This window comes from Pseudomonas sp. B6001 (genome assembly GCF_013386015.1).
GTDB lineage: Bacteria > Pseudomonadota > Gammaproteobacteria > Pseudomonadales > Pseudomonadaceae > Aquipseudomonas.
Genome location: NZ_JACAOX010000016.1, coordinates 106,939 through 150,952 on the forward strand (window position 1 = coordinate 106,939; position 44,014 = coordinate 150,952).

Sequence of the window (44,014 nt, forward strand, 5' to 3'; positions counted from 1 at the left end):
CTTGCCAGGGTTGCCCTGATCAGGCCGGGAACAGCTCGCTCAATTTCATGGCCAGCATCATGTCGCCTTCAGTGCGCAGTTTGCCGCCCATGAATGCCTGCATGCCGTCGGTTTCGCCGCTGACGATGCCTTTCATGGTGTCGCCGTCCATCACCAGGGTGACTTGGGCGTCCGGGTTTTCACCTTCCAGCAGTTCGCAGGTGTTGTTTTTCACGACCAGCGAGAAGTTCTGGGTGTCGTCGATACGGAAACCGAACACCAGGTCCAGGCCGTCGGCAGCGGCTGGGTTGAATTTGGCTTTCATTGCTTCTACGGCTTTAGCTACGTCAGTCATGGTTTCGATCCTTTTATGGTGAGTCCAGTGACCTTGGGGTCACGGTTGGCCGCAATTCATCGGAAAGTGATGAGCTGCGGCGCCTTCAACAGTTGCAAGTGGGTATGGCTGTTGAAGGAAGCCAGTGCCACCTCGCGACCACGGAATTTCAGCTGGTTGAGCGAGGTGTTAACAATTTGCCAGTTCAGTTCGAAGGCCTGTGCGGCAGGCATTCGGGTAATCAGGTGGAGCAGGGCCGTGATGGTGCCGCCGGAGGTGAACACGGCGATCTTGTCACGGTTGTCGGCGGCTTCGAGGAGGCGTTGCAGGCCACCCTGGACACGTTCGACAAATCCCAGCCAGCTTTCCAGGCCCGGCGGGTCGTAGGTGCCGGCCAGCCAGCGTTCGATGATCAGGGAAAAGATGCGCTGGAATTCGCCACGGTTTTGCGCGGCGTTGCGCAGGATATGCAGGGCTTCGGGTTCGCTGTGCAGCAGGTCCGGGAGCAGGGCGCGGATGATCGCCTCGGCGTCGAACTCGTTGAACGCGCTGTCGATTTCCAGCGTGGGTACCGGCCGGCCGAGGGCGCTGTATTGTTCAAAGGCGGCGTTGGCGGTGTGCTGCTGGCGGCGCAGGTCGCCTGACAGGCAGCGGTCGAAGCCCAGGCCCAGTTCCGCCAGGTGGCGGCCCAGCACTTGCGCCTGTTGCACACCGATGGGCGACAGCACGTCGTAGTCGTCTGCACCGAAGGAGGCCTGGCCATGTCGAATCAGGTAAATGCTGCCCACGTCCGTTTTCCCGGTACGTTGAAAGTCTGGCGAGGTTATGAGGATGCCGGGAAGCTGTCAATGAAAAAACATACGCTTGTTTTAAAAGGTCGTTAGAGGCCCGCTGCTGGCGGTTTGATCACTGGCCCCATGGCGGTGGCGTCGGTATGCTTGGGCAATCCGCGCCTGGCGCACTGCACTTGTAAGGAGTCACATGGATTTTCTGGCCGAGTACGCTACTTTCCTGGCTAAAACCGTCACCCTGGTCGTCGCTATCCTGGTGGTGCTGATCAGTTTCGCCGCACTGCGCAGCAAAGGCCGCCGCAAAGCTGCCGGCCAGTTGCAGGTCAGCAAGCTCAATGACTTCTACAAGGGTTTGCGTGAGCGCCTGGAGCAGACCCTGCTCGACAAGGACCAGCTCAAGGCCCTGCGCAAGTCTGAAGGCAAGGCCGAAAAGAAGAAGGGCAAGAAGAAGCCAGAAGCCAAGCCACGGGTGTTCGTGCTGGATTTCGACGGCGACATCAAGGCCTCGGCCACTGAAAGCCTGCGCCATGAAATCACGGCACTGCTGAGCCTGGCCACACCCAAGGACGAAGTGGTGCTGCGCCTTGAAAGCGGCGGCGGCATGGTTCACAGCTACGGCCTGGCGTCGTCGCAACTGGCGCGTATCCGCGAGGCGGGCGTGCCGTTGACCGTGTGCATCGACAAGGTCGCGGCCAGCGGCGGCTACATGATGGCGTGCATCGGCGAGAAGATCATCAGCGCACCGTTTGCCATCCTTGGCTCGATTGGCGTGGTGGCGCAGTTGCCCAACGTCAACCGCCTGCTGAAGAAGCACGATATCGACTTCGAAGTGCTGACCGCCGGTGAATACAAACGCACCCTGACGGTGTTTGGCGAAAACACCGAGAAGGGCCGCGAGAAGTTCCAGGAAGACCTGGACATCACCCATCAACTGTTCAAGAACTTCGTGTCGCGCTACCGCCCGCAGCTGGCGATTGATGACGTGGCCACCGGCGAAGTCTGGCTGGGTGTCGCGGCGCTGGACAAGCAACTGGTGGACCAGCTGCAAACCAGCGACGAATACCTGGCGACCAAGGCCAAGACCGCCGAGGTGTTCCACCTGCACTATGCCGAGCGTAAAAGCCTGCAGGAGCGGGTGGGCCTGGCGGCCAGCGGTTCGGTAGACCGGGTGCTGCTGACCTGGTGGAGTCGCCTGACCCAGCAGCGTTTCTGGTAACCCTTCAACTGACTGTCGAAGATCAAAATGTGGGAGCGGCGGTGCGACGATTCGACTTGCTCGCGAATGCGGTGGATCAGTCACAGATGTATTGACTGACCCACCGCATTCGCGAGCAAGCCCGCTCCCACATTGGGTCGTGGTGGTCGCATTATCGAGTCAGTAAAGAGACCTGCGGCACCGCCGGTATGGGGTGCCGCATCAACGAGCCCACCACCAGCGCCCCCAGCAAACCCAACAACCCCGCCACCCACAACACCACGCTGAACCCACCGACAAACGCCTGCCGCGCCAGTGGCTGCACCGTGTCCCGCGCGGACTCGGGCAGCAACGCCATGGCCGCTGGCATATCGCCAGCCACTACCCGTGAAGCAATCCCTGCCGCCTGTTCCTGCCACTGGGAGCCGATGCTCGTGTGCAGCAACTGTTCGCTATGGCTGCTCAACAACGCCCCATACACCCCGATCGCCAACATGATCGCGCTGAAGCGCATGGTGGTGCTCATGCCCGACGCCATCCCCGCGCGGTCCCGTGGCACGCAAGCCATGATGTTTTTCTGCGTATCGCCATTGAGCAATCCCGCGCCGGCCCCCGTGACGGCAATCGCCAGGGCGAACGGCAGATAACCACCGATATTGACCGCCCAGGCACTCAGCAGGTTGCCGCACCCCACCAACGCCAGCCCCGTCGCCATCATCGTTGCCGGGGCAAAACGGCTAGCCAGTCGGGCGCCTATCCGCGGACAAATCAACATGGTCAAGGCAAACGGCAACATGCCCAGCCCGGAGGCAATCGCGGAGAACCCCAGGCCGTTTTGCAGGTAGAACGGCAGCAGCGTCATCATCACCTGGGCACAGCCGGCGTAGGCGAACATCCCCAGCAGTGCGCCGATAAAGCGCGGGTGCCTGAACAGTTGCAGGTCGACCATGGGCCGCTGTTGCAGGCGTTCGGCGAGTACAAAAACACCCAGCAACGCAGCGCCTCCCAGCAGCCGCGCGTAAGTCAGCGGGTTGTCCCAGCCGATACGGTTGGCTTCGATCAAGCCCCAGATCAGGCACAGCAGGCTGGCACTGAAACTCAGGCTGCCCCAAGGGTCGAGCCTTGCAGCCTGGGCATCGCGGGATTCCGGAATCGCGCGCAGCACCAGCCCCATCAGCACCAGGCCGACCGGCAAATTCAGATAGAAAATCCAGCGCCAGCCCAGGTACTGGGTAATCAACCCGCCGAGGGTCGGTGCGGCGGTCATCGCCACGCCCATGCACGCGCCCCAGAAGGCCCAGGCCTTGGCGCGTTCCACTTCGTCATGGAAGGTATGGCCGATGGAGGCCAGGGCCGAGGTCAGCAGCAGCGCTGCGCCGACACCTTTGACGGCGCGAGCGATATCCAGGAACAACGCATTCGGCGCCGCACCGCAGCCGAGGGAGGCGAGGATAAAAATACCCAGGCCCCAGACCAGGGTCTTCTTGCGGCCAAAGCGGTCGGCAATGCTTCCGGCCGGCAATAACAGGGCGGCGAAGGCCAGCATATAAGCGCTGACCACCCATTCGATATCGGCAAAATTCGCCCCCAGGTCCCGGGCGATGCTCGGCAGGGTCACGGCGACGATGTTGGTGTCGAGCACGATCAGCGAACAGACCCCGGAGGCGGTCAGCAGCGTCAGGCGCGGGCTGACCTTGCTCATGGCTGCACCGAAGCCACCGCCGCGAGGGCGATCTCGTCATCGTGGGCCGGAGTATCTGCGCTGATGCCGATGGCGCCCACTACCTGGCCTTCAAGGATGATTGGCTGGGCGCCCTTCATCATCAACAGGCCGGCGGTGATGGCTGCCGGGCGGCCGTTGTTGATGGCGTTTTCCAGGTCCCCGGACGGCCGCTTGAAGAGCGCGGAAGTGCGCGCCTTGCCCTGGGCCAGCTCAATACCGGCCACCACGGGAGCGCCATCCATGCGCAGCGTCAGGATCGGCCAGCCACCGTCATCGACGATGGCCACGGCGCAGGGCCAGCCCTTGTCGGCGGCGACCTTGCGCGCGTGTGCGGCGATCTGCTGGGCCGCTGCCAGGCTCAGGATTGCCTTGTGGGCAATGCTTGCGGGGGCTTCTGCGGCCAGCGCTGCGGGCACGGTGCAAAGACCGGCAAGCACCAGGACCAATGATTTGACGAACATGGGAAAGCCTCTCTACTGTGAACGTACCGCGAGCTTATCCCCGGCAGGTGGCGTCCTTGTTAGGCGCCATACAGAACTTCATTACCTTTGAGCTAATCCTGTGATGGAAATACGTCATTTCCGCTACTTCCTGGCGGTTGCCCGGCAACGCAATTTCACCCGTGCTGCCGAACAGCTGGGTATCGCGCCGCCGACCCTGAGCCGGCAGATCCAGGACATGGAAGCCACCCTCGGTACGCGCTTGTTTATCCGCCGCCAGCGCGAGGTCAGCCTGACCGAGGCGGGCGCGGCCTTGCTGATCGAGGCAGAGGCCACCGTGCGCCAGTTCGAGTTTGCCCAACGCAATGCCCAGCGCGCCGGGCGCGGCGAAATCGGTCATATCGAACTGGGTTATGTGGCGTCGGCGGTGTATTCGGGGTTGTTGCAGCGCCAGGTGCAGTCGTTCTGCGCGGACTGCCCGGACGTGAGCCTCAGCGTGCGTGAGAGCCCCATGGCGGCGTTGCCGGGGCTGGTGGCGGAGGGGCGTTTCGACATTGGCTACATTCGTTCGCCGATGACCTTGCCTGACGGAGTCGACGGGGTGCGGTTGAGCAGTGAGGGGTTTGTGCTGGCGTTGCCCCAGGATTCGTGGCTGCTGGGGTTGAAGGCAATCAGTTGCGAGCACCTACAGAACGAGACCTTCATCTTGCCCGAGCAGATCAGTGGCACGCTGCACGTGGCAGCGCAGGGTGGTTACGCGCCGCGCCTGGGGCCACAGCCGGGTGGGTTGGTGGCGGTGATTGCGTTGGTGTCACTGGGGCAGGGCGTAGCGGTAGTGCCGGAGTCGGTGGTGGGGCATGTGAGCTTGCCGAATGTCGTGTACCGCAGCATTGAAGGCAGCGAGGCGTCGTCCTGGTTGTCGCTGATTTACCGGCGCTTTGAAAAGGCGCCAGCGGTGGCGCGGTATATCGAGCAGGTCAAACTGAGTGCGGCTGGTTTTGGTGATAAAAGTTAAGCCGGGTCGCGGCCATCGCAGGCAAGCCAGCTCCCACAGTTGACCGAGTTGCCTGGGTGTACGCGGTCAACTGTGGGAGCTGGCTTGCCTGCGATGAGGCCTGACCAGGCGCTACACCAACCGCGGTTGAACCGAATCCGCCAATCGCGTCAGTATCAAGCAGCACGATACCGCTCCGGCATCCAGTACACCCAACGAGCGCTCGCCCAGGCGGCTGGCACGCCCAATCTTCGCCACCAGATCCCTGGTGGAATCCCGCCCCCGCGAAGCAGCACTTTTCATCGCCTCCAGCGCATCGCTGAATGACGCTCCTGACCCATGGGCCTGTTCAAACGCCTCCACCGCCGGAATCAAGGTGTCCATCAAACACTTGTCACCCACGCCGGCTTCGGTGATGTCCTGCAACGAGGTCAGCCCGCCCCGCAGCAAATGTGCAAAGGTCGCCGCGTCAATCTGTTCGCTGCCGCGCACCTCATCCGCCATGCCGATAAACAGGCTGCCATACAACGGCCCCATGGAGCCGCCGATGCCTTCCATCAGGCTCAGCGTCAACTCGTCCAGCGCTTCGGCCAGGGTCAGCTGGCGGCCTTCAATCGTGCGCCCGCAATGGGCGAACCCCTTGGCCATGTTGATGCCGTGGTCGCCATCGCCAATGGCGCCGTCGACTTCGCTCAGGTATTCGCGGTTGGCAACGATCACGCTCACCAGGTCGGCGACGATGGCGCTGCCGTCGTGGGTGGAGAAATGCTGGCTCATGGTTTAGTCCGCCTGGGTCATGCCGATGGAACGGCAGGGTTGGTCGATCAGGGATTTCAGCTCGGCGTCCAGGCCCAGCAAGGTCAGGGTCACGCCCATCATTTCCAGGGAGGTGAAGTAGTTGCCCACGTAGCAGCGGTGAATCTTCAAGCCCCTGGCTTGCAGCTGACGTTCAACCTCGGCGTAGAAAATGTAAAGTTCCATCACCGGCGTCGCACCCAGGCCCGAGACCAGCACCACCACGCTGTCGTCCTGGCTGAAGTCGCGGTCGGCGAGGATCGGTGCGAGCATGCGGGCCGCCATGGCCTCGGCGGATTCGATCGGGATGACTTCAATGCCCGGCTCGCCGTGATGGCCGATGCCCAATTCCATCTGCCCGTCGGGAATCTGGAAGTTCGGCTTGCCCACCGCTGCGATGGTGCAGGGCGTGAGGCCGATGCCGATGGAGCGGCAGTTATCGACTGCCTTCTGGGCAACACGAATCACCCCGTCCAGGTCGTAATGCTGGGCCGCGGCTGCACCGCCGACCTTCCACATGAAGATCTCGCCTGCCACGCCGCGACGCTTGGCGATGTCGGCCTTGGGCGCCGAGGCCACATCGTCGTTGGCGACCACGGTGCGGATGCGCATGTCCTTGCTGGCGGCCATCTTCATCGCCAGCTTCACGTTCATGTTGTCGCCGGCATAGTTGCCGTACAGGCACGCCACGCCGGCGCCGTGGTCGGCGGCACGGAAGGCGTCGAAGAAGCTTTTGGCGGTGGGCGAGGAGAAGATTTCGCCGACGGCCACGGCGTCCACCAGGCCCGGGCCGACATAGCCAAGGAACGCCGGTTCATGGCCGGAGCCGCCGCCGGTCACGATGCCCACCCGGCCCTGTGGTGACGGCTTGGCCTTGCCGATCACCCGGGGATTGGTTTCGTATTGGCGCAGCTCGGGGTGCGCGACCAGAATACCCCGCAGCATGTCCTCGACCACCTGGTCCGGATCGTTTATCACTCGATTCATAACGCGGTTTCCTGTGTTCTTGTTCTTGGTGTGGGAGCCGGGGGCTTTTGTGGGAGCTGGCTTGCCTGCGATTGCATCGGCTCGGTGTCACAGATAGACCGAGGCGTCTGCATCGCAGGCAAGCCAGCTCCCACAAAAAGCCTAAGCCCGGCGCCCGCAGGGTTTTGTGTTATTGGGCCAATCAGGGTTCCAGGACGACTTTAAGCGACTTGTCCCCGCGCTCCATCACCGCAAACGCTTCCTTGAAGTCCGCCAGGGCAAACTTGTGGGTCACCACGTCGCGCATGTCGATCTTGCGGTTGCCGATAAAGTCGATGGCGCGCGGGTACATGTACGGGCCGAGGTGCGAGCCCAGCACGTCCAGTTCCTTGCGGTCACCGATGATCGACCAGTCCACCGTGGCCTCGTCGTTGAACACGCTGAATTCCACGAAGCGCCCCAGCTTGCGCAACATCGCCAGGCCCTGGTTCACCGCCTTGTGGTGCCCGGTGGCTTCGATGTAGATGTCGCAGCCGTAGCCATCGGTGATCTCGCGAATCTTCGCCATCACGTCGACTTCGGCCGGGTTCCACACTTCGTCCGCGCCCATGCGCAGGGCGAGGGCAGCGCGTTCGGGTTTCATGTCGAGCACGATGAGCTTTTTCGGGTTGCGCATGCGCACCGCACCGATGATCCCCAGGCCCAGGGTGCCGGCGCCGGCCACCACCACGATGTCGTCGAAATCCACATTCGCCCGTTCCGCCGCGTGCAGCGAACAGGCCAGGGGTTCGATCAGGATGGCTTCGTCCGGGGCAATCGAGTCCGGTACTTTGTGGATGATGCCTTCCTTGGTGAAGATCATGTACTGGGCCATGGCGCCCTGGACGTTGTTCTGGAAACCGTACAAGTCGTGTTTCTGGCACATCCAGTACTGGCCGTGGTTGCAGAAGCGGCAGCCCCAGCACGGCACGATCTGTTCGGAAATCACCCGGTCGCCGACCTTCACCCCGCGCTTTTCCGCGCCAGGGCCGAGGGCGACCACGCGGCAGACAAACTCGTGGCCGGGAATCATCGGCGGCTTCACGTAGCGCGGCTGCTCGGCGTCGCCCCAGAACGAGGGCGCGCCGCGGTAGGTCTTGATGTCGCCCATGCAGATGCCGCACAGTTCGACCTTGGTGAGGATCTCGTCGGGGCCGGGCGTCGGCACATCGACGGTCTCCAGGCGATAGTCTTCGGGGCCGTGACAGACCACGGCCTGCATGGTTTTTGGAATGACGGGGGACAGTTGTTCGGCAGTGCGTTCGGTAACGGTAGACATGACGATAAACCTCACGACAAAAGATCAATTACTGGATGCTGTAGCCACCGTCGATCACCACGTTTTCCCCGGTGATCATCTGTGCGGCGTCGCTGAGCAGGTACAACGCCAGCCCGGCGATTTCTTCCGGCTGGGCAAAGCGGCCCGCCGGGATCTGCAATTTGGCCCGTTCCCCCAGCTCGCCCGCCCAGGCCTTTTTACCCAGGGCGGTTTCGACGATGGTCGGGGAGATGGCGTTGACGTTGATGTGGGGCGCCCATTCCATGGCGAGCACCTTGGTCATGCCGACCACGGCGGCCTTGCTGGCGCAGTAGGCGACGTGACGGTCCAGGCCGATCACCGCCGCTTGGGAGGCGAGGTTGACGATGCGCCCGCTGCCCTGGGCCAGCATGTGCCTGGCGCAGGCCTGGGCCACGAAGAAACTGGCCTTGAGGTTGATGTCGAGAGTGGTGTCCCAGGCGTTTTCGCTGACGTCCAGGGCCTTGTCCAGCAGGGCCACGCCGGCGCTGTTGACCAGGTAATCCAGGCGTTTGAAGTGATCGAATACGTAATCGATGGTGCTGTGCACCTGGTCGAGTTGGCGCAGGTCCACGGCGATGCCGATGTTCCCGGCGCCGAGGCTGGCGGCGACTTCGACCACGGCCGGGTCGCGGTCCAGCAGGGCCACCCGCGCGCCGCGTTCCACCAGCAGGCTGGCACAAGCCAGACCGATCCCGGCGGCCCCGCCGGTGATCACGGCGCAGCGGCCGGTGAGGTCGAAGGCTTGATTCCAGAATCCAGACATGAACATGACTCCATTTTTCAGATCGGTGGAGATCCAATGTGGGAGCGGGCTTGCTCGCGAAAGCGGTGTATCAGGTGGCACATCTGTTGAATGATCCACCGCTTTCGCGAGCAAGCCCGCTCCCACACTTGACCGGGTTTCAAGTCAAAACTTACTTCGTACCGCTCACCTGCTGGTACAGCGCATCCGCATTCGCATTGGTCACCGGCACCCACGGCAGGATGTAGTTCCTGGCGGTGCCGTCACCCCATTTCACGTCCTTGCCATAACGTTCCCAGATCACCGACTGCGGCTTGTAATCCTTGCCGGCCAGCGCCCGCAGCGCCACATCCAGCGCGCCTTGAGACTGGGCCTGGGCGTCCTGCAGGAAGGTGGTCACTTCATCTTTCTTCGCCGCCTGGATCGCATCCGGCATGCCGTCGATGGACGTCACCGGCACATCCTTGGACGTCAGCCCATGGGACTTCAACGCCTGCACCGCACCGAGGGCCATGTCATCGTTTTGCGCGATCACCCCGTTGATGCCCTTGGGGTGTGCGTTCAGCCAGTCTTCGGTCAGGGCCAGGGCCTGGGCGCGGTCCCAGTTGGCGGTTTTCTTCTCGATGATCTTGATGTCCGGGTGCTTGCCCAGTACTTCCATCTCGCCCTTTTCGCGGTCGATCTGCGCCGACTGGCCAATCGGGCCCTGGATGATCACCACGTTGCCGCGGCCCTTGAGTTTGTCGACCATGGCCTGGGCCTGCAGGCGACCGCCTTCCACGTCATCGTTGCCAACATAAGGCACGTTGGCGTCCGCCACCTTGGTGTTGGAGGCGATCACCACCACGTCATTGCTCATGGCGGCCTTCACGGTGCCGACGCCGGCCTTGGTGTCGATCGGCACAAACAGGATCGCGTCGTAGTGCTGGGTCACCATGTTTTCAATCTGGTTGTTCTGGGTCAGTGCGTCATAGTTGCCGTCGAACACGGTCAACTGCACGGTGCCGTCCTTGACTGCGGGGTGTTCCTTCAGCTCGCGCACCCAGTTCTGCATGAACTGGCCCTTGAGCCCGTACACGGCGGCGCCGATCTTATAGGTCTTGCCATCGGCGGCCAGGGTGACACTGCTGGCGAGCAGGGAGAGTGCCGCGACGGCGGCCAAAGTCGTACCAGGTTTCATGAGAGAACTCCGTTATTGTTGTAGTGGTAGTTTTCAGAACTAGCGTTTCTTCTTGCGCCACACGTCAATCAGCACTGCGAACACGATGATCAGGCCCTTGGCGACCTGCTGGTAATAGGAGGACACGCCGAGCAGGTTCAGGCCGTTGTTGATCACGCCGATCAGCAATGCGCCAAACAGCGTGCCGACAATCGTGCCGGTACCGCCCGACAGGCTGGTGCCGCCGATTACCACGGCGGCAATCGCATCCAGCTCATACGAGGTGCCGGCCTGGGGCAGGGCAGAGGTGGTGCGCGCCGACAGCACTACACCGGCCAGCCCGGCGAGCAGGCCCGAGACCACGTACACCGAAAACATCACCTTGCGCACGCCGATCCCGGAGGTGCGCGCGCTCTTCTCGTTGCCGCCCACCGCGTACACATAACGGCCGTAGGTGGTGTAGCGCAGCACCATCCAGAAGATCAGCGCGACCACGGCGAAGATCACGATGGGCACGCCAATCGGGCCGATCTTGCCGATACCCAGTGCCAGGTACGCGTCGGGCAGGTCGGTGATCGGGCTGCCGTCGTTGAGGATGAAGGTCATGCCCCGGGCAATGCTCAGCATGCCCAAGGTCGCGACAAAGGGCGGGATCGACAGGTTGGCGACCATAAAGCCGTTCACCACCCCGAGCATCGCCCCGGCGAACATCCCGGCGCTGACCGCCGCCAGCACGCCATAGCCCTGGGTCGCGACCATGGCGCTGCACAGCCCGGCAAAGGCCAGGATCGAGCCCACCGACAGGTCGATGCCCTTGGTCAGGATCACGTAGGTCATGCCCACGGCGAGGATCCCGTTGATCGAGGTCTGGCGCAGGATGTCCATCCAGTTGCGCCAGGTCATGAAGTATTCGCTGGCGAAGGCCATCACCAGGCACAGGAGGATGAACACCAGCGGCAGGCCGAAGCGGTCGAGGGACAGGCGCAGGCGGCTGCGGGGTGCGGTCGTGACGGGGGCGGCTGCAGGTGTAGAAAGTGATTTGGCATTCATGAGGCAAGACTCAACAAGGCTTCCTGGGAAAGGGCGGTATCGCTGCTGATGGTCACCAGCCTTCCGCCTTTGAACACGGCAATACGGTCACTCAGGTGCAGCAATTCCGGGGCTTCGGACGACACCACAATTGCCGCGCCGCCGGCGCGCACGAACTGGTCCAGCAGGTGATAGATCTCCTGCTTGGCGCCTTCATCGATGCCCCGGGTCGGCTCATCGCACAGCAGGCAGATCGGCTGGGTCGACAGGCATTTGGCGAGCACTACTTTCTGCTGGTTGCCGCCGCTCATGGATTCCACCGGCAGGTCCAGGGAAGTGGTCTTGATCTGCAGGCGCTTGACCATGTCCTGGGCCAGTTGGTTTTCCTTGCGGGCATTGATCAGCGACCAGCTCGACAGCTGCTTGTACGCCGACAATGCGATGTTCGAGAGGATGCTGCCGCTGAGCACCAGGCCGCTGTCCTTGCGGTCTTCGGTGACCAGTGACATGCCGGCCTGGATCGTTGCCTTGGGCAGGCCGATGGGCATCGGTTTGCCTTGCAGGGTCACGCTGCCGGAGTCCGGCGTGGTGAGGCCGTAGATGCAGTTGAGGAATTCGCTGCGGCCCGAGCCCATCAGCCCGTAGATGCCGAGAATCTCGCCCTGGCGCAGTTGCAGGCTGATGTCCTGGAACTCGCCGGCGCGGCTCAGGCTGTCGACGTCCAGGCAGCATTCGGCGGCGCATTCGCGGCCGACCTTGTGGTCGATGCGGGTCAGTTCCTGGCCGACGATGCCGCGCACCAGGTGGGCGCGGTCGATATCGGCCATGCGCCCGGTCTCAACGAAGGCGCCGTCGCGAAAGATGCTGTAGTCGTCGGCAATCTGCGCCAGTTCACTGAGGCGGTGCGACACATAGATGATGCCGGCACCACGGGCGGTGAGGCGGCGGATGGCCTTGAACAGGGTTTCGGCCTCGCGCTCGCCGATGGCCGAGGTGGGCTCGTCCATGATCATCACCTGGCAGTCGTGGCTGAATGCCTTGGCGATCTCCACCAACTGGATCTGCGCCACGCTCAGGCGATGCATGGGGCTGGTGGCGTCGACGTCGAACTCCAGGCCTTCCAGCAGTTCGCGAGTGCGCCGGTTGAGCTCCTTGCTGTCGACGATGCAGCCGGCGCGGCGCGGTTCGCGGCCCAGCCAGATGTTTTCGGCGACGGTCATGTAGGGAATGGGTTCCAGCTCCTGGGTGATCATCGCGATCCCCGCCGCGAGTGCTTCGCTGGGGCGGTTGAACTGAACGGGGGAGCCGTTGAGCAGGATGGTCCCGGCGTCACGCTGGGTGATGCCCATCAGGATGCTCAGGAAAGTCGATTTGCCTGCGCCATTGCCGCCGCACAGGGCGTGGACGCTGCCGGCCCGCAGAGAGAGGCGCCCCTCACGCAGGGCAGGAATCCCGGCGTAAGCCTTGGCGACGTGTTCAGCCTGGAGCAGTAATGGCGTGGCCATCGGCGTGTCCTCGTGCTGTGAATTCTTATTAGGTCGCACAGTCATGTTTCGCTGTGAGCATATGTGTATCAAATGAAATTCTGATCAGTCAATCTCTTTCACTGAAAAGTTGTAAATGGATGGATTTGCGCAAAGTAAGCCGGTTTAGAGGGCTTTGACTGGAAGGTCAGCTAAATCCTGCTTGACAGGGCGACTGGAATATCCGAGAAATGACTGAGCTAAATTTCACCGAGTGATCATATGATCACTCTCCAGCACCCAAAACGGCAGCGGAGCCAAACGCCATGAACACACCTTTCCCGGTGGCTATCGGATGCGATGAAGCGGGTTATGAGCTCAAAGAACTGTTGAAGCGCCATATCGAGGCGCTGGGTTACCCGGTGACGGACTTCGGCACCCATTCCACGGCGCCGGTGCTGTACCCGGACATTGCCCTGGCGGTGGCCACGGCGATCAATGCCGGCGAGCAACGCTTGGGCGTGCTGGTGTGCGGCACTGGTATCGGCATGGCCATCTCGGCCAACAAAGTCCTGGGGATTCGTGCGGCCCAGGCCCATGACACCTATTCGGCGGAGCGGGCACGCAAGAGCAACGATGCGCAGATCCTGTCCATCGGTGCACGGGTGATCGGCGCGGAACTGGCCAAGAGCATCGTCAAGTCGTTCCTGGAGTCGGAGTTCGAAGCCGCGCGTTCCGGGGCCAAGGTCGACCGCATCAACGCGATCGAGCGTGACGGGCATCAGTAGTGGACGGAACGGGGCAAGAGTCGGGAGAATGCGCCTTTGACACCGAAACGGAAGCCCGTGCCCATGAGTGACAGTACCCAGCGCATCGCCAGCGACATCGACCTGATGACCGAAGTGGCAATGCTCTATTACCTTGAGAACGTCACTCAGGAAGCCATCGCCAAGCGCTTCGACCTGTCCCGGGCAAAAGTCAGCCGCCTGCTCAAACGCGCACGGGATGAAGGGATTGTCGAGGTGCGGGTGTTGCAGCACCCGGCGATGAACAACGAGCTGGAACAGGCGCTGGTGGAGCGCTTCCAGCTGGACCGCGCCTTGATTGCGGTGGACCACAGCGACCCGGACACCCAGCGCTCGGCGGTGGCGAGCCTGGTGGCCAACTACCTGAACAAAACCCTCAGTGACGGCATGATCGTCGCGGTCGGCATGGGGCGTAATGTCGGTGCGGTGGCCGATAACGTATTTTTGCCGGTGACCCGCAACTGCACGTTTGTGTGCGCCATTGGCGGTTCGCTCAAGGCGGGTGAATACATGAACCCCGACCATATTTGCCGGCGCCTGGCCCTGCGGTTTGGTGGCGAGAGTGAAAGCCTGTACGCCCCGGCGCTGGTGGCCAATCCGGAACTGCGTGGGGTGTTGATCAGCAACGATACGGTGCGTTCCACGCTTGACCGTGCCCGCCGTGCGGACATGGCGTTGATCGGCATCGGTGACATGAGTGAAAACAGCAACATGGTGCGCATGGGGTGGTTTTCGCCCCAGGAAATTGCACAGGCGCGGTTGTCCGGCACCGTGGGGGACATGATGGGTTATGACTTCATCGACATTCATGGCCAGCCGGCGGTCAACGCGATTCAGGGGCGGGTGATCGGGTTGACGGTGCAGGAGCTGTTTCGGATTCCGGATGTGGTGGCGATTGCCAGTGAAAACACCAAGGCGGCGGCAACGCTGGGGGCGTTGCGCTCGGGAGTGATCAATACCCTGGCGACCACGGTGACCAATGCTCATACCATCCTTGCGCTGGATGACGCGACGCGTAAACGCTGACACCGCCGATAGTCCAGGCCCTGAACATCACCTGTGGGAGCTGTCGAGCCTTGGCGAGGCTGCGATGGCATCACCGCGGTATGACTGGAGTACCGAGTTGTCTGCATCGCGGACAAGCCCGGCTCCCACAGTTGACTGCCTCAGGGTTTCCACACCTGCACATCCTGCGCATCCACCGCCTTGGGCAACAACCCCGCCTTGAAGAACGCATCCGCAATTTTCTGCTGTTCCCCCAACTGATCCAGCGTCACCGGTTGCACCTCATAGCTGCGATGAGCATTGGCGGCCTCGACAGTCTCCACATCCAGGTTGCCCCACAATGGCCCCAGCACTTTCGCGGCATCACGCGGGTGGCTCTTCACCCACTCGCCAGCCTGGTGCAACTGCTCGTACACCAGCTTCAGCACTTCCGGATGCGCCTGGGCATAGGGCGTACCCGTCAGGTAATAGCGCTTGTAACTGGCCAGCCCGGTACCGTCCGCAAGGGTGCGGGTGGGCAGTTGGCGCTGCACGCTGGTGAGGAACGGTTCCCACGTGACCCAGGCATCAACCTTGTTGTTTTCAAACGCAGCGCGGCCATCGGCGGGCGTCAGGTACGCCGGCTCGATATCGGAGAAGGCCAGCCCCGCCTTGTCCAAGGCAGCGATCAATAAATAGTGAGTGCCGGCGGCCTTGGTCACGGCGATTTTCTTGCCTTTCAAATCCGCCAGTTGCTGGATCGGCGAGTCCTTGCGCACCACGATCGCCTGGGCTTGGGGCGAGGGCGCTTCCTGGGCGAAGTAGGTGAGCTTGGCCTGGGCGGCCTGGGCGAAGATCGGCACGGTGTCGGCCACGTCGGCGCTGATATCCACGTTACCGACGTTGAGTGCTTCCAGCAGCGGCAGGCCACTGGGGAACTCGTGCCAGGTGACGTCGATGCCGTCGGCCTTGAGGGCTTTTTCCAGGGTGCCCTGGGTTTTCAGCAAGGTGATCAGGGTCGAGGATTTCTGGTAGCCGATGCGTACGGTTTCCTGGGCTTGGGTGCTCAGGGTGGTGCAGAGGCCCAGTGTGGCAAGGCCTGCGATGAAAAGGCGATGGAGCGAAAACTGGGGCATGGCGTGCTCGACTCTTAATGGATTAAGGTGAGCTTATTGTTCTAAAAAACATTCGATAAATAATTTTTCGATCTTAGCTTAGGCCTTTATCGGGGGCGCCGTTCGCGGCCTTTCAGCGTCAGGATGAAGGAGGGCGGTATGCAGTTGTATGTTGTTCGTCACGGCGAAACTCAAGCCAATGCCGAGGGGCGTTACCAGGGCTCGCTGGACATTGATCTCAACGAACGGGGCGTGCTGCAGGCGCGGGAGTTGCGGGAAAAATTGCCGGCGCAGATCGACGCCGTCATCGTCTCGCCGCTGCGCAGGGCTCAGCAAACGGCGGCCATTGTGTTTGCGGATGATGGGCTGCAACTGCCTACGCTGGATGCGTTTCGTGAGCGCGGCGTGGGGGTGTTTGAGGGACTGACCCAGGCGGAGGCGGCGCAGCGTTATCCCGACCTTTGGGCGCAGAATATTACCCGGCAATGGGAGCGGGCACCCACGGACGGTGAGTCAATCTCGCAGTTCGTCGAGCGCATCCGGGGCGGATTGAATCAGTTGCTGGTGAACCATGGGCAACAGGTGGTGGTGCTGGTTGCCCATGGGGTTGTCGCCAAGGCGATTCGCGCATTGGTTCGCGATGATTTCTCAGACTTCTTCGCCTGGCAGTTGCGCAATGGCGAAGTGCTGAGCCTCAACATCGACGCAGAGCCCAATGTGGCGAGGGAGCTTGCTCCCGTTGGGGTGCGAAGCGCCCCCTGGTAGGCCGCTGCGGTCTTTCAGGATGGGCCGGTCAATGCTTTTGGGGTTGCTGCGCAACCCAGCGGGAGCAAGCTCCCTCGCCACAGTGTGGGTGTGAGTCATGTCTACAGGGGAACGCTCAACGCCTGCGCAAACGCCTGGGGCGCAGGGCTTTCCGGCCAGGTCGGAACACCCTCCGCCAGCGTTACCCACGGCTGCTTGTGCCGCAGCCAGATATGCGCCACCGGCTGCACGGACGGGCTCTCATCCAGTGTCCCGACCCGCAGCACAACCAACCCCGGCGCTGCCGTCGTGGTGTTGCAGATCCGCGTATGGCACACCCCGCACAACCGATGTTCCGAGCGCTGCCCATCAACGTCATAGGCATATTCCGTCAGCGAACCTTCAACCCGCAGCGCATCCGCCGGCAACAGCGCATGCAGGGCAAACGCGCTGCCGCTCCAGGTCTGGCAGTGGCGGCAATGGCAGGCATACACCGCCAGCGGCGCGTCGGTATCGAGGGTGTAGGTCACGCGGGTGCAGCGACATTGGCCCGTGAGTGTCATCAAAAACGATCCTGTGCAAAGTGAGGGCGAAAGCCCCATCGGTTATGCTCGCCAGCATGCCGCAGCCCCGGAACAAAGAACATCCGCCAAAACTGCCCAGCGGCTCACAGGAAATGTATGAACGCCCCGCAACTCCAATGGGAAACCCAGCGCGCCTTCCTCGCCGTGTTGCGCACCGGCAGCCTGTCGGGCGCGGCCCGTTTGCTGGGGATCGCCCAGGCCACCGCGCGGCGAAGGATCGAGGCCCTGGAGCAGAGCGTCGGGGTCAGCCTGTTTATCCGCTCACCCGCCGGGCTGTTGCCCACCGACACGGCCAAGGACCTGATCAGCCACGTTGAAGCGATGGCCGTTGCCGCCAACGCCTTCAGCCGCGCAGCCTCGGCCGACACGGCCCTCGCCGGCGGCACGGTGCGGCTCACCAGCGGCAAGCTGCTGGGCGTTGAAGTGCTGCCGCCCATGTTGCGCAGCCTGCGCCGTGATCATCCGCAATTGGCCATCGAACTGAGCGTATCCAATCGGCTCCAGGCACTTGCCCGGCAAGAGGCCGACGTCGCCGTACGCATCCGTCGCCCGGTCGAATCCACGGTGGTCGCGCGCAAGGTCGGCGACCTTCACGTAGGGTTGTACGCCGCACCCGAACTGTTGGCAGAGCAGGGCACGCCGGACACCGTTGCGCAATTGCACGGCTACCCGCTGATCGGGCCGGACCGCAACTTGCTGGAGATCGAATTCCTGGGTGAGCGCGGTTTCGACTGTTCGGCGCCCAGTACGGTGATTCGCACCGACGATCACCTCGCGCAGTTGGCCGCTCTGCGTGCGGGGCTTGGGATCGGCGTGTGTTCAGCCCAGGTGGCACAACGTCACGGGCTGGTGCGGGTGTTGCCCGCGCAGGTGGATTTCAAGGTTGACGTGTGGATCGCCATGCACCAGGACATGCGCAAGGTCCCGCGCATCGCCGTGGTGTTCGATGGCTTGGGCGCGGCCCTGACGGACTTCTTTCAGCCGCGATAACGCAACGCGCCAACCAACAATGCAAATGCGGGGGAGGCCGTGCGGGCCATTCGCCCCGGCGACACGGTATGGATTGCACCCGGTGTCAAGCATTGGCATGGCGCCACGGCGAACACCGCCATGACCCATATCGCGATCAACGAAATGCTCGACGGCAAGGTGGTGGACTGGATGGAGCAGGTCAGCGACGAACAGTACGCCGCGCAGTAATCGGTCTCACCGCCGCAACTGCGGCTCGCCTTCAATGCAGCTCACCAGAAACTCCATCACCACCTTCACCGAAGGCGAGCGGCGCATATCCGGATACACCGTCAGCCAGATATCGCGAACCGGGCCTTCGGTGTTCGTTGCCAACCGCACCAATGCCGCGTCGTGATCTCCCACCAGCGTGGGCAATACCACCGCACCTACTTGGGACCGGGCGGCCATTTGCTGGGTGATCAGGTCGCTGGCGGCGAAGGCAATCGTGCGGTTGCCGCGCACCTGATGCATCCACGCCTGTTGGGGCAGGTGGTCGCGGGTGGCGTCATAGGCAATGAACGTCCACTGTTCAGCGGGTAACTGCTTGAGCTCGGGCGTGGCATAGAGCCCGAAACGCACGGCGCCGACCTTTCTGCGTACCAGCGCTTCCTCATCGGGACGCACCGTGCGCAGGGCAATGTCGGCTTCGCCTTTGTCGAGGGCGGCCAGCGTCGTCGAGGACATCAACACGATATTCAGCTTGGGATACTGCGCCCTGAAGCGTGCGACATGGGGCGCGATGCAGTGGATGGCAATCGACGGCGGGCAACTGACCCGCACGGTGCCGGCCACTTCGATGGAGGCCACGCGGGACAGGCGCATCACTTCGGTGGCCATGTCGCCCATGCCTGACGCCAATTTCGCCAGTGCCCGGCCTTCCTCGGTGAGCGGGCGACTGCGGGGCAGGCGGTCTACCAGTTTGACGCCGAGGGCTTTTTCCAGGGCATCGACGCGCCGGCCGACGGTGGCGTGTTCCACCTGCAGCTCGCGGGCGGCAGCCGACAGTGATTGGGTGCGCGCCAGCACGGTGAAGAAATACAGATCCTGCCAGTCGAACATCGGGTTATTTTCGCACGGAGGGTGGGAGGTGTTGGGGAATTCTCGTACAGATTAGCGCCTTTTACCATGGCGCATTCCCACTGCAAACGGAGTTGTCCCGCGATGAAAGCCCTCACCCTTGAAACCTACGGCGGCCCTGAGGTCGTTCAACTGCGCCTTGATGTGCCCAAACCCCAAGTGACCGCCGGCCATGTACTGGTCAAGGTGGCCTGTGCCGGGATCAATTTCATGGATGTTCACACCCGCCAGGGCAAGTACGCCAAGTCGGTGACCTACCCGGTACGGCTGCCGTGCACTCTGGGTATGGAAGGCGCGGGTGTGGTGGTGGCGGTAGGCGAGGGCGTGAGCCATCTGGCGCCGGGTGATCGAGTGGCATGGTGCATTTCATGGGGCGCGTTCGCCGAATACGCCAGCGTGCCCGCCGCGCGAGTGGCGCAAATTCCCAATGCGATCGGCTTCGATCAGGCGGCTGCGGCGATGTTCCAGGGCTGCACGGCTCACTACCTGATTGAAGATGTTGCGCGGTTGCAGGCGGGCAACAGCTGTTTGATCCACGCGGCGTCCGGCAGCATCGGCCAGTTGCTGGTGCAAATGGCCCATCGGCTCGGTGCCACGGTGTTCACCACCGGCAGCAGCGTCGAAAAGTGCTCGATTGCCCTTGAGCGTGGCGCGGATCAGGCCTGGCAATACGACGGGTTTGCCGAGCGGGTGTTGGAGGCCACGCAAGGGCAGGGCGTGGATGTGGTGTTCGATTCGGTGGGCAAGGCCACCTTGCGTGAAAGCTTCAAGGCCTGTCGTACGCGGGGGCTGATCGTCAATTACGGCAACGTCTCCGGTTCGATCACTGACCTCGATCCGATGGAGTTGGGGGAGGCCGGTTCACTGTTCCTGACTCGCCCACGGCTCAACGACCACATGGCCGACGGGCCTACGGTGCAGAGACGTGCCAATGCGGTGTTCGCGGCGATACTTGAAGGTTCGCTGACGGTGGATATCGAAGGGCATTACGCCCTGGAAGAGGTGCAGCAGGTGCACGCGAGGATTGAGGCACGGCAGCAGATTGGCAAGGCGGTGGTGTGGCTGGACCGTGAACTTCACTAATGGCCAGAGAGCTTGTGTGGCGAGGGAGCTTGCTCCCGCTGGGCTGCGAAGCGGCCCCAACACCTGCCAATGGGGTCTTCCTGGAGAAACGCGGTGAGTTCATTGGGGCTGCTGCGCAGCCCAGCGGGAGCAAGCTCCCTCGCCACAGGGGTCGTGGCGCTTGTGAGGATCAGTTAACAGCAGGCGAAAAAAAGCCGGCTGATCAGGCCGGCTGGGGGTGAACCGCGAACGACAGGGGTTACGCGCGGTTTTCCATCAGGCGGTCAGCGCCACCTTCAGCTACACGGTTTTCTTGAAGACGGTCTGCACCACCTTCAGCTACACGGTTGCCTTGAAGACGCTCAGCGCCACCTTCAGCAACACGACGTTCCAGCAGGCGATCAGAACCACCTTCAGCAACACGACGTTCCAGCATACGGTCAGACCCACCCTCAGCCACGCGGCTGTCCATCAGGCGATCCGCGCCGCCTTCAGCGAGGGCAGGTTGGGTAAAGGCGCTTACAGCAAGTACCGAGAAAGCGAGGCTAAGCAAGAGTTGGCGTTTCATGAGGGTGTGCTCCGGGAAAGTCGTTGGTTGGTATGGATGCGATGTTACGCGGCAGATTTTTTAAGAGAACTTCATTGGGCTGATGGTGACTATCGACGCCAGCGATGGCCCGTTTTCCCGGGCCATCGCGTCGCTCATCACGGCATTTCTGGCAGTTCCCGAGGGCGCAGGTCGAACACCAGCACCTCGGCGTCCTCCCCATGGCTCAGGTGAATCTCCCGCTCATCGCGCACTCGGGCGCCGTCGCCTTCGTGCAAGCGTTGGCCATTGACTTCAACGCTGCCCCGCGCCACATGGATGTAGGCGTAGCGTTCCGGGGCCAGCGGCAGGCTGGCGGTTTCAAAGCCGTTGAACAGCCCGGCATACACCCGCGCGTCCTGGCGCACGCCGAGGGAGCCGTCGGTGCCTTCCGGCGAGATGATCAACTGCAACCGGCCGCGTTTCTGCGCCTCGGTGAAGTGCTCCTGCTGATAGCGCGGTTCGGCGCCCGCCACGTCCGGCACGATCCAGATTTGCAGGAAGTGCACGCCCTGGGTGTGGCTGTGGTTGAACTCGCTGTGGGCCACGCCGCTGCCGGCGCTCATCAGTTGCACGTCGCCGGGGCGAATCACCGAACCGGTGCCCAGGGTGTCCTTGTGTTCCAGGGCGCCTTCGAGCACATAGGAGAAAATCTCCATGTCGCGGTGCGGGTGTTGGCCGAAGCCCTTGCCGGCGGCAACCCGGTCATCGTTGATCACCAGCAGGTCGGAAAAACCCTGTTCTTTGGGATTCCAGTAGTTGGCGAACGAGAAGGTGTGGAACGACTTCAACCAACCGTGATTGGCGGCGCCGCGTTCCGAGGCTTTGCGAAGGGTCAGCATGGGGTGTTCTCCTCAAGGGAAGCCTGGCTGCGAGATGCAGGGCTTCGGTGTGAGGAGAAGATTACTGGTTAACGATAGGTTGATTAAGAAGCTGAAATAGGAATGACTGTCTCTTTTAGATTGACGATCGCCAGCTGTGCCGTCCGCAGATGATGGCGGTAGCGCAGCTGAAGTTTGCGCCAGGCCATCGGGTTCACGCCTTCGCTGCGGCTGAACAGGTGACAGAAGTGCGCCTGGTCGCAGAACCCGCATTCCTGGCTGATCTGCGTCAGGCTCAGGGCGGAGCCGGTGATCAGCACCTTGGCCTGCTTGATGCGTTGCTGGCGAATCCATTCCTGGGGCGATACACCGGTGGTGCGCTTGAAGGCCCTGGAGAAATGGCTGCGGGACAGCTCACAGGCGCGAGCCAGTTCCGTCACCTCCAGGGGGCCAGCAAGATTGGCGAGGATCAATTGCTTGACCCTCTGTTCCCGCTCTGAACACAGGGTTCCGGTTGCAGCTGCTGGTTGAGCCATGATCGCTATCCGTGGTCGATGGGCGCTTGTTTTCACACACCTTACCGGTGAATGAATCCCCAGTGTAGACCGCTGCAAGCATCTGTTGAACTGAGCACATGCATGCAATTTTTCTGGATCGGGCCGTCGCACACTAGCGCGAACGTTCAAGCATCCAGGGGAAGGGCACGATGGACTCAACAGCACAAGGCGGGCCGGACGAGGTCGTGACCCTGGTGGTCAAGCACCGCATAAAACCCGGGCTTGAAGCCGACTACGAAGCCTGGCTGCGACGCATCGTGCGTATTGCCGGTGAGCGTCCCGGCCACCTCGGCGTTGACGTGGTGCGCAGCAAGCAGGGCGGCCTTGCGTTGTTCACCTGCGTGCTGCGTTACCGCTCCACCGAAGACCTGGAGCGCTGGCTCGATTCGCCGCAGCGCCTGGAGCTGATCAACCAAGCCGCACCGATGCTGGCCGACGGCGACCAGACCGAAGTCGGCGCGGTCAACGAGTTCTGGTTCTCGCCCCTGGCCGATGCTGCCGCCAAGCCGCCGCGCTGGAAACAGGCAGTGGTCACGCTGCTGGTGATCCTGCCGCTGACGTTGCTGGTGCCGATCATCTGGGGCCCGGTACTGCGGCTGCACCCGTTCCTGTCCAACTACATCGTCGCCACCTTCCTGGTCACCCTGACCATCGTTGTACTGGTGGTTTACCTGCTGATGCCGGCGGCCACCCGCCTGTTCGCGCCCTGGCTTGAAGCCTCTGTAAAGGAAACCCTATGAACGCCGACCTGATTCTGTTCAATGGCCAGTTCCACACCGTGGACCGTGAAAATCCCCGCGCCACGGCAGTTGCGATCCACCAGGGACGCTTCGTCGCGGTGGGCACCGACGGTGAAGCCATGGCCCTGCGCGGCAGTGGTACCCAGGTCATCGACCTCAAGGGTCGCACCGTCATCCCTGGCCTCAACGACTCGCACCTGCACCTGATCCGTGGCGGCCTGAACTACAACCTCGAACTGCGCTGGGAAGGCGTGCCGTCACTGGCCGATGCCCTGCGCATGCTCAAGGATCAGGCTGACCGCACGCCCACGCCGCAGTGGGTGAGGGTGGTGGGCGGCTGGAACGAATTCCAGTTCGCTGAAAAGCGCATGCCCACCCTCGACGAACTCAACCAGGCCGCCCCCGACACGCCGGTGTTCGTGCTGCACCTGTATGACCGCGCCTTGCTCAACCGTGCCGCCCTGCGGGTGGCCGGCTACACCAAGGACACGCCGAACCCGCCCGGCGGCGAGATCGTGCGCGACCACAACGGCAACCCCACCGGCATGCTGGTGGCGCGGCCCAACGCGATGATTCTCTACGCGACCCTGGCCAAGGGCCCGAAACTGCCCCTGGAATACCAGGTGAATTCCACCCGCCAGTTCATGCGCGAACTCAACCGCCTGGGCCTGACCAGTGCCATCGACGCCGGCGGTGGTTTCCAGAACTATCCCGACGATTACGCCGTGATCGAACAGTTGGCCAAGGACCAGCAACTGACCGTGCGCATCGCGTACAACCTGTTCACCCAGAAGCCCAAGGAAGAACTCAGCGACTTCAAGAACTGGACCGGCAGCGTGACCCTGCATCAGGGCGACGACTATCTGCGCCACAACGGCGCCGGCGAAATGCTGGTGTTCTCGGCGGCCGACTTCGAAGACTTCCTTGAGCCACGCCCGGACCTGCCGCTGACCATGGAGCAGGAACTGGAACCGGTGGTGCGCCACCTGGTGGAACAGCGCTGGCCGTTCCGCCTGCACGCCACCTACAACGAGTCGATCTCGCGGATGCTCGACGTGTTCGAGAAGGTCAACCGCGACATCCCGTTCAACGGCTTGCCATGGTTCTTCGACCACGCCGAAACCATCACCCCGCAGAACATCGAGCGCGTGCGGGCGCTGGGCGGCGGCATCGCGATCCAGGACCGCATGGCGTTCCAGGGTGAGTACTTTGTGGAGCGCTACGGCGCCAAGGCCGCCGAGGCCACGCCGCCGATCAAACGCATGCTCGCCGAAGGCGTGCCGGTGGGCGCCGGCACCGACGCCACCCGGGTGTCGAGCTACAACCCCTGGACCTCGCTGTACTGGATGGTCAGCGGCCGCACCGTCGGCGGGCTGGAACTGCACGCCGAGGGGCTGCCCCGGCTGACGGCCCTGGAACTGTTCACCCACGGTAGCGCCTGGTTCTCCTCCGAGCAGGGCAAGAAGGGCCAGATCAAGGTCGGCCAACTGGCGGACGTGGCGGCACTGTCGGCGGACTTCTTCAGTGTCGATGAGGAGGCCATCAAGTGGATCGAATCGGTACTCACCGTGGTCGGCGGCAAGGTGGTGTACGGCACCGGCGACTTTGAAGATTTCGCACCACCCAGCGTGCCGGTGCTGCCGGACTGGTCGCCGGTGGTCAAGGTCCCGGGCCACTGGCGCCCGGCGTCAGCGCTGCAAGCCCAGGTGCACCAGTGCAGCGGCCCCTGTGGCGTGCATGCCCATAGCCATGAACGGGCGCGTCTCTCGAACGTGCCGGTCAGCGACTTCCAGGGTTTCTGGGGCGCGTTTGGCTGCTCGTGTTTTGCCTTCTGAATCTAACCCCAAAAGAGTATTCCCATGACTTACAAACGCCTGAACAAAGATGACGCCGTGGTCCTGCTGGTGGATCACCAGACCGGCCTGATTTCCCTGGTGCAGGACTTCTCGCCCAACGAATTCAAGAACAACGTCCTGGCCCTGGCGGACCTGGCCAAGTTCTTCAAGCTGCCGACTATCCTCACCACCAGTTTCGAAAGCGGCCCCAACGGCCCGATGGTGCCGGAGCTGAAAGAACTGTTCCCGGACGCGCCGTACATCCCGCGCCCTGGCCAGATCAACGCATGGGACAACGAAGATTTCGTCAAGGCAGTGAAAGCCACCGGCCGCAAGCAACTGATCATTGCCGGGGTGGTGACCGACGTGTGCGTGACCTTCCCGACGTTGTCGGCCCTGGCTGAAGGGTTTGAAGTGTTTGTGGTCACCGATGCTTCGGGCACCTTCAATGAGACCGTGCAACAGGCTGCGTGGGCACGCATGACGGCGGCCGGTGCACAGCTGGTGAACTGGTTCTCGGTGGCCTGCGAGCTGCAGGTGGACTGGCGCAACGACATGGAAGGCTTGGCGAATCTGCTGTCGCCGCGTATTCCCAACTATCGCAATTTGATGAACAGCTACTCGGCGCTGACGGCCAAATAAACCGCTCTCTGATATGCAGGTAATCCAATGTGGGAGCGGGCTTGCTCGCGAAGGCGGTGTGCCAGTCAATACATGTACCGACTGACCCACCGCCTTCGCGAGCAAGCCCGCTCCCACATTTTGATTTGTGGTGTGGCGACTGACCGGCTATAAAACAGCCCAGCGTCCACCGAGAAGCGACAATGAACCCCTTCGAAGACATGCGCCTGTTTTGCCAGGTCATGGAATCCGGCAGTTTCACCGCTGCCGCCGAGCATCTTGGCCTGTCCAAGCAGTTTGTCAGCCGCCGCCTGATCCAGCTGGAAGAGCGCCTCGGCGTACGCCTGCTCAACCGCTCCACCCGCCGCCTGGACGTCACGCCGCTGGGCCAGAGTTACTACGAATCCGCCCTGCGCCTGCTCAGTGAAGTCGAGCAAGTGGAGCAGGGCATCGCCGGGCAAAACACCGAGCCCCGAGGCACCATTCGCCTGAGCGCGCCGTTGTCGTTTGCCATGGCGCACCTGGGTTGCCTGTTGCCGCTGTTCCTGCAACGCCACCCTCATGTCACCGTGGAAGTGGACCTCAGCGACCGCCCGGTAGACCTTATCAGCGAGGGCTACGACCTGGTGCTGCGCATCGGCACCCTCGAGGATTCGACCCTGATCGCCCGACGCATCGCCAGTGTGCAGCGCGTCTACTGCGCCAGTCCCGACTACCTGGCCCGCCACGGCACGCCGCAGAGTCCCGATGACCTGGCCGATCACGCATGCCTGCCTTACGGCCATGGTCGCCAGGTGCAATGGCACTTCAAGGTCGATGGCAAACCCCACACCCGCAACGTCAGCGGGCGCATGCGGGTCAACAACGGTGAGCTGCTGCGGGATGCCGCCGTGGCCGGGTTGGGCATCACCTACCTACCCAATTTTATCGTTGCCCAAGCCTTGCAGGACGGCCGCCTGGTGACGCTGCTGGAAGACTGCGCGCCCGAACCCCTGACCCTTTCCGCGGTTTACCCCCAGCACCGCCAGAGCTCGCGCCCGGTGCAGGCGTTGATCGAGTTCCTGCGTGAACGCCTGGCCGGCGGTTGTTGAATCAGAACGCGTACTGCACCCGGCTGTAGTAATACCCGCCGGTAAACCCGAACGGCGAATAGCTGCCCCAGTTATCGCCGAACGACGAGTTCTTCACGCCGATGTGATCCGGGTATTTGTCGAACAGGTTCTGCGCACCTACGGCCACCGTCAGCTGTTTGCTGATCGCGTAGGCCACGTCGAGGTCAGTGATCCACTTGGCCGAATACGTGCGGTCCAGGCTCGCGTCGCTGGAGCTGTTGACCTCGGTGTAGGTGCCGTAGCGAGTCAGGCGCAGGTTGACGTCGAAGTCGTGGATCGCCCAGTCGGCGGAGAAGATCATCTTGCTGCTGGGTGAGGTCTTGGTGATCAGTGCCCGTGACTGGCGACCCATCAACTGGAAGTTGCCCAGGGCGGCGAGCTGCGCCGGGGTGTCGTTGACGCTGAGGATCTGCGTGTGGTTGTAGTTCAGCGCCGCCGTCCATTTCACCGAGCCGTAGCGGTCGAGGTTCTGCCGGTAGTTGCCCACCACGTCCACCCCGGAGGTGCGGGTGTTGGCGCCGTTGGTGAAGTACTGCGCGCCCGCCGTGGCCGGTACGCCGATGCTGTCCAGCAGGGAGGCAATGCCCGGGCCCTGGAAGCGTTCGCTGAGCACCAGGCGGTCCCGCAGGTTGATCACGTAGCCGTCCACCGTGAGGCTCAAGTCATCGCTTGGGGTCACGGCGAAACCGAGGCTGAAGTTGGTTGAGCGCTCCGGCTTCAGTGACTTGGCACCCAATGCCTGGGCGCCGGCGGAATCCACCGGCAGGATCACGTAGTTATACGACTGGTACACGCCATTGATGGTGTCGAACCCGGTGGAGCGTGCGGTGAAGATCTCGTTGGCCAGGGACGGTGCGCGAAAGCCGTTGCTCACGGTGCCGCGCAGGGCGAACACCGGGTTGAACGCATACCGCGTGCTGAGCTTGCCGCTGCGGGTACCGCCGACGCCTTCGTTGTAATGTTCGTAGCGCCCGGCCACGCCGATGTACCACTGCTCGGTGGGGTAGAACCCGAGGTCGACATAGCTGGCGACGCTGTTGCGGCTGACCTTCTGCGCGTCTTCCGGACGGATGCCGTTGGTGACCTGGGCCCCCGGATCGGGACGCTGCCCGGCACGCGGATGGCCTACCGGGAACACGTAGCCGCCATCGATATAGGAAGCCTCGGAGCCGGCGCGGGTCTCGTAGCTTTCGCGCCGGTGCTCCAGGCCGAACGCCACGTCCAGCGGCTTGGCCAGGCCGATCTCGTAGGTGTTTTTCAGGTCGAGGTTGGTGGTGAGCTGGTCGGCGATGTAGATCCCGGAGGTGAACTTGTTCGGTGTGCTTTCGCCCAGGGACGGGTTCTGGTTGTCGTAGGTGCGCTGCTTGGCGTAGTTGCGCCCGTAGGTGCTGCTCAGGTCCCAACCCCAGCCGCCGCCAAGGTCGTTGCCCTTGGCGCCGAAAGCCGATTGGAAGTCCGTCTCGTTGACCAGCCAGTACGGGCTGTAGCCGTCGGGGTAACCATTGGGCCCGGTGGTAATGGTGTTGCGGCCGTTGGGCAGGCGGAAGTTCTGGCCGTCGTTGTTCTCCCGGGTGGCCAGGGTGGAAAACGAGTACAGCGTCAGGTTGTCGTTCAGCGGCAGGTCGAGGTTGTACGCCACATCGCCCAACTGGCTGCGGGGCGAGCCGTAGCCTTTGTAGGTGTGGTGGCTGGAGGTGGCTTCGCGCGGGTCGGGGGAACCGTCCGCCAACGGGTAGTAATGGCTGCTGTAGCCGTTGCTGCCGGCCTTGTTGTCGCGCTCCTGGTAGCGGGTGTCGAGGGACACGTTGAGCACCCCGGCTTCACCCACCTGGAAGCCATAGTTCAGCGCCTCCTGGCCGGTGCCGCGCTTGCCGTCGTAGTTCTGCCCCAGGGTGGTGTCGGAACTGCCGCCGGTGGTCTGCTTGAGGATGATGTTGATCACCCCGGAAATCGCATCCGAGCCGTACTGCGCCGCCGCACCGTCGCGCAGCACTTCCACATGGTCGATGGCAGCCACCGGGATCAGGTCGAGGTCGCTGGGGGCCGCGCCGCTGTTGATGCCGTTGATGTTCAGGGTGGCGCTGGTATGCCGGCGTTTGCCGTTGACCAGCACCAGTACGTGAGAGGCAGTGAGGCCGCGTAGGGTAGCCGAACGCACCACGCCGCTGGCATCCCAGCCGGCGCGGTCGGGCAGGTTGAACGAGGGGATGAGCTTGCCCAACGCTTCGAGCAAACTCGGCTTGCCCACGGCCCGCAGCTGTTCGCCGCTGATCACATCAATCGGCGTGGGGCTGGTGGTGACGGTGCGTTGTTCGGCGCCACGGTTGCCGGTGACCACCACGGTGTCGAGGGTGGGGGAGCGGTCTTCGGCAGATTCGACGCCGAAGGACGCCAGGCCACACGCCAGCGAGAGCGGCAGGAGTTTCAGATGATTGTACCGGTGTAGCCTTTTACGATGAGCGAGCTTGCTGTGGCCAGGGAGCTTGCTGTGGTGAGGAAGCTTGCTGTGACGAGGGAGCTTGCTGTGGTGAGGGAGCTTGCTGTGGCGAGGGAGCTTGCTCCCGCTGGGCTGCGTAGCAGCCCCAATACCGTCGCCACAGTCTTCCGGGGAAATTGCGGAGTCAGGCTTCAGGGCCGCTGCGCGCCCCAGCGGGAGCAAGCTCCCTCGCCACAAAGGTGCCGTCAGCCAGTTGAATTTTCGCATGAGAGTGGAGCTCCTTGGTCTCGAGTGATGTCCCTGTCAGCGTTTGCGCGCGGCAACCGCTTCGATTTCTACCAGCCCGCCGGGTAATGGCAGCGCGACGACTTGCACCGCGGTGCGCGCCGGTTTTTTCGGCTGCTCGGCACTGCCGAAAAACGGCGTGTAGCCTTCCTGCAACCCGGCAAAATCAAGCTTGCCGCCCTTGGCTGGATCGCCCACCAGGAATATCCGCAGCTGCACCACATCTCCCAAATCCAGGCCCTGGCTTTGCAGCACACCCTTGAGCTTGTTGAGGATCGACGTGGTCTGGATGGCCGTGTCGCCATAGGCGGCAAACGAGTCTTTCGGCGCCTTGGGGTCATGCAGGTCGGCCAGCAACCCACTCACAAACAGCAGCTCGGTCTGTGGCGGCACCGACACCGCCAATGAGATCGGGAAATTCGAGTTCGGCAGCGGCACGCGCTTGATCTCATCGGCGTGGGCGGCAAGGGTGGTGGCGGTCATCAGCAGTCCTGCAAAAAGCGTCTTCATCGGTTCATTCCTTGAGAGAGAAAAGTCAGGCAGCGACGCCCGGTTGCTGGCGTTCGGCATGCCGGCCGATCAGCGAGACGATGCGCCGCGCCGAATCGGCGGCGCTGTTCTGCCAGATGCCGACGCCGCCGTGGGCGAGGGCGTCGCTGGCCAGGTACGTGCGGCCCTGGGGCTCGTTGAGCAGGCGGTAGGCGCTTTCGCCGACCTCGTCGTTGACGATCCACGGGCCCTTGCTGTAGCTGACTTTCGACCAGTTGATCGCCACCGGTTTTTGCAGCTTGGCGCTGTGGCCGGGGTGCAACAGCTCCACCGCCTGGCGTGAGGAGGCGAACTGTTCGGCCAGGGATTTCTGGCTGAAGGCCTGGGCCGATTCACTGGTGTTGTAGGCCGCTACCAGAATCCCCTGGGCGCTGTTGAGGCGGTCGCTGGGGTACCACAGGCCTTTGACTTCATGGTCGAGGTACGACAGGCCGCCGTAGATGTTGAAGTCGGTTTCCCAGAAGCGCGGCGCCTGCCAGGCCACCTTGTTGGCCTGGTCGCTTTGCGCGGTCTGGATCGCCTGCTTGAAGGGTGCCGTGAAGTTGGTTGGCAGCTTGGCCAGCAGCGGCAAGGGCACGGTGACAATCGCGTAGTCGGCACTCAGCACCTGGGTCTTGCCGCTGATGCGGTCGCGGTAGGTGATCCGGCTGCCTTGCTCCGAGGTCTGGATATCGCTGACTTCGGCGTTGAAGCGCACCGCATCTTTCAGATGCTCGTAGAAGGCATACGGAATGCGGTCCATGCCGCCCACCGGCTGGAACATGGTGGAGGAAAACTCCGGGATTTCATCGAACACCAGTGCGCCCCACAGCTTGGGATTGAGCAGGGTCTGCAGCTCCAGCGGCGCGCGGGTCACGCCGGTCTGGTCGCCGGCGCCGGGCACGCGGGTGTAGCCGGAGCGCACCGAACCCTTGTATTGCAGGTCGCCGTTGAGGTCGCCGTACACCTTGAGGAAACTCAGCAGCGCCTTGCGGTCATCCACGCTCAGGTCCTGGTCCAACGCCTTGCGGCTGACCGTGCGGGCCAGCAGTTCCGAGAGCTGGCCACGGGTGTCGTTGACCGCCTGGCGCAACTGGAAGGCCGGCTGTTGCGTATCCGGCCGGGCCAGGGCGTTGCGGCTGCTGTTGACCAGTACTTGCAGCTCCACACCCAGCTCGCGGCAGTAGCCGAGGATCGTCTGGTGGTGGCTGGGAATACGCGCGGGGCCGGCGTTGAAAAACTGCCCGTCATCAAAGTCGACGGTCTGGCTGACGCCGTCGTCGAAATCGACCTTGGTGCCTCGGCGCAGGGTCCAGTTGCGTCCACCCACCCGGTCGCGGGCTTCCAGGATCGTCACGTTGAACCCGGCCTTGCGCAGCTCATAGGCGCTGACCAGCCCGGAGATCCCGGCGCCGACCACCACCACCTGCTTGCCTTTGCCGGTGCTGCCCAATTGCAGCGGGGTAAAGCTCGATGCCACCGCCTGAGGCGTCAGCCCCAGCGCGCCCAATGCGCTGACAGCGGCGGAATAACCGCCCACGGCGGCAATACGGGAAATCAGTTCCCTGCGGGTAAAAGCCATGATTCGCTCCTTGAGATAGCGGTTTGTCAGAGGTCGTAGCGCACGGTCAGCAACAGGGTTCGCGGGTCGTTGACCGAGTAGTAGCGGGCGCCGCTGGAGGGCACGTAGCCCACCGACTGCGGGTAGGCGCGGTCCAGCAGGTTTTTCACCGCCAGGGTGGTGGTCCAGTGGCCGTCGCCGCTGATGTAGCGGGTGTTGGCGTTCCAGAAGGTCTGTTGCGGGATTTCCTGGATGTCGTCGTTCAATGCGTTGGCGTAGGACTTGGTCTGGAACTGCGCATCGGTGCCTGCCAGCCAGGTGCCCGGCAGCCCGGCCGGGATGGTGTAGTTCAGGCCAACGCTCGCGTTCCAGCGTGGCGAGAACACCAGTTGCTTGCCGTTGGCATCCACCCCGGCACCGCTGGCGTTCTGGAAGTCGTCGTACTTGCTTTGCAGGTAGCCGACGTTGGCGGTCAGTTGCAGGTCGCGGCTCAGGGCGGTGAGGGTTTCCAGCTCCACGCCGTAGGTGTGGGCACGGCCGACGTTGGTGCGCAGGCTCACCCCCAGCGCCGGGTCATAGGCGTTGGTTTGCAGGTCTTTGTAGTCGTTGTAGAACAGCGCGACGTTGGCCCGCAGGCGCTGGTCGAAGAAGTCGCCCTTGACCCCGGTTTCCCAGGTGGTCACGTCTTCGGGGGAGAACGCCTGTTCGGCGGCGGCCTGGGTGGGGGCGCGGTTGTCGTAGCCACCGGCCTTGAAACCCTTGGCGACGTAGGCGTATTGGTTCAGGTGCGGGGTCCAGGCGTATTCGAAGCCGATCTTCGGGCTGGTGGACTGCCAGGATTTGCTCGACTCGGCGGTGAAGTTGGTGCCGGTGATTTGCCGGTCGGTGTTGATCGCGTAGTTGGTGAAGTCGAAATTCTTGTGCTCGCGGGTAAAGCGCAGGCCGGCGATCAGCGACAGTTGTTGCGTCAGCTTGTAGGTGCCCTGGCCATACAGCGCATAGCTTTCGGTGTTGGTGGTGCTGTATTGGCCCTGGCCGATCACCCGATTGCGGGCGATGGAATAGGTAAGGTTGTCGCGGTCGGCGTCGAACTTCTCGCGGTACAGGTACACCCCGGTGCTGAAGCTGAAATCGTCGTAGTCGCCGTTGAGCTGGAACTCCTGGGTTGCATAGTTCTGCTTGTACAGGATCAGGTTGTTCTGGATCAGCGCGGCTTGCCCTGAGTTGTCGTAGTCCACCGGTTGGTGGAACGCCGAGTAGGCGGTCACCGATTTGAAGTTCAGGTTGTCATTGATCGCGTAAATCGCCCGCAGTACCGAGCTGCCCTGGTCCAGGCGGTTTTTCGGGTCGAGGCTGCTGTAGCTCTTGAATTTGTCGAAATGCCCGTTGGCGTCGAAGGGCGTGTAGCTGGTGGTGTCGCCCCGGTCGAAGGTACCGGCCAGGGTCAGTTGCACATCCCACGGCGAATCCACCGGCTTGTAGCGCAGCTTGCCGCGGTAGGACTGGATGTCGACGTTGTTTACATCCTTGCCCCGGGTGGGGTCGGAGACGGTGCCGTCGCGGCTCAGGCGGATCGCCGAGAAACTGCCGAACAGCGCGTTGTCCACCAGCGGGCCGCTGATCAGCAGGCGTGCGTTCTGCGCGTCGTAGTTGCCGGCGCCCAGCTCTACAAAACCACGGGTTTCCTGGGTCGGATCGCGGGTGATCACGCGGATCGCACCGGCGCTGCTGTTGCGCCCGTACAGGGTGCCCTGGGGCCCGCGCAGCACTTCGACACGCTCCACATCGTTGAAGTCGAGCATCGACGAAATGGCACGCGGGATGTACAGGTCATCGGCATACACGGCGACGGCGGCTTCCTGGATCGGGTCGGTTTCACCGATACCGCGAATGCCGTAGGTCTGCGCGCTGTAGGAGATCGACTGGCGGCTGAGTGTCAGGTTCGGCACCTGGCCCGAGAGGTCGCGCACGCTGTTGATCTGCTTGTCTTCCAGGGCCTTTTCATCAAACGCGGAAATCGCCAGCGGGGTTTTTTGCAGGTCTTCGCTGCGGTGCTCGGCGGTGACATTGACCACCGGCAGGGCGGCGTCGTCGGCGTGAACGGTGAGGCCGAACAGGGCGAGGGAGATGGCCAGTGCCAGGCGATTGGGTACGGCGGTAGGACTCATGATGGACCCCTGAGGTGGTTGACGGTTTAGGCAAAATTGGGCCTCCACCTGGTCAGGGGTCGGTACTGGATGTAACAGTATTTGTATAAATGCCGGGCGTAAAAGTCCGATTAGTTATAAGTTAATTATAAAAAATAGGTATGTATTGGTTTGAATGTGATGCGTAAGGCTGATGATATTTTTCAGCCGACAAAAAACAAATGTGGGAGCGGGCTTGCTCGCGAATGCGGTCGCTCAGTCAACATTGATAGTGACTGAAACACCGCATTCGCGAGCAAGCCCGCTCCCACATTTTGATCTCTGTTGGGTTTAGTAACCGCGTTGGGTATCAGCGAGGTTTTCCAGCGGCCGATCACTCAGATACCTTTCCAGATTGCCCAGGAAACTGTCCGCAATGTCATGCCGGCTATTGGTCGAAATCGCCGACGTATGCGGCGACACCCTGACCCTCGGATGCCCATACAACGCATGCCCGTCCGGCAATGGCTCGGGCTCGGTCACATCCAGCGAAGCCAGCCCGATATGGCCGCTGTCCAGCGCCTCCAGCAGCGCCTCATGATCCACCAATCCTCCCCGGGCAATATTGATCAGGTGCAACCCTGGCTTGGCATTCGCCAGCGCCTCCCGATCGACGATATGCCGTGTGGCCTCGGTCAGTGGCGCTGCCAGCACCAGGTGATCGGAACGCGCAAACAGGTCATGGATATCCCGCGCCGCTTCCACACCCTCCACGTCAAACGGCGTGTCACTTTGGCGTAATGCCACCACCTTGATCCCCAACCCATGAGCCTTCTGCGCCAGGCTGCGGCCAATCGCGCCAAACCCGAGAATCCCCAGGGTGGTGCCCTTGAGCGGGCGCAACGGGGTGAACTGCCACTGGGCATCCTTTACCCAAATATCCGGCAAATGCTTGGCCGCCGCGAAGATTGCCGCGAGGGCGAACTCGGCGAGGTTTTCGGCGGCGCTGCCCCGTGAGGTGCTCACCGGCGGCCCGTTGAACAGCCACCTGGGATAGAAGTCGATGCCCGACGACACCACCTGGATCCACTGCACGCCGTACGGCCAACCCGGGGGCGGTGTGTCCGGCGCGGTGTAGCCGCGCACATTGATCGGCCGGGCCAGCAGGATATTGGCCTGGGCCGGCAAGTCGCTGGGCACACCGGCCGGCACGCTGATCACCTCGGCACCGGGGTGCGTGAGGGCCAGGCGCTGGCGGATGACTTGATTGAAATCTTCGTCCAGCTGGCTGGCGATAATCACCTGGCTCATGGGCGTTCCTTGTGTCGTTGAGCGAAGACGGCCTTGCCGACGCCTTGCAGCACCGCGTCGTTCTGCGGGGTATGCACGCGGCTGCACAGCACGTCGCGGTAATGCCGCTGCAGTGGGCTGTGTCGGGACAGGCCGGGATTGCCGGACGCCTCGATGGCCAACTCGACGGCACGGATCGCGTTGCCGGTCACCAGGTATTTGATCTGTGCGGCGTGGGCCGTCGGGGTGTGCCCGTCGGCGGCGGCATCCAGCAGGCTGCGGTTGGCAAACAGCAGAGTGTCGATATGCCCGACGGTCTCCTGAAAGCGCGGCAAGGTCGACAGCGCGGCGCCGAGGTTGGACGGCTTGCGTTGTTCCAGCCAGTCCACCAGCCAGTCGCGCGCGGCCTGGGCCACGGCGTCGTACACCGATGAGAGCAGTACCGACATCCACAGGAACCCGTCACCGTCCAGTTCCGCCTGCGGTGCGCTCCAGGGGCTGACGCTGACCGCGTGGTCCAGCGGCACCAGCACGTTGTCGAACACCACTTCATGGCTGCAGGTGGCGCGCATGCCGAGGTGGTCCCAGGTGTCGATGATGCTGATGCCGGGGCTGTCCCTGGGCACCAGCCAGGCGCCTACCAACGGGTCTTCATCGCTGCTGCGGGCCCACACGCTGAACCAGCTCAGGCCATGGCTGCCGGTGGAGTAGATCTTGCGCCCGCTGATGCGCCAGCCGGCGGCGGTACGCCGGGCGATGGTCGCGGGCAGGCCGCCACGGGCCGGGGTGCCGAGATCGGGTTCGACGCGCAGGGCATTGATCAGCGCCCCATTGCGCACAGCGTCTTCGGCGACCTGGGTGCGCAGGGCGGGCGGCCAGGTTTTGCTGTCTTGCAGGCGCGTGTGTTGCAGGTACTGCATCACCAGGATCAACGCGGTGGACGGCTCGCCCTTGGCGATTGCGCTGATGGCCTTGCGCGCCTGGCTCAGGTTGGCACCGCCACCGCCGAGGGCCTTGGGCACGGTCAGGGCGACAAGGCCGTGTTCGTGCAGTAGCTTGAAGTTGTCGTGGGGGAAGGTGCCGCTTTCATCAACGATGTGTGCAGTGGCGGCGAGCTGGGCGCTGAGGCGTTCCAGCAAGGCTTCGAAATTGGCCACTTCCACGGAGCGCAGTGACGGTTGAGAAGAAAGGCTCATGATGGGTGTACTCGTTCAAAATGTGGTAGCGGGCTTGCTCGCGAAAGCGGTGTGTCAGGTTGCACATCCGTTGGCTGATCCACCGCTTTCGCGAGCAAGCCCGCTCCCACATGGGTTATTCGGCGTTTTCGAAGGCGGGTTATATCGGCAGCAACTTGAACTGCCGGTCCCACAACGGGCTGACATCCAGCCGCTCGCTCAACACCCCGGCGTTGAAGAACAGGTCCGCCACTTCCTGCTGCGAAGCGATGGCCTGGTCGTTCACCTCGATCACGCTGTAGGGCTGGCTGCGGTTGTTGTACACGTCGAGGAACACGGCCTTGTCCACACCGAGCAACTTCGCCGATTTTTCAGCCCACGGCTCAGGGTTGTTGTTCATCCATTCCAGCGTGCGCGCCTGGCGCTGCAAGTAATCCTGGATCGCCTGTTTGCGCAGCGGGTCTTCCAGGGCGGCGGGGCGGGCGCCGATCAGGTAGTTGCCGGAGAGGTAGCCGAGGGCGGTTTTCAATACCCGGGCGCCGCTGCGGAATTTCGCCAGCTGGATAAACACCCCATAGATCACCCAGGCGTCCAGTTGGCCACTCTGGAACGCGCTGAAACCGTCCTGTGGCGTGAGTGCCACGGGGGTGATGTCGTTGAAGGTCAGCCCTTGCTCCTTCAAGGCCTTGATCAAGAAGTAGTGCGAGGTGGTGGAGCGCACATAGCCCACACGCTTGCCTTTCAACTGGGCGATGGATTCAATTTTCGACTCCTTGGGAATCAGGATCACCTGGTTATTCACGTCACCTTGCAGCACCGCAATCAGCTTCGGCTCGCGGTGGCTCTGGATCGAGAAGATCGGCGGGATCTCGCTCATGCCGCCAATGTCCAGGCTGCCGGAGGCCAGCGCTTCGACGATCAGGTTGCCGCCGGCGAACTCGGCGTAGTCGACTTTATAGGGCGTGTTGGAAGTGCCGGCGTCGTCGGTGAAGTACGAGTCCTGGCCACGGTAGGTGGCGACGGCCAGGGTCAGGTCCGAAAGCTTCGCAGGTGCAGCGAAAGCCCGGGGCACCAGCGAGGCGAGGCCCAGGGCGCCAAGGGCAATCGAACTGGCACCCAGGAAGCCGCGACGATTGAACTGTCCGTGTTTGATCGTGTTCGTCATGGTCGTGCCCTGGTCAGATGGCGATCTGCGTTGGTTGAGTTTCGAACGGGGTGCTGTAGCGGTTCGCCGGCACGTCCAGGCCAAGGTTTTCCCGCAGGGTGGCGCCGCTGTATTCGCTGCGCAACAGCCCGCGTTGTTGCAGCACCGGCACTACCAGCTCGGTGAAGTACTGCAAGCCGTCCGGCAGCAGTGAATTGATGATGAAGCCGTCGGCCGCGCCGGCTTCGAACCAGGTCTGGATCGCGTCGGCGACCTGCTCCGGGGTACCGACAAAATCGCGCTTGGGCCGGGAGAACCGCAGGGCCACTTCCCGCAGGGTCAGGCGTTCATCGCGGGCCAGTTGCTTGATGCGGTCGGAGCCGCCTTTCTGGCTGTTGGAGCCCAGGTCGCCGAGTTCCGGGAAGGGTTCGTCCAGCGGGTACTTGCTGAAATCGTGGTCGTTGAACGGGCGGCCCAGGGCGACGATTGCGTCCTCGACGGTCACCAGCTCCACAGCTTGCTGATAGCGGCTTTCCACCTCGGCTTCGTCGCGGCCAACAATCGGCCGGATGCCCGGCAGGATCGACAACTGATCAGCATCACGGCCAAAACTGCGGGCGCGTTTCTTCAAGTCCTGGGCGTAGGCTTTGGCTTCGTCGAAGGTCTCGGCATGGACAAAAATCGCGTCGCTGTTTTCGGCGGCAAAATTGCGCCCGTCCTCGGAAGTGCCCGCCTGGAAAATCACCGGCTGGCCCTGGCGCGAGCGGGCGATATTCAGCGGGCCCTTGACCGAGAAAAACTCGCCTTTGTGTTCCAGTGCATGCAGCTTGCCAGGGGTGAAAAATTCTCCGCTTTGCTTGTTGTACGCAAAGGCATCGTCTTCCCAGGAATCCCACAGGCCCTTGACCACATTCACGTGCTCCCTGGCGATGCGGTAGCGCACGGCGTGGGGCGGGTGCTCGGCCTTGCCGAAGTTGTCGGCGGTGCCGCTGAGCCACGAAGTCACCACGTTCCAGCCGGCGCGGCCGCCGCTGATGTGGTCCAGGGAGGCGAACTGGCGTGCCACCTGGAACGGTTCGGTGTAGCTCACGGTGACGGTCGCCACCAGGCCGATGTTCGAGGTCAGGGCCGCCAGGGCCGAAAGAATGGTCAGGGGCTCAAAACGGTTGAGGTAGTGCGGGCTGGATTTTTCATGGATATGCAGGCTGTCGGCGATGAACACGAAGTCGAACTTCGCGCCTTCGGCCAGTTGCGTCTGATGCTTGTAGAACCCGAAGTTGACGCTGGCATTGGGTTGCGCCTGCGGGTGGCGCCATTCGCCCCAGCCGTGACCGACGCCGTGCACCATGGCACCGAGTTTCAGTTGGCGTTTGCTCATGTTCTCTCTCCTTTTAGCGGGAAGCCTGGGTAAGCGGGGCACGTTTGGCGTTGAAGCTTTTGTCGAAGCCTTGGGAGACGTCGATGTGTTTGGTCAGCAGGCCTTCGTCCTGATAGATGTCGGCGGTGGTTTGCAGGCCGCTGATCACCGAGTCGTCAATCGCCACCGGTTGCATATGGGTGGCGTTGGCCACGGCTACGTGCACCTCCAGCGGCAAGCCGGTGATTTTGGCCATGGCGGCGGCGAACGCCTGCGGGTGATCGTTGCTCCAGCGGTAGGCGCGGTCGACCCGGGCCACGAAGTCGTCCAGCTGCTCGCGCTTGTCGGCAATTGCCTTGCTGGTGGCGGCGAGGTACAGGTGATTGCTCAGCAGGTTGTTGCCGCTGGCAAGGACCCTTGCCTGGCTCTGGCTGGTGACCACGGTGGTATAGGGGTCCCAGGTCGACCAGGCATCGGCGGTGCCGTTATCCAGCACCAGCCGTGACTCGCTGGGCAGCAGGAAGATGAACTGCACGTCGTGGGTGGAAAGGCCGGCGCTGCGCAGCGCCTTGATCGCCAGGAAGTGCCCGATGGAGCCGCGGGTGGTGACGATGCGCTTGCCCTTGAGGTCGGCAAGATCGTGGATCGGAGAATCTTTCGGAACAATCAGCGCGGTGGTGTTGCGGCCTTCGGCGTGGATGATGCTCACCACCTTCAGCGGTGCTCCGGCACCGAGGGCGAACACGTAGGGCGCGTCCCCCAGCGCGCCGATGTCCACGGCCCCGGCGTTGAGGGCTTCGCCCAGCGGTGCGGCGGCGGGGAACTCGGACCACTGGATTTCGTAGGGCACATCCCGGGTTTCGCCGGCGACTTCCAGCAGCGCCTTGATGGTGGATTTCTGGTTGGCCACTCGCAGGGGCTGCAGGTCGGCGGCCTGGCAAGTCGCACCCAGGGTGAGGGCGGCCAGTAAAAGGGCAAGGGTAAAGCGCATCAGGCGGGCTCCAGGCTAGGTCTTGCGTTCAGTCGCCTCCGCCTGGAGAAGGGGTCGGCTGGTAGTGGGAAGAGGAGCGAGCGGGCTCGCTCCTGGGGGTGTTCAGATCACATAAAACCCGTGGGTGCCGTCGCGGGCCAGCTGGTCCACCAGGCCGAACTCCCAGTCGAGGTAGGCCTGCATGGCTTCCTTCGGATTGTCGGTGCCTTCGTACGGACGGCGGTAGCAGTCGATGCGCGGTGAAGCGAGGCGGGTCTCGCCTTCCTCCAGCGGCAGTTGCGCGGCGATCCAGCTGGCAGTGCCGTCCTGCAGCAGGAACACGGGCTTGCCGGTCAGCGCTTCGACTTGCGCTACCGCGAGGCGCGCCAGCTGGCTGCTGCCACAGGTCAACACGTAGCGTTCGGCAGCAGGCACCTTGCGCAAGGCTTCGGGCAACTGCCCGCGCAACGCCCACCAGGCACCGGGAATGTGGCGCTTGACGTAGTTGGCGCTGGCGGTGAAATCCAGTACTGCGGTGTCGCCATGAGCCTGCCATTCGGCGAGGGTGTGCGGGCTGATGAGTTCGGCCTGTTGCGGCGCCGGGACGGGGGCAACCCAGGCCCCCGGTTCGCTGAAGTGCGCAGGTTGCAGGTCATCCAGCACATGCACTTCCCAACCCAGTTGTGCGAGCCAGGACGCAGACATATTGGCCCGCACGCCGTCGTCATCCACCAGTACCAGCCGGGCGCCGCGTACGCTGGCGACGTGATCGGTTTCCTGCACCAGTTGGCCGCCCGGTGTGGAGCGCGAGCCGGGCAGGTGGCCGGCTTCGAATTCTTCCGGGGTGCGTACGTCGAACAGGTAAGTGGTGCGCGTCGCTTCCTGCTGCCAGCGTTGCAGGTCGGCGAGGGTGGCGCGGCCTACGCGGGCCTTGTCGGCGACTTGGCGGGCGTCCCTGGCGGCGATCTGGCGGTGTTCTTCCGAGGTCGGCGCGAAGCGTCGAGCCTGGCCGTGTTGCAGCTTCTGCCCGGCCAGGGTCCAGCCGATGGTGCCGTTGCGCAGGGCAGACACCGGGTTGGCGATGCCGGCATTGATCAGCGACTGGGTGCCGATGATGCTGCGGGTACGCCCGGCGCAGTTGACGATAATGCGGGTGGCCGGGTCCGGTGCCAGCTCACGGGCGCGCAGCACCAGTTCGGCGCCGGGCACGCTGATGCCGGTGGGAATGCTCATGGTCTGGTATTCATCGAAGCGGCGGGCGTCGAGCACCACCACGTCGGCGTTGCTGTCGAGCAACGCCTGCACTTCTTCAGCCGCCAGCGACGGTGTGTGGCGCTGGCTTTCCACCAGCTCGCCAAAGGATTTGCTTGGCACGTTGACGTCGATAAACAGCTCGCCACCGGCGCTGCGCCAACCGTCCAGGCCGCCTTCCAGCAGGCTGACCTCGGTATAGCCGAGCGCCTGCAAGCGCTGGGCGGCGATCTGTGCCAGGCCTTCGCCATTGTCGTACACCGTCACCTGTGTATCCCGGCGTGGGATGCGTGAATACACTTCCAGTTCCAGTTTCGACAGCGGGATATTCGCGGCGAACAGCGGGTGGGATTCGGCGAAAGGCGCTTCCTCGCGCACATCCACAAGGGCGACTTCTTCACGGTCCAGCAGGGCCTGGCGAATCTGGGCGAAGCTGCGGTTCGATACAGTCATGGGGCAGGGCTCTCTTTGGACAGGGCGTCTTTGGACAAATCCCAGATGTTCGGGAGAAAAGCGTTGGAATAACCGGAGATAAACAGTTTCTCGCTGCCGTCCGGCTGGTACACGGCGCGGCGCACCGCACCGATGTTGGCGCCATACACATGAATGCTGATGGACACCTGGTCACTGAAGGCATTGCTGACTTGATGGATGTCACCGATCTTCGGCGACACGGCTTCCACCTGGCCGGGTTCCAGCTGGATGCGCTTGCCGTCGGCGACCAGTGCGCCCTCGGCGTTACGCGCAAAGCCCTGGGAATACTCGGAACCGCGCAGCATGCCGATCAGCCCCCACACGCGATGGTCATGGATCGGCGTGGTCTGCCCCGGCCCCCACACAAAGCTGACGATGCTGAAGCGCTGGCGCGAATCGGCGTGCAGCAGGAATTGCTGATAACGCTCGGGGTCGGGTTGGGCAAACTCGTCCGGCAGCCAGTCATCGTGGCTGACCAGTTGCGCCAGCAGCTTGCCGCCTCGGTGCAGCAGGTCGCCTTCGCGAGGGTTGCCGTCGATCAATTCCGCCAGGGCGCCAATGAATGCTCTGAGTCTCTCCGGGTGTCGGGCCTGGGTCATGACAATTCCATCGTGGGTGGTTCGTGGTGATGGGTTTATCTAAGCATAATGTTTATAGTTAATATGCTATTTTTTAATGATTAGGTTATAGCGGAAAGTAATTTAGAACCGGTTTGAATAGCGTTAGACGTTATCGATCCGGGGGTTGGGCTATCCAGCCACCGTTTATGGAACTATGCTTTTCACACATCTTAATGACTGTTCTCTATGTGCGGCCCAAATGAAAATTGACGATATCGATGCCTTTGTCGAAGTGATTCGTTGCCAGTCCATCAGCCATGCCGCCGAGTCGCTGCAACTGACCCAGCCGGCCATTACCCGTCGCGTGCAGAACTTCGAGCAGGCGCTGGGGGTGGAGTTGTTCGACCGCAACACCAAGCCGCTCAAGCCTACTTTGATCGGTACGCGGGTGTATGAACAGTGCCGTTCGATCCTTCGGGAAATGGACGCCCTGCGGGAACTGGTGGCCACCGACGCGCCGCCCACCGGCCTGCTGCGCCTGGGGGTGCCGCAGACCATTGGCGACGTGGTGTTGCTGGACGCCCTCAAGCACCTGCGCAGTGAATTCCCCGAGCTGCGGGCCCAGGTGGCTACCGGCTGGGGCAGCCAACTGGTGGGCAAGATCGAGCGCGGCGAACTGGACGCGGCGGCGGCGCTGTTTCCGGCGGGCAAGATCTTCCCGGACAACATCGTCGGCGAGTCCATCGGCAAGATGGAATTGGTGGTGGTGTGTGCCAAGGCCCAACTGCCGAAGAAGCCCTGCAAGCTGGCGGACGTGTACCAGAATGGCTGGATCCTGAATCCGGATGGCTGCGGTTTCCGTGCCGGGTTGCAACGCACCCTGTCGGACCAGGGCCTGGCGTTGCGGGTCAACCTGGAAACCTTCGGCACCGAGTTGCAACTGGGCCTGGTGGCTGACGGCCTGGGCCTCGGCCTGGTGCCACGCCCGCTGCTGGAGCGCAGTGCCCATCGCGATCAACTGGCGGCCATGCCACTGAAGGACTTCAAGCCGGTGATGGACCTGTGGCTGATCTACCCGCATTTCCTGGGCAACCTGCAAGGGCCGGTGGACGCGTTTGGCAAGCTGGTGGCGGCGTCGTTGCACAAGGTGCGCAGTGCGGCGTGATATGAAAAAAAATAATAATTAGCTTAGATTAAAATGTGCTTTTTATTATTTTTTGTCATCCCCTAGGCTTGCCTGGAAGTCCTTAAGGCCATCCAGGAAGTTTTGCCATGAGCAGCGTCACCTCGATCTCCAGTGTCTCGAACAACGTCCGCCAGCGGGTTACCCCGGAAGAGTGGGAGGTGCGCGTTAAACTTGCGGCGGCCTATCGGCTGGCGGCCTTGTACAAGTGGACCGACCACATCTACACGCACTTCTCCGCCCGGGTGCCGGGGCCTGAGGAGCATTTCCTGATCAACGCCTACGGGCTGTTGTTCGATGAGATCAGCGCTTCGAATCTGGTCAAGGTGGATATCGACGGCACGATTGTCGATGACCCTACGGGCCTGGGGATCAACTATGCGGGCTATGTGATCCACAGCGCGATCCATGGGGCTCGCCACGATTTGCAGGCCGTGCTGCATACGCATACGCGGGACGGTATTGCGGTGTCGGCGCAGAAGGACGGGTTGTTGCCGATCTCCCAGCATTCCATCGGGTTTTCCGGGCGCGTTGCGTACCACGGGTATGAAGGTGTGGCCCTTGACCTGGATGAGCGTGAGCGGTTGGTGGCGGACCTGGGGGACAAGAGTGTGATGATCCTGCGCAACCATGGATTGCTGACGGCGGGGGTGAGTGTGGAGCATGCGTTCCAGCAGCTGCAGGGGCTGGAGCGGGCGTGCAATATCCAGATTGCGGCGCAGGCGGGGGGAAATGCCGAGTTGATCTTTCCGCCGGCGGAGGTGGTGGCCAAGGTGGAGAAGCAGGCAGAAGTGTTCAAGAGCGGGGATGGGCCGGGGGTGGCGCGGCACTGGAATGCGTTGATTCGGCAATTGGAGCGTACGGATACTGATTACAAACTTTGACGTTGTGGGGTTGGTATTTACGCTTGGTTGTGGGTGTATATCCGTTATTTGGGTGATGGCCGCCATTGGTTCCGCTCTTACAGCGGCTCACTTTTGAACAGCGCAAAAGTAAGCAAAACGCTCTTTCCCCACCACTCGGCTCCTCGCCTAGGCTCGGAGTGCCCTCACTCCGGCTTTGGACCGTG

Annotated in this window: 41 protein-coding genes and 1 pseudogene; 14 read left to right on the forward strand and 28 right to left on the reverse strand. The window is 62.7% G+C overall.

What is annotated here, in order from left to right; all coding sequences use genetic code 11:
* Positions 1 to 19 precede the first annotated feature (19 nt).
* Both HX821_RS17135 and HX821_RS17140 read right to left on the reverse strand, forming a co-directional pair.
* Complete coding sequence (locus HX821_RS17135) at positions 20 to 334, reverse strand: SCP2 sterol-binding domain-containing protein (protein WP_087694874.1); 315 nt, start codon at positions 332 to 334, stop codon at positions 20 to 22.
* A gap of 56 nt (positions 335 to 390) precedes the next feature.
* A complete protein-coding gene (locus HX821_RS17140; protein ID WP_177036126.1) occupies positions 391 to 1,101 on the reverse strand; it encodes a histidine phosphatase family protein in 711 nt (236 codons plus the stop codon).
* 193 nt (positions 1,102 to 1,294) lie between these two features.
* On the opposite strand from HX821_RS17140, the gene sohB reads away from it, so the two are divergent.
* Complete coding sequence (gene sohB, locus HX821_RS17145) at positions 1,295 to 2,320, forward strand: protease SohB (protein ID WP_008434663.1); 1,026 nt, start codon at positions 1,295 to 1,297, stop codon at positions 2,318 to 2,320.
* 151 nt (positions 2,321 to 2,471) lie between these two features.
* Here the strand turns inward: sohB and HX821_RS17150 are convergent, their stop codons facing one another.
* Both HX821_RS17150 and HX821_RS17155 read right to left on the reverse strand, forming a co-directional pair.
* On the reverse strand, positions 2,472 to 4,001 hold the full coding sequence (locus tag HX821_RS17150) for an MFS transporter (RefSeq protein WP_177036127.1): 1,530 nt from the start codon (positions 3,999 to 4,001) through the stop codon (positions 2,472 to 2,474).
* Positions 3,998 to 4,483, reverse strand: coding sequence for a heme-binding protein (locus tag HX821_RS17155; protein WP_003215678.1), 486 nt, complete (start codon positions 4,481 to 4,483; stop codon positions 3,998 to 4,000). The genes HX821_RS17150 and HX821_RS17155 overlap by 4 nt, the downstream gene beginning before the upstream one ends.
* Before the next feature lie 103 nt (positions 4,484 to 4,586).
* On the opposite strand from HX821_RS17155, the gene HX821_RS17160 reads away from it, so the two are divergent.
* Positions 4,587 to 5,477, forward strand: a complete 891-nt coding sequence (locus tag HX821_RS17160) for a LysR family transcriptional regulator (RefSeq protein WP_177036128.1) — start codon at positions 4,587 to 4,589, stop codon at positions 5,475 to 5,477.
* A 111-nt stretch (positions 5,478 to 5,588) separates the two neighbouring features.
* On the opposite strand, the gene dhaL is transcribed toward HX821_RS17160, so the two are convergent.
* The 7 genes from dhaL to HX821_RS17195 all read right to left on the reverse strand — a co-directional run bounded on the left by dhaL (position 5,589) and on the right by HX821_RS17195 (position 12,991).
* Positions 5,589 to 6,233 carry a dihydroxyacetone kinase subunit DhaL gene (gene dhaL, locus HX821_RS17165; protein WP_003215682.1) on the reverse strand — a complete coding sequence of 215 codons (645 nt, stop codon included), beginning with the start codon at positions 6,231 to 6,233 and terminating at the stop codon, positions 5,589 to 5,591.
* Positions 6,234 to 6,236: 3 nt separating this feature from the next.
* The gene (locus tag HX821_RS17170; RefSeq protein ID WP_003215684.1) at positions 6,237 to 7,238 is read right to left on the reverse strand and encodes a dihydroxyacetone kinase subunit DhaK; all 1,002 of its coding nucleotides are present in this window, start codon (positions 7,236 to 7,238) and stop codon (positions 6,237 to 6,239) included.
* 181 nt (positions 7,239 to 7,419) lie between these two features.
* Positions 7,420 to 8,535 carry an erythritol/L-threitol dehydrogenase gene (locus HX821_RS17175; protein ID WP_008434653.1) on the reverse strand — a complete coding sequence of 372 codons (1,116 nt, stop codon included), beginning with the start codon at positions 8,533 to 8,535 and terminating at the stop codon, positions 7,420 to 7,422.
* A gap of 28 nt (positions 8,536 to 8,563) precedes the next feature.
* Positions 8,564 to 9,319, reverse strand: a complete 756-nt coding sequence (locus tag HX821_RS17180; protein WP_177036129.1) for an SDR family oxidoreductase — start codon at positions 9,317 to 9,319, stop codon at positions 8,564 to 8,566.
* Positions 9,320 to 9,470: 151 nt separating this feature from the next.
* Entirely contained in the window at positions 9,471 to 10,478 is a 1,008-nt protein-coding gene (locus tag HX821_RS17185) for a substrate-binding domain-containing protein (protein ID WP_087694868.1), read from the reverse strand.
* A gap of 39 nt (positions 10,479 to 10,517) precedes the next feature.
* Positions 10,518 to 11,507, reverse strand: a complete 990-nt coding sequence (locus HX821_RS17190) for an ABC transporter permease (protein WP_003215711.1) — start codon at positions 11,505 to 11,507, stop codon at positions 10,518 to 10,520.
* Positions 11,504 to 12,991, reverse strand: coding sequence for a sugar ABC transporter ATP-binding protein (locus HX821_RS17195; protein WP_003215714.1), 1,488 nt, complete (start codon positions 12,989 to 12,991; stop codon positions 11,504 to 11,506). The genes HX821_RS17190 and HX821_RS17195 overlap by 4 nt, the downstream gene beginning before the upstream one ends.
* Positions 12,992 to 13,275: 284 nt before the next feature.
* On the opposite strand from HX821_RS17195, the gene rpiB reads away from it, so the two are divergent.
* Together rpiB and HX821_RS17205 are read left to right on the forward strand one after the other, a co-directional pair.
* Positions 13,276 to 13,737, forward strand: a complete 462-nt coding sequence (rpiB, locus tag HX821_RS17200; protein ID WP_003215716.1) for a ribose 5-phosphate isomerase B — start codon at positions 13,276 to 13,278, stop codon at positions 13,735 to 13,737.
* 63 nt (positions 13,738 to 13,800) lie between these two features.
* The gene (locus tag HX821_RS17205) at positions 13,801 to 14,781 is read left to right on the forward strand and encodes a sugar-binding transcriptional regulator (protein WP_177036130.1); all 981 of its coding nucleotides are present in this window, start codon (positions 13,801 to 13,803) and stop codon (positions 14,779 to 14,781) included.
* Positions 14,782 to 14,921: 140 nt separating this feature from the next.
* Here the strand turns inward: HX821_RS17205 and HX821_RS17210 are convergent, their stop codons facing one another.
* Complete coding sequence (locus tag HX821_RS17210) at positions 14,922 to 15,875, reverse strand: aliphatic sulfonate ABC transporter substrate-binding protein (protein ID WP_177028413.1); 954 nt, start codon at positions 15,873 to 15,875, stop codon at positions 14,922 to 14,924.
* 138 nt (positions 15,876 to 16,013) lie between these two features.
* On the opposite strand from HX821_RS17210, the gene HX821_RS17215 reads away from it, so the two are divergent.
* Positions 16,014 to 16,619: a histidine phosphatase family protein gene (locus HX821_RS17215; protein ID WP_003215723.1), complete on the forward strand. Its 606-nt coding sequence runs from the start codon at positions 16,014 to 16,016 to the stop codon at positions 16,617 to 16,619.
* 101 nt (positions 16,620 to 16,720) lie between these two features.
* Here HX821_RS17215 and HX821_RS17220 read toward each other — a convergent pair whose 3' ends face one another.
* On the reverse strand, positions 16,721 to 17,161 hold the full coding sequence (locus HX821_RS17220) for a GFA family protein (protein ID WP_177019908.1): 441 nt from the start codon (positions 17,159 to 17,161) through the stop codon (positions 16,721 to 16,723).
* A 117-nt stretch (positions 17,162 to 17,278) separates the two neighbouring features.
* On the opposite strand from HX821_RS17220, the gene HX821_RS17225 reads away from it, so the two are divergent.
* Entirely contained in the window at positions 17,279 to 18,172 is an 894-nt protein-coding gene (locus HX821_RS17225; RefSeq protein ID WP_087694863.1) for a LysR family transcriptional regulator, read from the forward strand.
* A 30-nt stretch (positions 18,173 to 18,202) separates the two neighbouring features.
* Positions 18,203 to 18,382, forward strand: a pseudogene (locus HX821_RS17230) (cupin domain-containing protein); the annotation flags it as partial.
* 6 nt (positions 18,383 to 18,388) lie between these two features.
* On the opposite strand, the gene HX821_RS17235 reads toward HX821_RS17230, so the two are convergent.
* On the reverse strand, positions 18,389 to 19,252 hold the full coding sequence (locus HX821_RS17235) for a LysR family transcriptional regulator (RefSeq protein ID WP_177036131.1): 864 nt from the start codon (positions 19,250 to 19,252) through the stop codon (positions 18,389 to 18,391).
* Positions 19,253 to 19,354: 102 nt separating this feature from the next.
* Here HX821_RS17235 and HX821_RS17240 point away from each other — a divergent pair, with 102 nt between their 5' ends.
* Positions 19,355 to 20,353: a quinone oxidoreductase gene (locus HX821_RS17240; protein ID WP_177036132.1), complete on the forward strand. Its 999-nt coding sequence runs from the start codon at positions 19,355 to 19,357 to the stop codon at positions 20,351 to 20,353.
* A 238-nt stretch (positions 20,354 to 20,591) separates the two neighbouring features.
* Here the strand turns inward: HX821_RS17240 and HX821_RS17245 are convergent, their stop codons facing one another.
* From HX821_RS17245 to HX821_RS17255, 3 genes are all read right to left on the reverse strand, one after another.
* Entirely contained in the window at positions 20,592 to 20,900 is a 309-nt protein-coding gene (locus tag HX821_RS17245) for a hypothetical protein (RefSeq protein ID WP_008434626.1), read from the reverse strand.
* A 137-nt stretch (positions 20,901 to 21,037) separates the two neighbouring features.
* On the reverse strand, positions 21,038 to 21,760 hold the full coding sequence (locus HX821_RS17250; protein WP_008434624.1) for a pirin family protein: 723 nt from the start codon (positions 21,758 to 21,760) through the stop codon (positions 21,038 to 21,040).
* Positions 21,761 to 21,843: 83 nt separating this feature from the next.
* Positions 21,844 to 22,275 carry an AraC family transcriptional regulator gene (locus HX821_RS17255; protein ID WP_023658747.1) on the reverse strand — a complete coding sequence of 144 codons (432 nt, stop codon included), beginning with the start codon at positions 22,273 to 22,275 and terminating at the stop codon, positions 21,844 to 21,846.
* A 170-nt stretch (positions 22,276 to 22,445) separates the two neighbouring features.
* Here HX821_RS17255 and HX821_RS17260 point away from each other — a divergent pair, with 170 nt between their 5' ends.
* From HX821_RS17260 to HX821_RS17275, 4 genes are all read left to right on the forward strand, one after another.
* Positions 22,446 to 23,036: an antibiotic biosynthesis monooxygenase gene (locus HX821_RS17260; RefSeq protein WP_003207311.1), complete on the forward strand. Its 591-nt coding sequence runs from the start codon at positions 22,446 to 22,448 to the stop codon at positions 23,034 to 23,036.
* Positions 23,033 to 24,871, forward strand: coding sequence for an amidohydrolase (locus HX821_RS17265; RefSeq protein ID WP_177036133.1), 1,839 nt, complete (start codon positions 23,033 to 23,035; stop codon positions 24,869 to 24,871). Before HX821_RS17260 ends, HX821_RS17265 begins: the two co-directional genes overlap by 4 nt.
* Positions 24,872 to 24,889: 18 nt before the next feature.
* On the forward strand, positions 24,890 to 25,513 hold the full coding sequence (ycaC, locus tag HX821_RS17270; RefSeq protein WP_161635723.1) for an isochorismate family cysteine hydrolase YcaC: 624 nt from the start codon (positions 24,890 to 24,892) through the stop codon (positions 25,511 to 25,513).
* A gap of 182 nt (positions 25,514 to 25,695) precedes the next feature.
* The gene (locus tag HX821_RS17275; protein WP_177028408.1) at positions 25,696 to 26,583 is read left to right on the forward strand and encodes a LysR family transcriptional regulator; all 888 of its coding nucleotides are present in this window, start codon (positions 25,696 to 25,698) and stop codon (positions 26,581 to 26,583) included.
* A 1-nt stretch (position 26,584) separates the two neighbouring features.
* On the opposite strand, the gene HX821_RS17280 is transcribed toward HX821_RS17275, so the two are convergent.
* From HX821_RS17280 to HX821_RS17330, 11 genes are all read right to left on the reverse strand, one after another.
* Positions 26,585 to 29,308 (reverse strand): TonB-dependent siderophore receptor, encoded by a 2,724-nt coding sequence (locus tag HX821_RS17280; RefSeq protein WP_256344177.1) that lies wholly within the window; start codon positions 29,306 to 29,308, stop codon positions 26,585 to 26,587.
* Between the two features lie 36 nt (positions 29,309 to 29,344).
* Complete coding sequence (locus HX821_RS17285; RefSeq protein WP_093197996.1) at positions 29,345 to 29,836, reverse strand: RidA family protein; 492 nt, start codon at positions 29,834 to 29,836, stop codon at positions 29,345 to 29,347.
* A 25-nt stretch (positions 29,837 to 29,861) separates the two neighbouring features.
* The gene (locus HX821_RS17290; RefSeq protein ID WP_008434613.1) at positions 29,862 to 31,436 is read right to left on the reverse strand and encodes an FAD-dependent oxidoreductase; all 1,575 of its coding nucleotides are present in this window, start codon (positions 31,434 to 31,436) and stop codon (positions 29,862 to 29,864) included.
* Positions 31,437 to 31,462: 26 nt separating this feature from the next.
* Positions 31,463 to 33,583 carry a TonB-dependent receptor gene (locus HX821_RS17295; protein WP_177036134.1) on the reverse strand — a complete coding sequence of 707 codons (2,121 nt, stop codon included), beginning with the start codon at positions 33,581 to 33,583 and terminating at the stop codon, positions 31,463 to 31,465.
* 309 nt (positions 33,584 to 33,892) lie between these two features.
* On the reverse strand, positions 33,893 to 34,852 hold the full coding sequence (locus HX821_RS17300; protein WP_087694855.1) for a D-isomer specific 2-hydroxyacid dehydrogenase family protein: 960 nt from the start codon (positions 34,850 to 34,852) through the stop codon (positions 33,893 to 33,895).
* Complete coding sequence (locus tag HX821_RS17305) at positions 34,849 to 36,027, reverse strand: acyl-CoA dehydrogenase family protein (protein WP_177028405.1); 1,179 nt, start codon at positions 36,025 to 36,027, stop codon at positions 34,849 to 34,851. The genes HX821_RS17300 and HX821_RS17305 overlap by 4 nt, the downstream gene beginning before the upstream one ends.
* A 139-nt stretch (positions 36,028 to 36,166) precedes the next feature.
* Positions 36,167 to 37,171 carry an ABC transporter substrate-binding protein gene (locus HX821_RS17310; protein WP_093197985.1) on the reverse strand — a complete coding sequence of 335 codons (1,005 nt, stop codon included), beginning with the start codon at positions 37,169 to 37,171 and terminating at the stop codon, positions 36,167 to 36,169.
* 13 nt (positions 37,172 to 37,184) lie between these two features.
* A complete protein-coding gene (locus HX821_RS17315; protein WP_008434605.1) occupies positions 37,185 to 38,528 on the reverse strand; it encodes an LLM class flavin-dependent oxidoreductase in 1,344 nt (447 codons plus the stop codon).
* A gap of 13 nt (positions 38,529 to 38,541) precedes the next feature.
* Entirely contained in the window at positions 38,542 to 39,498 is a 957-nt protein-coding gene (locus HX821_RS17320; RefSeq protein ID WP_177036135.1) for an ABC transporter substrate-binding protein, read from the reverse strand.
* A 102-nt stretch (positions 39,499 to 39,600) separates the two neighbouring features.
* Entirely contained in the window at positions 39,601 to 41,181 is a 1,581-nt protein-coding gene (locus HX821_RS17325; protein ID WP_177036136.1) for a rhodanese-related sulfurtransferase, read from the reverse strand.
* Entirely contained in the window at positions 41,178 to 41,801 is a 624-nt protein-coding gene (locus tag HX821_RS17330) for a cysteine dioxygenase (RefSeq protein WP_087694851.1), read from the reverse strand. The genes HX821_RS17325 and HX821_RS17330 overlap by 4 nt, the downstream gene beginning before the upstream one ends.
* 220 nt (positions 41,802 to 42,021) lie before the next feature.
* Between HX821_RS17330 and HX821_RS17335 the strand changes: the two genes are divergently transcribed.
* On the forward strand, positions 42,022 to 42,927 hold the full coding sequence (locus HX821_RS17335; protein ID WP_177036137.1) for a LysR family transcriptional regulator: 906 nt from the start codon (positions 42,022 to 42,024) through the stop codon (positions 42,925 to 42,927).
* 107 nt (positions 42,928 to 43,034) lie between these two features.
* Complete coding sequence (locus HX821_RS17340; protein ID WP_063031004.1) at positions 43,035 to 43,829, forward strand: class II aldolase/adducin family protein; 795 nt, start codon at positions 43,035 to 43,037, stop codon at positions 43,827 to 43,829.
* Positions 43,830 to 44,014: the final 185 nt, after the last annotated feature.

Excerpts from the sequence above, each read along its gene's own strand:
- HX821_RS17185 (WP_087694868.1), bottom strand. The coding sequence starts at position 10,478 with ATGAAACCTGGTACGACTTTGGCCGCCGTCGCGGCACTCTCCCTGCTC.
- HX821_RS17285 (WP_093197996.1), bottom strand. The coding sequence starts at position 29,836 with ATGAAGACGCTTTTTGCAGGACTGCTGATGACCGCCACCACCCTTGCC.
- sohB (WP_008434663.1), top strand. The coding sequence starts at position 1,295 with ATGGATTTTCTGGCCGAGTACGCTACTTTCCTGGCTAAAACCGTCACC.
- HX821_RS17325 (WP_177036136.1), bottom strand. The coding sequence starts at position 41,181 with ATGACTGTATCGAACCGCAGCTTCGCCCAGATTCGCCAGGCCCTGCTG.
- HX821_RS17255 (WP_023658747.1), bottom strand. The coding sequence starts at position 22,275 with ATGGCTCAACCAGCAGCTGCAACCGGAACCCTGTGTTCAGAGCGGGAA.
- HX821_RS17310 (WP_093197985.1), bottom strand. The coding sequence starts at position 37,171 with ATGACGAACACGATCAAACACGGACAGTTCAATCGTCGCGGCTTCCTG.
- HX821_RS17160 (WP_177036128.1), top strand. The coding sequence starts at position 4,587 with ATGGAAATACGTCATTTCCGCTACTTCCTGGCGGTTGCCCGGCAACGC.
- HX821_RS17215 (WP_003215723.1), top strand. The coding sequence starts at position 16,014 with ATGCAGTTGTATGTTGTTCGTCACGGCGAAACTCAAGCCAATGCCGAG.
- HX821_RS17265 (WP_177036133.1), top strand. The coding sequence starts at position 23,033 with ATGAACGCCGACCTGATTCTGTTCAATGGCCAGTTCCACACCGTGGAC.
- HX821_RS17305 (WP_177028405.1), bottom strand. The coding sequence starts at position 36,027 with ATGAGCCTTTCTTCTCAACCGTCACTGCGCTCCGTGGAAGTGGCCAAT.
- HX821_RS17340 (WP_063031004.1), top strand. The coding sequence starts at position 43,035 with ATGAGCAGCGTCACCTCGATCTCCAGTGTCTCGAACAACGTCCGCCAG.
- HX821_RS17320 (WP_177036135.1), bottom strand. The coding sequence starts at position 39,498 with ATGCGCTTTACCCTTGCCCTTTTACTGGCCGCCCTCACCCTGGGTGCG.
- dhaL (WP_003215682.1), bottom strand. The coding sequence starts at position 6,233 with ATGAGCCAGCATTTCTCCACCCACGACGGCAGCGCCATCGTCGCCGAC.
- HX821_RS17260 (WP_003207311.1), top strand. The coding sequence starts at position 22,446 with ATGGACTCAACAGCACAAGGCGGGCCGGACGAGGTCGTGACCCTGGTG.
- HX821_RS17180 (WP_177036129.1), bottom strand. The coding sequence starts at position 9,319 with ATGTCTGGATTCTGGAATCAAGCCTTCGACCTCACCGGCCGCTGCGCC.
- HX821_RS17150 (WP_177036127.1), bottom strand. The coding sequence starts at position 4,001 with ATGAGCAAGGTCAGCCCGCGCCTGACGCTGCTGACCGCCTCCGGGGTC.
- HX821_RS17280 (WP_256344177.1), bottom strand. The coding sequence starts at position 29,308 with ATGCGAAAATTCAACTGGCTGACGGCACCTTTGTGGCGAGGGAGCTTG.
- HX821_RS17335 (WP_177036137.1), top strand. The coding sequence starts at position 42,022 with ATGAAAATTGACGATATCGATGCCTTTGTCGAAGTGATTCGTTGCCAG.
- HX821_RS17155 (WP_003215678.1), bottom strand. The coding sequence starts at position 4,483 with ATGTTCGTCAAATCATTGGTCCTGGTGCTTGCCGGTCTTTGCACCGTG.
- HX821_RS17300 (WP_087694855.1), bottom strand. The coding sequence starts at position 34,852 with ATGAGCCAGGTGATTATCGCCAGCCAGCTGGACGAAGATTTCAATCAA.
- HX821_RS17170 (WP_003215684.1), bottom strand. The coding sequence starts at position 7,238 with ATGAATCGAGTGATAAACGATCCGGACCAGGTGGTCGAGGACATGCTG.
- HX821_RS17195 (WP_003215714.1), bottom strand. The coding sequence starts at position 12,991 with ATGGCCACGCCATTACTGCTCCAGGCTGAACACGTCGCCAAGGCTTAC.
- HX821_RS17330 (WP_087694851.1), bottom strand. The coding sequence starts at position 41,801 with ATGACCCAGGCCCGACACCCGGAGAGACTCAGAGCATTCATTGGCGCC.
- rpiB (WP_003215716.1), top strand. The coding sequence starts at position 13,276 with ATGAACACACCTTTCCCGGTGGCTATCGGATGCGATGAAGCGGGTTAT.
- HX821_RS17220 (WP_177019908.1), bottom strand. The coding sequence starts at position 17,161 with ATGACACTCACGGGCCAATGTCGCTGCACCCGCGTGACCTACACCCTC.
- HX821_RS17210 (WP_177028413.1), bottom strand. The coding sequence starts at position 15,875 with ATGCCCCAGTTTTCGCTCCATCGCCTTTTCATCGCAGGCCTTGCCACA.
- HX821_RS17245 (WP_008434626.1), bottom strand. The coding sequence starts at position 20,900 with ATGAAACGCCAACTCTTGCTTAGCCTCGCTTTCTCGGTACTTGCTGTA.
- HX821_RS17315 (WP_008434605.1), bottom strand. The coding sequence starts at position 38,528 with ATGAGCAAACGCCAACTGAAACTCGGTGCCATGGTGCACGGCGTCGGT.
- HX821_RS17205 (WP_177036130.1), top strand. The coding sequence starts at position 13,801 with ATGAGTGACAGTACCCAGCGCATCGCCAGCGACATCGACCTGATGACC.
- HX821_RS17175 (WP_008434653.1), bottom strand. The coding sequence starts at position 8,535 with ATGTCTACCGTTACCGAACGCACTGCCGAACAACTGTCCCCCGTCATT.
- HX821_RS17235 (WP_177036131.1), bottom strand. The coding sequence starts at position 19,252 with ATGTTCGACTGGCAGGATCTGTATTTCTTCACCGTGCTGGCGCGCACC.
- HX821_RS17250 (WP_008434624.1), bottom strand. The coding sequence starts at position 21,760 with ATGCTGACCCTTCGCAAAGCCTCGGAACGCGGCGCCGCCAATCACGGT.
- HX821_RS17225 (WP_087694863.1), top strand. The coding sequence starts at position 17,279 with ATGAACGCCCCGCAACTCCAATGGGAAACCCAGCGCGCCTTCCTCGCC.
- HX821_RS17295 (WP_177036134.1), bottom strand. The coding sequence starts at position 33,583 with ATGAGTCCTACCGCCGTACCCAATCGCCTGGCACTGGCCATCTCCCTC.
- HX821_RS17135 (WP_087694874.1), bottom strand. The coding sequence starts at position 334 with ATGACTGACGTAGCTAAAGCCGTAGAAGCAATGAAAGCCAAATTCAAC.
- HX821_RS17240 (WP_177036132.1), top strand. The coding sequence starts at position 19,355 with ATGAAAGCCCTCACCCTTGAAACCTACGGCGGCCCTGAGGTCGTTCAA.
- HX821_RS17190 (WP_003215711.1), bottom strand. The coding sequence starts at position 11,507 with ATGAATGCCAAATCACTTTCTACACCTGCAGCCGCCCCCGTCACGACC.
- HX821_RS17275 (WP_177028408.1), top strand. The coding sequence starts at position 25,696 with ATGAACCCCTTCGAAGACATGCGCCTGTTTTGCCAGGTCATGGAATCC.
- HX821_RS17290 (WP_008434613.1), bottom strand. The coding sequence starts at position 31,436 with ATGGCTTTTACCCGCAGGGAACTGATTTCCCGTATTGCCGCCGTGGGC.